This window comes from Paraburkholderia graminis C4D1M (assembly GCF_000172415.1).
In the GTDB taxonomy this organism is placed as follows: Bacteria; Pseudomonadota; Gammaproteobacteria; order Burkholderiales; family Burkholderiaceae; genus Paraburkholderia; species Paraburkholderia graminis.
The window spans coordinates 57,672-112,350 of the sequence record NZ_ABLD01000020.1 but is presented as its reverse complement, the minus strand read 5'-3'; the positions used below and the strand labels follow the sequence as shown (position 1 = coordinate 112,350).

The following is a 54,679-nucleotide window of genomic DNA, read 5'->3' as shown; positions in this document are numbered from 1 at the left end:
GGCAGGAGCAGCACGAGCAGGCAAAGACAACGGGACGGGGAACGTTCGTGCCGCTGCGGTTTGCCGCTGGCGAAGCGTTCCAGTTTGACTGGAGCGAGGACTGGGCCGTTATCAATGGCGAGCGCACCAAGCTGCAGGTCGCACAGCTCAAGCTCAGCCATAGCCGCGCCTTCTTCCTGCGCGCCTACCTGCTTCAGACTCACGAGATGCTGTTCGACGCGCACTATCACGCGTTCGTCGCCTGGGGCGGCATTCCACGCCGCGGCATCTATGACAACATGAAGACCGCCGTTGACAGAGTGCGACCCGGCAAGGTGCGCGAGGTCAACGCGCGCTTCAGCGCGATGGTTAGTCACTACCTGTTTGACGCCGAGTTCTGCAATGTCGCCTCGGGCTGGGAGAAGGGGCAGATAGAGAAGAACGTCCAGGACAGCCGTCACCGGCTTTGGCAGAAAGCGCCGGCGTTCGGCTCGCTCGCCGCGCTTAACGACTGGCTGGCCGACCAGTGCGTGCTGCTGTGGCAACAGACGCGGCACCCGGAGCACGACACGACCATTTGGGATGCGTGGGCGGCCGAGCGTCCACACCTGATGCCGGTGGGCCAGCCATTCGATGGTTTCGTCGAACATACCAAGCGCGTTTCGCCCACCTGCCTGGTGAACTTCGAGCGCAACCGCTATAGCGTACCGGCGTCGTTTGCCAACCGGCCCATCAGCCTGCGCGTGTATGCCGCAAAGCTTGTCTTCGTCGCCGGAGGTCAGGTGATCGCCGAGCACGAACGGCGTATCAACCGCAGCCACAACCACGGCGAGACCATCTACGACTGGCGTCACTACCTGGCAGTCCTGCAGCGCAAACCGGGAGCGCTTCGCAACGGTGCACCCTTCACCGAGTTTCCAGCTGGCTTCCGCAAGCTGCAGGGCGTGCTGCTCAAGCGCCCGGGGGGCGACCGGGAGATGGTCGAGATTCTGGCGCTCGTGCTGCTGCACGACGAACAGATGGTGCTCGCTGCCGTCGAGCTGGCATTCGAGGCTGGCGCGCCGAACAAGCAGACGGTGCTGAACATCCTGAGCCGCCTGCTTGACAGCCCGCCTGTGCCACCGCTGCAGACGCCACAGGCGTTCACGCTGACCGTCGAGCCGCAGGCCAATGTCGGCCGGTATGATCGGCTAAGAGACCGCGAGGACAATCATGCAGCCTGACGTGATGATGCAGATGCTCAAGTCACTCAAGCTGCACGGTATGGCTCAGGCACTGGGCGAGCTCGCCGCTCAGGACTCGCCGGCCTACAAGGCGGCTTCACTGGTGCTTGCCGGATTGCTCAAGGCAGAAATTGCAGAACGGGAAGTGCGCTCACTCGCTTACCAGATGAAGGTGGCGCGCTTCCCGGCGTATCGCGATATCGGCGGCTTCGACTTCAGCTGCAGCGATGCCAACGAGGCGCTGGTGCGGCAGTTGTACGAGTGCGAGTTTATCGACTCGGCGCACAACATCGTCCTGGTGGGCGGACCCGGTACGGGAAAGACGCATCTGGCAACCGCGATCGGTGTGCAGGCTCTCGAACATCATCGCCGCCGGGTGCGCTTCTTCTCCACCATCGAGCTGGTCAACGCACTCGAACAGGAGAAGCTCGTGGGCAAGCCCGGACAGCTCGCCACACGACTTATGTATGCCGATCTTGTGGTGCTGGACGAGCTCGGCTATCTGCCCTTCAGCCAGACCGGCGGTGCGTTGCTGTTCCACCTGCTTAGCAAGCTCTACGAACGAACCAGCATCATCATCACCACCAATCTGAGCTTCGCCGAGTGGGCCAGTGTGTTTGGCGATGCCAAGATGACGACCGCGCTGCTCGACCGGCTTACGCACCACTGCCACATTGTAGAAACAGGCAACGATAGCTATCGTTTCAGAAACAGCACGACACAGCCCAAAAAGGAGAGAAAGAAGACCCAGATACCCACCGAATAACCCGCAAAGCTGGTCCAACGGGTGGGTCAGAATTCAATGCAAATCGTGGGTCAGGATTCAGTGCAAATCAACAGTGTGACACCAGATGGTCCTTGTTGACGGCATATACATGCTTGAGCCAACCAGAAATCTGCTCAGGAGACCACTGCAGCTTCAGCTTTGCAGCGACGACTCGCGCCAGCGTCTGGTTTCCCACCAATTTGCAAACCTTCGGGCGACGTGCCCGATCCCAGGCGAGCGCCTCCGCCTGACTCGCTCGGTAATCTTGCATGCCTCCGTTGCGCTGCAGCTCGCGGCTGATCGTGGAAGGAGCACGTCCCAGCCTGGCTGCAATAGACCGAATCGACAAGCGGGCTACCAGGCAGCGAGAAATTTCCTCGCGTTCGGCAAGCGTCAATGCCTTCAGTGCGCGATGCCTTTGCGGTGGCTCGATGCCGCCGGCCTCCGCGAGTATCCGCTGTATTGAAGAGTGGCCCCGATCGGTAAGCGGCTCGTGCCGGCCGTTGTAGACGGTGGCTGAGGGAGACATCAAAGTGATGTCCATCATTTCCGATCTGATGGGCACCACTTTGACACAGTCTGCAGAGAAGAAGCCGGGTTCCCGTACGGGACGCCCTAACTACCCCCGGGAGCTTCGTGATCGACTGGCAGCAGCAGCTTGCGAGCCTGGCGTATCAGTCGCAAAGCTGGCCCGGGAGAATGGCATCAACGCGAACATGCTGTTCACCTGGCGGCGGCGATATCTGGCCGATCAGCAAGCTCGATCTGCCGGGCTCATTCCGGTCGTATTGCTAAGCGACTCGCCGACGGAGGTCATGGCATCAGCTCCGGCAGCAGCGCAAGTGCAGAGCGCGAAGCCTGTACCACCTGTCGGCGCGATCGAGATCCGGATCGGTCGTGTGGTAGTTAAAGTGGACGGCCTGGTCGATGCCGATACGCTGCGGATCGTGTTGGGAAGTCTGCGCTCATGATCTCCCTGCCGGCAGGCACGCGCATCTGGATCACCGCAGGCGTTACCGATATGCGATGCGGGTTTCAGGGGTTGGCAGCGAAAGTGCAAACCGCGCTTGAAGAGAATCCACTGGGCGGCAACGTCTACATCTTCCGGGGCCGTCGGGGCGATCTGGTAAAGATTCTCTGGGCCACGGAGGACGGAATCTGGCTTCTTGCGAAGCGGCTTGAACGAGGCCGTTTCATATGGCCCAAGGCCGACGGTGGGAAGGTCCATCTGAGCTCTGCACAACTGTCGATGCTGCTTGAGGGCATCGACTGGCGACAGCCCCGTCGCACCGCCGCATTATCGATGTTGTAAACCGCGCGGCAGACTCGTAAACTACGGCGCATGTCGAGCGGCGCCGATCTCCCTGACGATGTCGAACTCCTGAAGGCCTTGCTGGTCGAGGCCCGTAGTCTGCTTGCCGAACGCGATGTCGAGATTGAGCAGCTCAAGGCACAGATCGACAAGCTCAGGCGCATGCAATTCGGTCGCAAGTCCGAGCAGCTGCAGCGGCAAATCGAGACGCTCGAGACTCAACTTGAGGATCTGGCCGCCGGGCGCGGCGTTGTGGATGTGCAGCGTGCGCAGGCCCGTGGTGCAAATGCGTCTACGTCGAACGCAACGACGGACGAAGCGGCTTCTAAGCAAGCGCTTCCCGTACATCTGCCTCGCGAGGATCATGTACTCGAGCCCGAATCGAATTGCCCGGACTGCGGTCAACCAATGCAGGTGCTCGGCGAGGACGTGTCCGAACAACTCGCCCGGGTCACAGCCGCGTTCAAGGTCATTCGCACGATCCGCCGCAAACTGGTTTGCCCCCATGTTGCAGGACGATCACCCAGCCGCCGATGCCCGGCCTGCCGATCGGGCGGAGCATTGCCCATCCGAGCTTGCTGGCAGACATCCTCGTCTCGAAGTATGCAGATCACCAGCCGTTGTACCGGCAATCGACGATCGCGGCGCGCGACGGCGTGACGCTTGACCGGGCCAGCATGGGCCGCTGGGTCGGCCAGTGCGAGGCGGTATGCGCACCGCTAACAGAGGCGCTGCGCCGCTATACGGTGTCGGCCGCCAAGCTGCACGCGGATGACACGCCGATCCCGGTGCTCGCACCGGGCAGCAGGAAGACCCGCACCGGCCGGCTGTGGGTCTACGTGCGCGACGATCGCCGCTCGGGCTCGACGCAACCGGCTTCGGTCTGGTTCGCATACTCGCCGAACCGGCAAGGCATCCATCCTCAAACCCATCTCGCCAGCTTCAAAGGGATTCTGCAAGCGGACGCTTACGCAGGCTTCGACGAATTGTTCCGCGATGGCTCAATACGCGAGGTGGCATGTCATGCCCACGCGCGGAGAAAGTTCTACGACATCCACGTGCGCACACCATCTGACACGACACAAAAGGCACTCGAATATATTGGAGGCCTCTATGACATCGAGGCCTCCATTCGCGCCAGGCCGGCCGCCGAACGGCTGCGAATACGGCAGGAGAAAGCTAGACCACTGCTTCAAATCTACGAAGCGTGGCTCAGGGCAAAGCTTGAAACGCTATCGTCGAAGTCCGATACAGCCAAGGCGATCAACTACACGCTGAACCAGTGGAGCGCACTGACGTTGTATTGCGAAGACGGTACGCTCGAGATCGACAACAACATCGCTGAGAACGCGCTGCGTTGTGTAAGCCTGGGCCGGAAAAATTTTTTATTCGCCGGCTCAGACAGCGGCGGCAAACGGGCAGCCGCGATGTACGCCCTGATTGGCACTTGCGCACTGAATGACATCGATCCGCGTGCCTACCTGGACTATGCACTGACCCACATCGCCGATCACAAAATCAACCGCATCGACGAGCTCTTGCCTTGGTGTGTGGCCGACAAGCTGCACACGCGAGCCAGTCCGCCGCATTCCGCCACCTGACCGGCAGCTCCAGTTCACCATCATGCCTCACACGCACGAGCGTGGACAAACGGCCCAGCTGAGCCGCTTACCCCGATCGAACAGTTTGGCAATCTGATGAATTGTTTCGCCTTTGCGCCAGCGGTCCCACATCAGTGCCTTCTGACTCTCAGAATAGTAGATCCTCGGCCTCTGTTTCATTGCAACACCTCCACTGCCTACGCAGACTCTAGTGTGTTGCATCGACCGGTTGAATCCGCCGCCAACTCCGGACGTTCGTCCGCAGATTCGCTGGGACGTTCCAACGACCGAAGCCCTCTAGCAGCGGACCTTCGCACATCGGTTGAGTCGTCATTGCTCCTCGCTGCGAGCATTTCTTCTATGTCGAGCAGAACCAGTGCTCGCAGTTATTGCACCAATCCGCGAGGCAATTGAGAGAGAACTGGGCTCGCAGTGGCAGGTGCCCACCTTGTCCGACGACCCGCGTGACTTCTTCAATATCGCCGGATTGGATGCGTCGAGGACTGCCGAGGGGCGATCAGCAGCAATGTCCCCAGAACCTCAAAGGCGGCAAGGCGCGTCAGGACCGACCCGGCGAGCGACAGGCGATACAAGCTTTGTGACTGTCACTGGCTGGCGTTCCCAGTTACGGGAGGACGGCATCCGTACCTTCGTGCCTCAGTGGCAAACGGGCCCTGCCGGTGACCCTATTGGCCGAATCGCCGCGGCGTCTCGCGTCCGGATTTTTGCTGCGGACGAAGTGGTCGAATGTGGTCTGGTTGCACAGTCGTACCCGTTTACTTGTTCATCGATGACAAAGTCTGCGATTCTCATCGCGTCCATCGAGTTGCCGTCCACGTCGGACCATTCACGAATCGCGCGTTTAACTTTCGTTAGCGCCGCGACAGCAAGTAAAATGGCGTCCGTTTCGGTGATCCTTCCCTCAAGCTCATCGGCCATGTAGTCTGCAACCCGTAGAGCTGCGTCGATCAGATTGCGGTCGTCGAGCAGGTCCGTCAATACTGCAAGGACCACTGCAAGACAGGCATGTTTACGTGCAAGTGCGATATCTGTCATGAGTCTCTCCAAGGTCGAGGTGACTGCTTAGCCAGCTTTTGGCAAGCCCGTCGTAGAGCGAACCGAACGCTACTGCACCCATCACTGCGACGATCCGGCAGCGGCGATATCGGGTACAAACTCACTTTGCTCTGAGGTTGGCCCTAGATATGAAGTGCGCCGCGCGTTCGCATGAGAGAGCTCAGCGTACGTTGGGACATTCCTCTGCCCGATCTTCACCTCGTTTTGCAACGGCCGATTCTTCCGGAACGCCGGGACGCTTGCGAGCGTAGTTTCGCAAATGGTCGCCGATGCCTCGTGCGTGAGCTATGCCTGATGTCCCGTCACAATCACGTGGGGGAACGACACGAGTCGCTGAGGGACTTCGTCAGTGACTATCTCGCTCGGGAGGTCGCGAAAAAAGAGATTCCCCTCCTGTTCGTACACGTCTATTCGAAGCCCGCCGGGCTGCCCTGTCTTCGACGAGTCGATGGCAGCCTCGGTGTCGAGCAGGCCCCCGCGGCTCGTATCGATCAGTATTGCACCTGGCTTCGCGTGCGAGCGCGCGAAGCCAGGTGCCGATCCGTCTTACTTCGTCGTTGGAGAGTGCGGCCTCCGACAAAGCATTCGATGCGCGATTGTTGCTCATGCTGGCGTGTCCTTTGCGTGCCGGGCTCCACCGGGAGATACGGGTTATCCGGTCAAACAGATGCAACGGCGCTGCCGTTTCCCGCCTGGCGCCTCCCGTGTATTTTTGCGTTGGAATGCCGAAGCGGCGCGTGAGTAGGGACCGTGCGAAAAGGATATGTTACTGAGTGAAGAATGCAAGCAGCCTGAAATCAAATCTTTCTCATCTTACAGGGCTTCGTGCTCGGATCGGGCGAGGAACCAGCCCTAGCATAAGAAACCGGGTGGTGCCCGCTTGAAGTGCGCTCTGGCGTCGTCGCGCAGCGGCGCGGAGGCTGCGTTAGCGTCACAGCGAACATCCCTCCTATCTGCAGCGCAACGACTCGCTGTCAATGGCGCCTTGGCCACTCGGTTGTAGCCGGCCAAATCGCATCAGAACCTGAAGGTCAGATTCAAGCTCGGACCATTGAAACGCAGCGTTTGCACGAGTTGATCACCGGAGCCGTAGAAGGCGAGATACTGGTAGGTCAGGCTCACGTCGCACATCTTCATCGCGTAGCCGATGCCTGTCATCGCCTGCCACGTGAACTTCGACGTGCCTGTGCCGGCGTCGAGATAGAACGGCGCGTACCAGCGGCTGTCGCCCGTGATGACCAGGCGTCCGCGCACGCCCGCGATGCCGTCGAAGATGTTCTCGGTAGCCGAAACATTCAACTGGGGGCTCACGCCCGGACCCGACCCAACCGACGCAATAAGCGATGCGTCGAGAGTCGCCTTCACGGCGAGATAACGTCCCCGCTATCAAATCGATGTTCCCCCACGACTGTCGCATGACCGTGCGCCCGCCGCCTACCTGCATCAGCGTGCCGCGAAAACCCGTCTCGACATTCTGCGCCGTTTCGCCCGGGCCGAACTGGCCGTTCGTCGCATTGACCGAACTCTCATGTCGCCCGAAGTTCAGGTAGATCGTGTCCACTAAGATGCTCCAGTCACCCTTTCGCGCCTCGCCTTGCAGCATGACGGCAAATTTGAGGTTCTGAAAATAGTTGTACGGTCCGGTGGATGCATCGGCGCCCCCGCCCGGCAGCGAGAAACGCAGCGTCCCGGTTACAGATGGTAACCACAGATACGGCACTACGGCGAATTGCCAGTGCGCGTCGGCGTCGGCATGAGCCGGCTCAGTGTCCGATGCCTGCGCGCTGGTCGCGGCGATCATCAGTGCGGCGACGCATCCAGGGTACCAGCGCATCAATCGACCTTGATTTCGTTCTCCTGGCATATCGCATCCGGAACGCGTGTTCAACGCTTTTGCAGAGCCCAGTCGGTCTTCCCCGTGCGGCAAAAGACAGGATGCAGGTTCATCGACTGTCCTTTCGCCGAAAGCACGACGGCAACGTGACGGCATGTCTTGTTGCCGTCATGGCTTGTGTCGGACGGCGTCATCATTGCGTCCATCTTCACGCTATTGCCTGTGTCCGCGTTGGTCCATTGACTGAACTCGCCATCGCTCTTCATGTTGAGCACGTCGGTTATCGCACGCTTGATCGAATCGATATCGCGCGGCTTCACGTATGACAAGGGCGTATCGTTCAGGAAGTTGAGGTTGCTGGCGTGTGCAGCAACGACGTTGAACAGGAGTGCCGCAGCAGACATGGCACGCGCGCAACGCGTCCGGAGCAGACGTTCCGCGCCGAGAAATTGCATGCGAGCCTCCAATAGCTATTTCGCAAAGCCATACTTGCAACTTGGTAACACCCGGCGTGATTGTGATGGCGACAGGTCGATGCGGGAGACACGATGTGCGTGCCGACGGCTTTCCACCGTCGGACGCGTAATTCCGACGCCTCACGCTCCGTGCCGACCAGTTTAGTTGCTGCGTCTTGCCGCCGGTATCGGACTTTGGTCCCACGTAACGTGCCCTTTATGTGATTCGTCAAGCGTTAACGGCTGGTTTTGATCGGTCGAGGGTGCTGTCGCGCAACGGCGATCAGCGCTTGATCATGAAGCTTACCCTGCTGGAGATTGCGTGCTGGCGGAATTCGCGGGCGAGCAGTATTTCAAGGCGCTGTGCGGATGCGACTCGTTGTAGCGATCGAACGCGATGGCCAAGTTTTGCAGTGCGGTCCTGACGTCAGGCTTGGACACATCAGGAATTTGAAATCGATGGGCCATCAGACTTGCAACTCCCATGTCTCTGCTAGCTTTGAATGCGGCCATAGCACGCTGCGCTTCGAATGAGGGGAAGGGGTCGGGCAGCGTCAGCCCGCTCTTCAGTTTCATCGCCGGAAAGCGGCCAGTGGAATCTCGCGGCCCGGGAGCGGACAGTCGTCAGCGCGTACTTCCGACCCACTCCGGTCAGACAACTTGCTCCAAACCGGTCAGTCAACCAATTTCAAGTTTGTGGAGTGGAATGCCAGTGAGCGGCCGTTGGCGACCTCACCCGATCGGCCATTTTCGGCCGCTGGTTATCGCCTTGACACGGACGTTGGAACGTCATTTTCACTGCTGGTAAGGGACATTCGAGGGCTGACGGTCATGGTCGCCACTTCGGCCAGTGCGGCATTCCCTCCTGGCTTTCATGCGTGATGAGATAGAGAGCCAAAGCCCAAACTCCGCCCCATCTTAGCTTCTCGTTTCAGTGGGTTGATTTAGCCTAGATGATCATTCGTATCATCGAAGAGTCTCCTGGACATCCAAGCCGTTCAATCGGTGGAGGTCATTTTGGAGTAGGCAACTGAATCCTGCGGATGCTGCAAGGAAGCCTTATGCCTCGCGGGGAAGAGCGCTCCGTCTGGCGCAGTTTGGGCCTTTGAAGTAGCCGTTTTACCCGCAAATCAAGGACTTTTATAGCGCACAACTATCGATTCAGCGCCGGGAAAACCAGATCAACGTCCGAGCCGACGCCGCGGCAGGCATCGAATTTTCTAACTCCGGTTCGTTCGACAGCGCCGCAACTCTCGATCGTCCAGTTGCCGAACACGACTTTGGCGCTCCGTGCGCAACCGCAGCGAAGGCTGTCGCTAACTGTCAATGACTGGGCCTTTTCCGCCACGGCGCGTGTCGCGATTCTCCGCTCACATGATGCGGGCGCGACGCTTTCTGTGCGGCACGGCTTTTAATCCGAGGTTTTCGCATAATTCGAAATCGATGTCATCCGATGGCTAACGGCAGCCGCCCCGGGGTACCCAGGAAGCAAAACGAGTGAGGGCGTTCGGCGACTATCGAGCGGTCCAGTCCGTTGGCCGAGTTCGCGGGATTTTCCCTTAAAGTCAAAGATGGACCCTATCCTGACAGCAGGCGCAACCCGGCATCTGCTGGGACGCGTCAACCGCCCACGGCTTTCTGTTCGTCCTTTTCCGTGAGTCGCGGTTTTCCGGGCCCGCATCTGCGGGCCTTTTTGTCTTTTTGTGATCTCTGGACGCCTTCGTCGCGGCGGACGACGCCGAAATCGAGCGCCGACTGCATGGATGGAGAGTCGACGATGCACCCGGTAGGCTGATCGCAGCGAGACTCTCCATCAGTACTTGATGTCCCGTTTTTGCTGGCGGCCACCCTGTTTCGTGTCGCGCTTGTCCTGCCGGCACTGGGAGTTGCTTTTTTGGTTTGCGGCCCGGCAGTCGACCTTGTTCGAGCGTGCCTGCTGTTTCGCATTCTGGTTTGCATTCCTGCCAGCCTGGCGCTGTTGCGACTGGTTAGTGGCGAGAGTTGCGCCCGATAGCGCCAGGAGTCCGGCCGCCGTCAGAATTCCGATCGTCCGTCTCCAAAGTCCGTTTCTTGGTGCGACCATCTTCACACTCCTGTATCCTGGTTGAAACGGCAGTTAGCGTCGTGGCTAGCCGCTTTCGTATGCTCGCAAAGAGCCACCCCCAATCCCTCGGCGGCATCCCACTTGTCGGCTAAGTCATATCCAGGAGACCACGAATGACGCCCGAGAAAAAGAAGGACTACTTCGAACACTTAAAAAAAATACGTCTGTGGGCAGACCGATTTCCGTGCCATCAAAATAGATTGCTACACCGCCATCGACACCGGCCTTTACCCATTCGCGTTTGGCGACGGGGCGGAGGTGAAGGCGCGTTATGCGCTCACATGCAAGTGGAACGTGACGCATTGGCTGATCACAAATCCCACCATTCGACGACGCCCGAACCGGACTAGCGACTCGCAATTGCCGTGAAGGTGATGATCTGGCCGGCCAGCAACGACGTCGTCTGCTGTATCGCTTGCCTATCATAGTAGGTCACTATCCTTCAACTACGGGCCCGATTTGCGGACGGGGCAGCGCTGAGCAACCTTGAAACAATCGGCCTGCTAAACGCTGTTATCGCTACAAAACGCCGGACAAACGGCGAGGTTGGCACCCTTGTCGCCTCGACGTGACAAGACACGTGACGCGAACACGAATCCCCTCAGAAAACTCGGACAGTTTTTAGTTCATTGACTGCCGCTCCCGGTGACATAGAACCAAGGTCCAATACCCGCCGGCGTGCGCAAAGCCTATTCTTGGCCCGAGGTACTTTTCTTCGGAGATTGCCATGACAACATCAACGGGCCTGTTGACGGCTATGGTCCCTTCGGGCGGTTCGCCGTTACCTTCGATCTTGAGCCCGCTTCGTCACATCTCCCAGAGCCGACACGTTTCCTGCCGCGACGTACAGATTGACGCGCCTGCGCTTCGAAGCGCGAAAACAAGGTGAGGTGAAAAAATGAAAACGTTACCGCTTCTCGTCGTGGCCGTTGCTGTGTCAGCCTGTGCAAGCCAACCCACGCCGCCGAGCGCACAATCGCTTGGAGAAAGCCAGCAGTCAGTCCCTGCAGTCTCGCAATGCATCGCCCAGAAATGGGCAAACCAGTCTCAACAGACGGTCATATCGCAGGTGATTGCGGCGAACAACCAGGCGATGGACGTCTATGTCCCGGGGCAGCAGCCTCCGAATGGCGCAGCCGCTCTCGTGCGGCCGTCGTGGACGGGTAACAGCAAAACGTGGGTCGGTTCTCGCGCAGGCAGCGGGACAGGCGGCAACACCGGTGGTGATGTTAGCGGCTGCCTCTAGGCAGCGGGTCAGTCTGCGTTACTTCGTTGTTTCGGCCGATGTGGACAGCAGTTCCTGCGTCAGGCCCAAATCTGCCGCACTTCGATCGAGGAGGGTGTCATGAACCGCCGTACCTTCTTTTCGCTGAGTGCCATCGCACTGGCCAGTTCGCTGGCCGCTTGCGGCTCGACCTCGAATCCGACAGAAGCGGCCAATAAACGCCATGAAATCGATACCGGCGTCGACGGCGCCCTCCGCAAACTGTACAGTTCGACGCCGGGCGCGCAGGCGCAGGCCAGCAAGGCCAAGGCCATTCTCGTCTTTCCGTCAGTGATCGCCGCGGGCCTGGTGGTCGGTGGGGAATATGGCGAAGGGGCGCTGCGCGAGGGAGGCTCGTCCGTCGGCTATTACAAGACCAGCACCGCCTCGTTCGGCTTGCAGATTGGCGCCCAGTCCAAGGCGGTAATCCTGATGTTCATGACCCAGGACGCGCTCGATAAATTCCGGACGAGCGACAAGGGCTGGACAGCCGGCGTGGATGGCTCGGTGGCGGTGGCGAAGACAGGCGCCAACGGTACGCTTGACACTGCAACGACGAATTCGCCGATCGTCGGTTTCGTGCTGACGAACTCCGGCCTGATGGCCAATCTTAGCTTCGAAGGCACGAAGATCAGCAAGCTCGACATCTGATACCGGCACTGTAGCGCATGACTATCGAGGCGTCGTTCCAGCACGTGCGCAGGGATACCATGGTTTAAGGAGTTGACATGAAGACCTGGATTTTCCTTGTAATGGCCGCTGTCGCCATGATGGTGCGACCGGCATTGGCCCAGCCACAGACGTCGGTGGAGGCCACAAAAGGTGCCGGCACGGCCACCGTGACCGGAACGGCGAAGGTCACAGCCACGGTCGTCGAAATTGACCCAGCCACCCGGACCGTTACCCTGAAGGACAAGAACGGCCACATCGTTGACGTCGAGGTGGGCGAAGAGGCGCGCAACTTTGGCCAGCTCAAGGTGGGCGACGTGGTCACAATCGAATACCGGGAAGCGATGTCGCTGACTCTCTCGAAAACGAGCGGCCCGCGTTCCGCCTCGGAGCGCACGATGGGACAGCGCTCCTCGCCCGGGGCCAAGCCTGGTGGCACAATCGGTCGGGAAATCACGGTCATGGCCGATGTTGTAGCGTGAATGCGAAAGCGAAGACCGCGGTGGATGTGATCGTCGAAGACCCCGAGCAGATGAAGAATATTCGCAAGGGGGATCAGGTTGAGGTCGTGTACACGGAGGCGGTTGCGATATCCGTCACGCCCAGCATGAACACGTAGCTGGTCGATGAATCGACTTCTTTTGGAAGTGGACGGACGCAGTGGCATGGTTCTGTGCCGGAAACCATGGTTAGGCGCGTGCCCAGGATTGTCGCCGGCAGATTCTCGAGGTGGCCTGCCAGGAGACAAGTTATGCTGCTCGCACCGATTACCCAACGGGTGTTATCCAGAGAATTGCTCGATGTACTAATCCGGGCTGGACTCGTTGCTGTTCTGGCCATTTTCTGTTTCCGGATATTCTTCCCGTTCCTCAACCTCATGATCTGGGCGCTGATCCTCGCGATCACGTTGTATCCGCTTCAGGTCGGACTTCGGCGTACCCTCGCCGGCAAAGATGGTCTGATCGCCACGCTGATTATCCTCATCGCGTTCGGTGTCATCCTCGCGCCGACATATCTGCTGGGCGTTGCGGTAGCCGAATCGATCGATAATGCAATAGCCGTTTTCAAAAGCGGCACCTTCAGCATTCCGCCCCCCGCCGATTCGGTGGCCAGTTGGCCGGTGGTTGGGCAGCGTGTGTATGACTTCTGGCAGCAGGCCGCGGTCGACCTTACGGGTCTCGCGCTAAAGTTTGCTCCACAACTCAAGGACACCGGGCTCGCTCTGCTCGCCACGGTTACCGGTCTCGGCGCTGGGCTGCTGCTGTTCTTCGCCGCCCTGATTGTGGCCGGCATCCTCATGGCCCATGGCGAGACAGGCCATAAAAGTGCGGTGGAGATCGCCTCGCGCATCTCCGGCCCCGAAAACGGCCCGCAGATCGCCGAACTTTGCACATCCACTATTCGTGCGGTCGCCCAGGGCGTGGTCGGGATCGCATTCATCCAGATGCTACTTATTGGCGTCGCGTTCGTCGTGATGGGTATTCCGGGCGCGGGTCTGCTCGCGCTCGCGGTGCTGCTGCTTGGCATCATGCAGTTGCCTGCCACCCTGATCACCATTCCGGTGATTATCTTCGTGATTGCCACGCAAGGCGTGAGCGCAATCACGATCGTCTTCTCGGTCTATGTGTTCGTCGCGGGGCTTGCTGATAACGTGCTTAAGCCCTTGCTGCTGGGCCGCGGTGTCGCCGTGCCGATGCCAGTGGTGTTGATCGGTGCGCTCGGAGGCATGGTCACGGGCGGCGTCATTGGCCTGTTCATCGGACCTGTCATGCTCGCGGTCGGGTATCAACTGTTCTGGCGATGGGTAAAGGATCAGCCGAGGCCGAAGCAGTTAAGAGAAGATCAGCGCGTCTGATGCTTCCGGGGCCGATCGTGTCTTCTGCGGCACTGCACGCGCGCCGTTACTGGCTGCCGTTCGCCGCCAGTTGCCTGAGCGCGTGCATGCGTGTCGGCCCCGACTTTCACCCGCAGCATGAGAGCTGGGCTGAGCACTGGAGCAGCGCGTCAATCGAGCAGGTCACCCAGCAGGCAACACAGCCTGACATCCGGCAATGGTGGCAGGTATTCGCGGATCAGAACCTCGAGAGTCTGATCGCACAGGCCGATGCGAATAACGGCGACGTGAAGATTGCAGGACTGCGCGTGCTCGAGGCGCGCGCGCAACTGGGCATCGCGGTCGCAGGCCGCTATCCGCAGGTACAACAGGCCAATGCGGAGGCCTTGTACTCTGCGGGCAGACGCTCGGATGGTTTCAACTCGCGCTCGGGCGGATACTGGCAGTATGGCGCGGGCTTTAGTATAGGCTGGGAGCTGGATTTCTGGGGGCGTTTCAGTCGCGCAATCGAATCTGCCAACGCCTCGTTTTTCGAGGCGCAAGCCAACCGCGAAGACGCGTTGGTTCTGCTGCACGCGCAGGTCGCCGACACATACTTCACGCTACGCACGGCCGAGGCCCGCCTGCGCATCGCGCGCGAGAACGCGGGGTTGCAGAAGCGCAGTTACGAGATTGCGCTAAAGCTCTTCAAGAGCGGCGAGACCGATGAACTCGACCTTCAGCAGGCGAAGACCCAGTATCTCGGCACACTGAGCAGCATCCCCGATTTTGAAAGCCAGATCGTGCTCGCGCATCATGCGCTATCCGTGCTGCTGGGGCGGCCGCCAGGCCCATTGCCGGAATTGAATGCGCAAGCGGGCAAACAGGAAGTGGTGCCGCTCGTCGATCGGGTCGTGTTGCAAGACGTCCCGGCAGAGCTGTTGCTGCGCCGCCCCGATGTACGCGCGGCCGAATTGCAGATGGCCGCGCAGTCCGCGCTCATCGGCGTGGCGGAGGCCGATTTTTATCCGTCTGTGTCGTTGCTGGGCTCCCTTGTCTGGAGCGCAGGTTCGCTCACGGGCGCAGCGAGCACGCTAGCCGTGATCGCCGGCCCGAGCGTTACATGGAACCTGTTCGATCACGGCAAGATAACCAACAACGTGCGCGTACAGGACGCCCGGCTGCAGGAGCTGGCTGTCGCCTACCAGAACACCGTGCGCGAGGCGGCCCGCGAGGCCGACGACGCCGCCACGGCAATCATCGCTGCGTTGCAGCGCGACACGATCCTGAACGACGCGCAAGGGGCCGCGGGGCGCTCGCTCAAGCTTGCCAATACGATCTACCGGGAAGGCTACTCGGACTTCCAGCGGGTCCTCGACGCGCAGCGTGCCCTGTTCGCACAGCAGGACGCTTACATCGTCAACCGTGGCAACGCGGTGGGCAGTCTGATTGCGCTCTACAAGGCGCTTGGCGGAGGCTGGTATTCGGAACAGCCGCTCGTCGACCCCGCGACGCGCCAGCAGATGCGGCAGCGCGCCGACTGGGGCGATTTGCTGGACGAGCCGAGTGCTCCACCCGCCAACGCCGGGCCAACTGAAGGTGCGTCCCGATGAGCGACAAGCCCGAGCCCACCCCCGCCACGCCGCCGCCTCCGCCGGTGCCTGACGCCGATCCGTCGGGCAGAGCGGTGAAATGGGTCGTCTGCCTGATCGTCGTCAGCCTGATCTGGTATCTGTTCGCCGATCGCTTTACCCCTTATACGCAACAGGCACGCGTCCAGGCATACGTCGTATCCGTCGCCGCCGAAGCATCGGGGCGAGTGACGCGCGTCCTCGTGCATAACAACCAGGATGTCAAACCGGGCGACGTACTCTTCGAGGTCGATAGCGGGCAATACCGGATCGCCGTCGATCGCGCCCGGGCCGAACTCGAGTCGACGCGCCGGCAGGTCGGTGCGAGCACGGCCGGGGTCGATTCGGCGCTCGCATCGTTGCGCGCGGCCGTCGCGAATGAAGTCAAGGCACGCCAGGACAGCGAGCGCCTTGAACGGCTGTATCGTGACGATGAGGGCACCGTCTCGCTGCGGCGCCTTGAAGTGGCGCGCGCGACGCATGAGCAGGCCCAGAGCCAGGTTGCCGCTGCGCGTGCCGAAGTGGAACGCGCTCGCGAGCAGCAGGGCGGTAAAGGGCAGGAGAACGCGCAGTTGCGCGCCGCTGCCGCAGCGCTCGAGAAGGCGGAACTCGATCTTGCGAATACGCGAATCAAGGCGCGCTCGGGCGGCGTCATCACGGATCTGCGCACGGAGGTCGGCCAGTTTGCAGCGGCAGGCAATCCAGTCATGACGCTGATTGCAATCCGCGACGTGTGGGTCAGTGCAGATATGACCGAAAACAATCTCGGGCATCTACGGCCCGGCACGCCCGTGAGGATAGCGCTGGACGCGCTGCCGGGCGAAGTTTTCGGGGGACGGCTTCGCAGTATCGGCTATGGCGTGAGCGTGGGGCAGAGCGCGCCGCCCGGGGGGCTGCCCACCGTGCAGAACAGCCGCGACTGGCTGCGCCCCGCGCAACGCTTTCCGGTCATCGTCGAGTTCGACCCGGATGAGAGGGCGCGCCTTCACAACGTTCGTGTCGGTGGGCAGGCAGAGGTGATGGCGTTTCCAGATCCGGGTAATCCGCTCAATCCGCTGGGTCGCCTGTTTCTGCGCGTGATGAGTTGGGTCTCATACCTTTACTGAATGGCTAACTACTGCATCTATGGAACACAGGCTAGAGCTTCTCGGTCCACGTACGCTACGCGTTGCCACAGGGACGGCACTTTGCCTGACAATCAGCTTCGCGCTGGACCTGTCGGTCCCCGTCATCGCGCCGGTGTTCGCCGTTTTTCTTCTTGCAACGCAAAACCGCCCACTGTCGTTCAAGGCCGGCGTAGCGTTCGCGCTGATCGTGGCTTTGACCACGGGCAGCGGCTTGCTCCTTGTGCCGTTGCTTCGCCATTACGCGTTCGCTGGCGTGATGCTGGTTGGCCTCATGCTCTTCCTCGCGTTTCGTTATGGTTTGCGCGGCGGGAATAATCTGATCTCAACCTTTCTGGTGGCCGGCCTGACGATGATCTCCGCTGCCGGAACCGCTGATTTCCAGTCGGCCGTGACGGTGGTTGGCGCGCTGGTGAAGGGCCTTGTGCTCGCCGTGCTGGTGGCAGGATTTACTCACGTGCTGTTTCCCGAGCCCGTGAGCACGTGGCCACAACCTGCCGCTCAGGCCATGCCCCACGGGCAGGCGGCGCGCATCGCTCTGCGCGCCGCACTCGTGGTCATGCCAGCATATCTGCTCGCCATCACCGATCCAGCGAGCTACATGCCGATCATCATGAAGTCCGTCAGCCTCGGTCGACAAAGCTGCATCACGACGGCCCATAGCGCAGCGCGCGATCTGATCGGCTCCACGTTGCTAGGTGGCTTGTTGGCGATCGTGTTCTGGCTTGCCCTCAGGCTCTTTGTGGACCTGTGGATGTTCTTCCTTTGGATGCTGCTGTTCGGCCTGTTGGTGGGTCGCAAGCTCTATCGCATCAGCACAACGCGTTACTCATCGAGTTTCTGGCTGAACAGCCTCGTCACCATGATCATTCTGTTGGGCCAATCGGTGCAGGACAGCGCGGCGGGAAAGGACGTCTACACGGCGTTCGCGGTCCGTATGGGACTCTTTGTGGCGGTCACGGTCTACGCCAGTCTGATGTTGCTGATTTTCGAGCGAAGCCACCGCGCGCGATGACGCTGCGCGCAGCCGCGCCTCAGCCCAACGCAATCATTGGGTCCCTGCTGATGTAATCCCGAAAGCGGGTGGGGCTGACGTTCACCCACGTGTAACAGGTGAGCACAATGTAGGAGGTACCTGCAATGGGAAATGCGACAAGCGACGCGGTCGTCCGCCTGCGGGCACGTGAGATCTTGCGGGAATCCGGCCGGACTCTTTGGTACCTGCGTGCAATCCTGGCTGGCCTTCTGGTGCTGTTTGTTTTGCTAACGGTCGCAATGTATTACATGGGGGACCCCGTGGAGACGGTGAAGCGAACGGCTTCGACGATGGAGGAAACCTTGTACTTCTGCGCGATCACGGCGCTGACCATCGGATACGGCGACGTGGTCCCTACCTCAACGTTTGGCCGGATCGATGCGATATTGCTGGGCCTGATCGGCATGGTGTTCACGGGGCTGGTCGTTGCTGCGGCCGTGCGGGGCGTGCAGGAAGCTGCGCGACGGGCGGCGGGCGTTGTCGCAGATGCCGGCAAGCAATAACCACTGTGCTGTCTGAGCCGCTGGCCGACCTGCCCGATGCACGGGAGGAAATATCCGAGAGCACTGCTAACGTCGCGCGCGTGGCAATATCCGGCGGAAAGCCTTCGCGCCGCGCATGCGGGCCTGAGGCCAATCGCCGATTGCAAATTAAAACCGTCATTGTGCGGAGGTCGTTTCAATACTAAGCGAACGACGGCTTTAGCCGACCAGCCAATTTGGTGGACTGAATGGCCTCGACACCGGCAACGAATCGTTTATGGTCGGTCGTCCTCGTTTTCCGCCAGTCGGCGGAGCGCGTGGTGAATTTCGGCAACATTGGCTCGGTTGCACGATCGGTTGCAACAGGCTGCTCGCCGCTTCACATCTGCCGGAACAGGTGTGCATATTGTTTGCTCACCGCAACTGCGGCGCTGTGGCCGCGCAGCTTGAGTGCCATTTTTCCAAATGCGTTGACCGAGGCACCCTCCACGTGGTCGACGTTCACGACCGTGCTTCTATGCACCTGCCAGAACCGCGCCGCGTCCAGTTGCGCGCACAGCTCCTTGAGGCTCATGCGGATCAACAATTCGCCGGTGCGCGTGGTGACGATGACATATTTGTCCGCAGCCTCAAAGTACAGCACCTCTTCCACTGGCACCATCCTGATCTCGCTTCCGCTCGAGGCACGCACATAGCGTAGCGTCGCACCGCGTCCATTTTCCTGAGCGCGGCTCTCCAACTGAACGCTGCGCGTCATCTGCTCCAGTTGGCCAAGCAGGCGTTGCAGATCAGCCTGCACATCCATGGCGGGCGCCCGATCCGTTGAGGTGTCCGCAAGTCGTGGGCGTAACCTGTCGACCGTGCGCGCGAGCCGTGCCGTATCGACAGGCTTCAGAAGATAGTCGATGGCGGCTGCGTCGAACGCATCCAGCGCGTGTTCGTCGTAGGCGGTCACAAAAACGATCTGCGGCGGCGCCGCGAGATTGGCGCACGCTCGTGCAACGTCGAGACCCGTCGCGCCCGGCATCGCGATATCGAGGAACGCAACGTCCGGTTGCAGTGCGGCGGTTCGCGCGATGGCGTCCTGGCCGTTGCCGACCGACGCGATTATCCTCAACTCCGGCCATGCCGCTGACAGCTCCCGCTGAAGCGCGGCCGCGATGAGCGGTTCATCCTCCGCGATCAGCGCAGTCGGAGCGCACGTGTATTCACGCGAGCCAGCCTTCTTGCGTTCATTTAATGCGGCGATACATGGCTGGCGGATCTTCATGGTTTCGCCGCGCCCCCGATAGGTGAGTCGGCGATTGGAAGCTGCACCCTGGCAACCACGCCGTGCGGTGCGTTCTCGGTGATGGTCAGCGAGGCACGCTCGCCATAGAGTGCGCATAACCGGCTGCGCACGTTTGCGAGTCCAATACCAGTGCCCTGTGTCGCTGCCGTCGCACCGAAGCCCGGGCCGGTATCTGCGACAGTAAGTTCGAGGTGGTGATCGCCGCGCCTTGCCGTCATGTCGATTCGTCCGCCTGCGACCGTGCCCTGGATGCCGTGCTTCAGTGCGTTTTCGACGAGCGGTTGCAGCAGCATCGGTGGCACCGCGAGATCGGCGCAGTCGGAAGGAAGGTGCAGCGAATAAGCGAGCCTTGCGCCCAGGCGCATCGCGTGCACGGCGAGCATCGAGTCGAGCACCGAGAACTGGACTGCCAGTGTCTCGCTTTCGGTTCTCGATGCTTCCAGCGTCGCCCGCAGGAAACGGTTCAGGCTGCCAAGCAGTTCTCGCGCGCGCGGCGCATCTGAAACGATCAGGCTATCGAGTGTCGCCAACGTATTGAAGAGAAAGTGTGGCTCGATCTGCGCCTGCAAAGCTTGCAGATGCGCGCGCAGCGCCGTTTTTTCGGCGGCTTCGCGCAGCCACGCAGTGCGAGCCACCTGCTCGCTGAGGCCCGCAATGCGCGCTCGCGACCAGCCGTACCAGGTGCCGAACATCGTCGCAACCAGCGCGATCCAGCCGGTCGTGGCAAGTTCTTTGGCGCCGAACGTCCTGCCGAAGTCGAGACCGAGCAGCGCGCTCGCGAGAGCTCGCCCGATCGCGGCGCCGACGATGATGGCGACCACCATCATGACCGCAAGCCTGGGCAGGGTGAGCGCATCGCGCCGCTCAAGGCAAAAACGGCCGATGCTGAGCAGCAGCATGATCGATAGCCCGATCGCCTCGCTAAAGACAAGATTTCCTCCGAGGCCTTCTCCCGTGCCCACCGCAGTCAGCCCAACCGCAATCAACGCGTTGCCTATGACGACGAGGATCGCTTCGCGGGCCAATTCGGCTCGCAGTTGTTGCGCCGGGGCGCTTGCCCCGGTGGAGATATTGGGGAGTTCGACGTTACTACCAGGAGTCATGCTATCCATCCGGTCAAGATGATATCCAGCACGCGGTGCGGCGTGGCGACCGCGGCGATACCGGCCACGACGAGGCCGATGAACGATCCGCGCATGGCGAGGCGGTGACCGCGAATGTTGCCTTGCCGGATAGCCCAGATAGCTCGCCCGACGCTGACGAGCGTCAGCAACGACAGCGCGTGCACCCACGAAAAATGCCCCGGGTTCAGTTTCTGGATGCCGAAGGAACCGAGAGCGGTCGCGAACATCGCCACCGCCCAGAGACGACCGAGCCACTTATGGCGTGGCGTGCCCTTTTCGGCCACAAAGACTGCTGTTCCGAGTATGACAGAAAGGGTTGCAACAGCGATATGCACGGCGATGATGGTAGTCACGATTGTCCTCCGCAGCAGGGTCATCTGACCCAATGGCTGCCAGTGTGCGCAGTCGTGAGCTCGTTCTCGACAGGCATGCGACAAAACGTGCGAATGGCGGCGCGAGCAGCGTTTTCAGTGGTGCGTGTGGTTCAGGGAGAGGCGCGCGGCCGGCAGTCTGAGACAGAAGCTGCCCCTTCGGAAGTCGCGTGCGCAGGCAGAGCGCCGCAGCGAAATGCCGATAGCGCTCAGCGAAGCTTCCAATGAAATCGTCGGCGACGGCTATCTCGGGGTGTTTCCACGTTCCGCACAATGCCCGGGCATCATCAGTCACCGTCCCAAGGCAGGGCTTGATGGACCGTTCCCAAATGCGCGGGGACGAGCCCAGCGGGTCGCCGACCGGAGCTTTCGGGGACGTATATTTCCGCGTGTTGCAACCTCGACGACACGGCCAGAAGCAGTTGTGAACACCGACAGACAAAGAAAGCAGAGCCGCGACTTTCTCAAAATCATCGGTTGAGTTCCGCCGATCCGATTGTTTTGTTCTGATCGACCGCCTAGATCACGACGACGAACTTTCCCTTTGCCTCATTGCGCTCCATCAGTTCGTGAGCCATCGGCACATCACTCAGGCCGAAAACGCGCGCAGGTCGCCCTCGGTATTGATTCATCGACGCAAGGTCTACGATCTGCTGCATGGGCACTTCTGATAACGGGAATTCGGGACTCCCAAACATGAAGCTGCCAAAAAAACTCATGTGGACGCCGCTCGGCATCTGCCCAAGTGGATTGAACCCGGTGAGGGGCGCCAGGCCACCAAGAAAGCCTGCGAGGCACACTCGGCCACCGCGACGGGTGGCGCGCAAGGAGTCAAGGACCGTACTGTTTCCGACAAGGTCGAGAACGGCATCAGCCTTGCCGCCTGGCCAGTCATGTGCGGCAAGCAGATCGCCTGTTGTCGTCACGACGTGTGTTGCGCCCAGCGAACGGAGCAACGTTTCATTGTCCGAGCGACGGGTGGTCGCGATCACATCGGCACCAAGTTCGCACCCTATGTCGATGGCTGCCTGCCCGAGGCTCGAGGTGCCTGCGCGCACGACAAGCCGCTGTCCGGCCTTCAATTCCAGATTCCGCCGAATGCAGGTCCAGGCAACCGCATAGGCTTCCGGCAGCGCCGCGAGAATGTCCCAATCGAGCGTCGTTTCAACGGCGACAACGTTGGAGGTCGGTACAGCGACGTACTCGGCATAGCTACCGTTGATCGTTCGTCCCATTCCCCCCATCAATGCCATTACCGTCTGTCCTTCGCGGTGCACGCCAGTCGTGTCCGATACAACCGTCCCAACGCATTCGATGCCGCCAATTTCAGTAACGGTCCCCCACAGGCCGCGGCGCATATAAAGCTCCGCACGGTTCAGACCGAATCCACGGACGCGAATCAGGACGCAGCCGGGTTTCAGCAGAGGCTCTGGCACCTCGACAACCTTCAGCACTTCAGGACCACCGAATCTACTGCGCACGATTGCTTTCATGTCGACCTCCCTCGTTGGAGAGCGAATGGTAGGATCGATCTTGATCTCAAAAAAATTACTTTGTTTCGACAGACACTGAAGCTTGACCCTACAATGAATGAACCTACACTGTTTCAGCTGCAATGCTTCGAAGCGTTGCTCAACGAGGGCAGTTTTGCGGCGGCCGCAGCGCGCCTGAACCGCACGCACCCAACGGTTCACGCGGCTGTTACTGCGCTGGAAGCGCAGGTAGGCATGGTCCTTCTGGACCGAACAGGCTACCGGGTCTCGCTGACAGCGCATGGCGCGGCGTTTCGCCCCCGCGCGGTTGCCTTTCTGCGTCAATACGAGAGTCTGCGGCGCGAAGCGGCGCGGCTCGCCGCAGGACAGGAAGCCGAGCTACGCGTGGTCGTAGGAGACCTGTGTCCATTGCCCGAAACGTTGGGCTCGCTGAGGCGGTTCTTTGAGACCAGTACCGGTACGCGCCTGACGTTGTTGTTCGAGGCCATCAGCGGTCCCTGGGAACGGCTACAACGTGGCGAGTGCGATCTGTTCTTTCACCACCTCGACAAACCGACGCCAGAAATAGAAACAATCGAACTTTTCGAGGTTCAGCTCGTGCCGGTTGCGGCGCCGGGGTTCCTGCAGCAACCTACTGACGGATCGATCACGATCGATGACCTGCGGCCGTACGTTCAGTGCGTCATTCGTGACACGAGCAGGGAGCCGTCGGACGCGAGCTACTACCTGATCGAAGGCGCGCCGACCTGTACCGTGCCTGACCAGTTGATGAAGCGCGAACTGATTTTGCAGGGACTGGCGTGGGGCCACATGCCGTCTCACCTGATCGCTGACGATCTGACCGAGCACCGGCTGGTGTCACTGGAAGGGCCGTATCTGCGCGGCGGCGCGCTCACGCACTATGCGGCGCGTCGGCGCAAGGCTTCCCATGGGCCCGTCGCGCAGACGCTATGGAAGCAGTTGCAGGATCAGAAGATTCGCTGAGCGCGTGAGACGGAGCGCTTGCTGGCCCCCTTTGAAAAGCGATGACGAGTGGCAAGGAGCGCAATCAGTCGCGTCTCGCATTCGGAAAACGAGTACAGGCGCCGCTGCGCGATCATGAAGGTGAGGGCGCGCATGTGCCATGCGCGCCGTTGGAGTTCGACAAGTGCCTGCGCTGGCGACAGCGAGATCGGTGGAACGGCTGGCACTGCTGCGGCGCTGACAACCGCCCAATACACAGCTTCCTGTCAAGCTGCGGTAGCGGCATGCGACTCTTCAGACAGGCTTGCCGACGGCTATCTGACGAATGCAGCAGCTTGCCACTGCAGTCCGGCGCTACTGCAATGTGGATTGTCCACCGCCAACCCGAATCCCGCGCTCTGCCTGCCTGCGGCACAGGTGACCACGTTGCAGAAGTATTTGTCGTCAATGGCGCGCTCCGACGGTACCGTCATTTACAGCGGATTCAACTGGTCAGATTACTCAGCGTTTGGAGGGGCCTTCAGGTCGCCTGGTGGTGTCTTTCGTTTTTGGCGACAGGCGACCAGTCGTGGCTGACTCCGGCGAAGCAGGCAACCTTGAACCCCAACACCGATTACGGCATTATCGGCCTGGGCCTGAAGCAAACCGGCATCGACAACGACGTGCAATCGATCGCACAGTTCGTTGCTTCCGGGAAGAAGTTGACCTCGTGGCAAGACATTGGCGATAACCTGCTGCCGCCAACGAGCACGAGAGGAATGACGCGAGGATGACTGCAATCGCTCGAACGATGGGATTGTCCAATCCGACGACTAACACCAGGCTTTTCCCCATGCCCGCGAACCCGCATGCCGCAGGGCAAGACGTCACGCAGATCGATTGGCCGGGCGCAATTATCAAGTGGGTAGAACAGGGGGAGGCGCCCCCGCAACTGACTTACACTTTCCGAACGAACGCAACTGCTTCACGCAGTCTGCCTGTCTGCCTTTACCGCAAGGCACCGCATTACAATGGCAGCGGCGACATAACTTGCGCGACTAACTACACTTGCACATGAGCTTGACGCTTCAATAAGGACAACTAGCAAGAACAGTTGCGCAAACGTGGAAGGCCCGCTATCGGGGGCCTTCTTCTCGTCTTTGCCGGCGCATTGGGTAGTCGACGCGAAGCGCATCGAGTAAGCGAAGCACCGATCAATCCGTTCGATCGATGATGACGACTCCCTCAATCCGAGGCCTTCCATGCGGACAGCATTTCAAGGGCGTTGGCGTAGTTGCCAGTAGCCTGGGCAGTTCGCAAAAACTTGGCGCGTTCCACGATGATTTCCTTGGGCGTGGGCTCTGCATGCAAAAGGGCGAGCGTCTCGTCAAGGAAGTCTTCGAGGGGCATGGCCTGTTCGTCACTTTCCTGACCGAACAACGTGGTGCGCACGCCAGGGGGCACCAGCTCGATCACGCGCACGGGACTGCCGGCGAGTTGAACGCGCAATCCTTCGGTAAACACATGAACGGCCGCCTTGGTGGCGCTGTAGGTCATGGCGATGGGGAACGGAACAAACGCCAATGCGGAACTGACATTGATGATGATGCCATCGTTTTTCCGGACAAGTTGCGGCAAGAACGCATAGGTCATGCGAATGGTGCCCAGAAGGTTGATCGCGACCGACTCTTCCGCACGCTTCAGTGAGTCCGGCTCCAGAACATTTTCGCTCAACATGATGCCGGCGTTGTTGATGACGACATTCAGGTCGGGGTAACGCTCGGCTGCCAGTTCGCTCGCCTGGACGATGGACCCGGCGTCGGCCACGTCGAGTTCGATCGCCTCGACACCCGGGTAATCCGTGGTGATCTGCTCAAGCAGCGCCTTGCGTCGGCCTGCGACGATAACCCTGTTGCCCGCCTCGTTAAAACGCACCGCCAGACCGAGCCCTATGCCCGAGGTGGACCCAGTGATGAGAATCGTATTGCCCGAAGTCTTCATTTGTGCCTCTCGAGATCGATGAAACCGATAGAATGTCAAACGGACAGGTGTCCGCTAAAACGAAGCGTACCGGACAATTGTCCGTTTGGCAAAATACTTCGGGGGGCAAATGACACGGCCACAAAAGACGGATCGCCCGGCGCGCGCGGACGCGCTGCAAAATCGCGAACGCATTCTGGCGGTCGCACTCGCGGAATTGACCGTTTCGGCAGACGTGCCACTGAGCACGATCGCGAGGAAGGCTGGCGTCGGGCAAGGGACTTTTTATCGCCATTTCCCGACGCGGGAGACATTGGTGATGGAGGTTTATCGCTACGAGATGTGGCAGGTCGCAAACTTCGCGGAGCACCTGCTTGAGACGCGCTCGCCTGACCAGGCATTGCGGGAGTGGATGAAGCGCCTTGCCGAATACGCGATGACCAAGGCTGGCCTGGCCAATGCAATTCGCGAGGTATCGTTGATGCGGGACTGTCCGGGAAAGGCGGGCTATGCCCCAGTCGTCGCTGCGGCCCAATTGCTGCTCGATGCGAACGAGAAAGCTGGAACCATCCGGGCCGGCGTGACCACTGACGACTTCTTCCTGGCAAGTGCCGGTATCTGGCAGATCGATTTCAATGACGAGTGGCAGCCGCGCCTTGCCTGGCTCATAGACTTCGTGATGGCAGGACTGCGCACGGTCGCGCCGCCACGGCCCGTTTCTCAGTAGCCGTTACCCTCGGCACGTTTGCGCCTCATCTCGGCCCACCCGATTAACGCCTGCATCGACGGCCCGAGCGCATATCCCATATCGCAAAGAGCTCGTACTCTGCTTCGGCGGTACTTGGGGATACACCGTTCGCCGCACGATGCCGTCTTTCTCCAACTGCTTGAGCTGCTGAATCAGCATTTTCTGGTTGGTGCCGTCAATCAGCTTCTCCAGATCGGAGAATCGCAGCGGGCCCCCTTGCGGCAAACAGCTGGCAAATGATGGCGATCTTCCACTTGCCCTCCAGAAACCCGGAGGGCCTCTGTCGTCGCCGCGGCCCATTCAAGCCCCTTTTTGGGATCTTCGCAGTTCCATTCACGCTCTTCAGACACAAACACCTCGGTACGCTACTTACTTTTTAGTCGGTATTTGCCATTACCACATAAGCCAGCTAGAGTGGGTGCTGCATGCGACATTGAGGATACAGCCATGAAAGTCGGGATCGTCGGAACGGGAAACATTGGCGCGCTTTCGCCCGGAAGTTAAGCGCGGCAGGCCACGAAGTCCGCGTCGCGAATTCTCGTGGCGTGGATGGTGTTCGACAGGTCGCCGACGAGATCGGCGCGCAGGCCGTGGATGTTCACGGTGCGGTCGATGGCGAGGAAGTCATCATCCTTTCGATTCCGCGGCCCGCCGTACAGGCGCTTCCTGCGGATTTGTTTCGTTCCCTAGCGGCTGACGCGATCGTCGTCGACACTGGCAACTACTACCCGGACATGCGCGACCCGCACATTGCAGGAATCGCGAAGGAATGCCCGAAAGCGTGTGGGTGTCCCGGCAGATCGGGCACCCTGTCATCAAGGCATTCAACAACGTGCTGGCCTACACGCTCGCAGAACTGGGCCAGCCGGAGGGGACGCCTGGCCGCCTCGCCGTCGCCGTGGCGGGGGATGACCTGCGCTCCAGGGAAATCGTGATGGAGCTGGTGAATCAGACGGGCTTCGATCCGGTCGATGCGGGTTCGCTCGCAGAATCCTGGCGCCAGCAGCCGTCAACTCCCGCGTATTGCTGCGACTACGATGCGGATGCCATGCGCAAGGCGCTGGCTGCGGCCGCTCCTGGGATTGCGCCCAGGATACGTGACCGGCTGCCGGAGGTTTTCGCCAGGCCCGGTCCCAATCCCGCCCACGCCGATATTGTCGCCATGAACCGTGCGACCAACGTCGTTGTCAGCGTACCGGCGTCCTGACCTGGCCTGGTCGTCATCACGAAGCAAATATTGGCAACGGGTAGCCGAGGCACGATGACGGGACAAACGGTGATGGCATGCATTGCGGGAATGGCTAGAGTCCGCAACCCGGTGCATGGCGTATGTGTTCGCTGCTGAGCGCGCAGGAATCCCTGGAGTCGAGCATGGGGCGATCCGGAGGATCGCGTGAACCTGACGCAGCGCATGCAATTGCACGACTACAACATCGTGGTCGAAGCGGCAATGGCCGGGCAGGGCATCGCCATGGGTCGCCATCGACTCATTTTCCGCAGCTGGCGAGCAAGGCACTCGTGCAGGCGCCACCTGAAACCACACTGGATGGCCCTCGAACCGGATAGTGGCTGGTCACCCCCAAGCGCTCGTTGGGCGATGCGGCGCCGTTATTTGGTGATTGGCTCACACAGGACGCCGCACGGGATCCGTCGGATTGCATGGATCAGTCTGGCTTATCGGTGGAGACAGGAAAATTGACTGATCGCGCCACGGTCGATTCAATAGCATGGCAGTCTCCTTGTTCTGACCGGATACACCGGACATGACCTCTTCGATTTCCACTTTGCCAATGGGGCGTCCGACCTCATGGTCCAGGTATTCGGAGATCCGGGCCGCAATGCGCGCAGTGCCGTCGGCGTCGCGTCGCGGCCCTCGGGTGTGGCCGTCGAGGCAGAAGCCGTCACCGCGCTTACTCAGGCGTGAACCCAACTGGCGTCATAGGAACAACCATGTCTTCACCTCTCTCCCTTGCTGCCGTGGACGGGCTGCGCGCCCTGACGCCGGGTGCACAAGGCACCATACATTTCAACCACGCCGGCGCCTCGCTGCCGTCTTTGGCCACGCTGGAGGCAATCCAGGCGCAACTGTGGCGCGAAGCCACGATTGGGCCAATTGAAGCCGGTGCGGTCGGCCGCGAACACAGCGAACGCGCGCGGTTATTCGCGGCTAGGCTGCTGAACGCAAGACCGGCCGAGATCGCTGTGACTACAGGGAATTCGCCCGGTTGGGGCGCTGCATTCGCGGCGTTGGGCCCGTGGCGACCAGGCGAGCGGATCCTGGTCGGGCGCCATGAGTGGGGCGGCAATCTGGCCACCATGCGCCTTGCGGCGCAGGGCGCCGGTGCGGCGATAGAAGTCATACCATCCGACTCTTGCGGGACTGTAGATCCCCGCGCGCTGGAGGCGATGCTGGACGAGCGAGTGCGCCTGATTGCACTAACGTGGCTGCCGGCGAACGGCGGTCTTATCAATCCGGCCGCTGCGATCGGGCGCGTAGCGCGCCGTCACAGCATCCCGTACTTCATCGATGCCGCGCAAGCAGTGGGGCAGCTTCCTATCGACGTGGTCGAGGCGGGCTGCGATATTCTCACCGGTGCCGGCCGTAAGGCACTGCGTGGTCCGAGAGGCATGGGCCTGTTGTATGTAAGACAGGACTTTTTGTCACGTCTGGCACCCGCATTCGTCGACACGCGCTCCGCACCGCTGAATGCGAGCGGCGATCCTATCCTGCGGAACGACGCCGGTCGGTTCGAATCATCGGAAGCATCGCTGGCGCTGCACTGCGGACTCGCCAATGCGTTGCGGGAAGCACTGGAGATTGGGATTGACACTATCCGCGCACGGATCGACAGCATCGCAAGGACGTTGCGGACACAACTGGCGGATATCCCCGGTGTGACGGTGCTGGATCAAGGCATCGAACGATCCGGCCTGGTGGCGTTCAACGTGCACGGACTGGACCCCCTGTCAGTGCAGCGCAGTCTTACGGCTCAAGGCATTACAATCGGTAGCAATGGTGTGGGCTATACACCGTTGGACATGGAATTCAGGGGCCTTAAGCAGATCGCGCGCGCTTCTGTCAGCTACCTGACCACTGAGTCCGAAATCGGCAAACTGCTGGAGGGAATACGAGCACTGACGCGCTAGCAATCGATCTACGCCCGGATGCGCAGCCGGTGCAGCCTCTTCGTGACCTTCGGCGCAAAGGCTTTTAACGGGCTAATTGTTGATGTGCAGCGAGGCGAATTTCCAGCACGCCGGCAGGTACCCGGCGATGCGCCGGACGTAGCGAGTCGACCAGTCAGCTCAGGGGGGAGTGTTCGGCAGCAATGTCTTCCCGAAGCGTTGCGTGCGTCGGCTCGCCGACCAGCAGTGAGCGCGTGCGTGCGCTGGACGCAGGGGCGTCGGCACCGAAGAACATGCCGAGCCAGTCGAAAATGAGCCTGGGCGCGCTCGGCCGGAATTGATTCCACTCGTATCTCAAAGAACTGTCCCAGCGCCGTCGCGATGTCACGCGTGATGACCCCATCTTCAGCGACGGCATGCAGCACGCTGCCAGGTGTCGCTTTGTCGATCGCGAGTTGCACGGGCTTGCTAGCATCGAGCCGGTTCACCGCTGGCGAGCGGTTCAGGCCCTCGCCGATGTAGTCCGACATGAGTTTGTCTATGTCCAGTTCGGAACAGGCGTCTGCGACGACGGGCGCGGCGTGGCGCGTCGATGGCGGCGTTGTGCGCTCTATCTCCTGATACATTGGTTTCGGCGCGCGTGAAATGGTTGACGTCTGGGTCCGGTACGTCTCATTGCGCTGGTGAACGTCGGTTTTCAGGCTGACCGACTGTCCCGTGTGGGGTCGGCCTCAGCCGACCGCGCAGTTGTCACGCGCTCCGCTCAACCCGAAACACCGCTACGGTCTCCTTCATCTTGCGCGCCTGCAGGTCGAGCGATTGCGCGGCAGCCGCGGCCTGTTCGACCAGCGCCGCGTTCTGTTGCGTAGTCTCGTCCATCTGCGCGACCGCCCGGCCGACCTCATGGATGCTGCGACTCTGCTCGTCGGACGCTGCCGCGATTTCGCCTACGATGTTGGACACGCGATGAATCGCGTCCTTGATGTCTGCCATCGTCGCGCTCACCTTACCGGCCTGCTGCGTGCCGCCGTCGATGATCGCCGCCGACGCCGTAATCGTCTCCTTGATTTCCTTGGCCGCGCTCGCCGAGCGTTGCGCGAGATTGCGCACCTCGCTCGCGACGACCGCGAAACCGCGTCCTTGTTCGCCCGCGCGCGCGGCTTCGACCGCCGCGTTCAAAGCAAGGATGTTGGTCTGGAATGCAATGCCTTCGATGAGACCGGTGATCTCCGAGATCGTCGCCGAACTGCCGCTGATCTCGTCGATCGTGCGCACCATGCTTTCGACTGCCGCATTGCCGGTGTCCGCGACTTGCGCGGCCCGCGCCGCGAGTTCGCTCGCGTTGCGGGCGTTGTCGTTATTGCGGCTGACTGTTTGCGTGAGTTCAGACATGCTCGCCGCGGTCTGCTGCAACGACGCCGCCTGCTCCTCCGTGCGCGAGGACAGATCGATGTTGCCGCTCGCGATTTCCTGTGACGCAATGCTGACCGACTCCGCGCTTTCGCGCATGGTGCCGATCGTTGCCGCGAGCCGCTGGCGCATGTGGGCGATCGCGCTGAGGATGCTGCGCTCCTGCACGTGGCCGGCGCCGAGCCGATCGCTCAGGTCGCCGTCCGCGATCGTCTCGACGATTCGCGCAACTTCGGCGGGCTCGCCGCCTATTTGCCGCACTACGGCGCGCGTCATCAGCACGCCAAGAGCGATCGCAACCGCGACGCCGCCGAGTGCGCAACTCGCGATCCACCACGTCACCGAGCGGACCGCATCGATGCCTTCTTCGACGCGCTGGCGCGCCAGTCCGTCACGCTGGTCCGACAGCTTGATCATTAGCGTGCGCAGCTTCACGTGCAGCGGATCGGTGGCCGATCGAAGTTCGGCGAGGGCGCCCGTCTGGTCTCCCCGGTCGGCGAGTGCCATCACCTTCGCGACCGAACTTGTGTAGGCCGGCCACGTCGCGTCGAAATCACTCAGCAACGCGCTCTGCGCGGCGGTGCTCGCGTGTTTGCGTTCATAGTCGAACGCGGACAGGATCGCCGCTTCGCCGCCATGATTGAGGCGCACCGTATCGGCGCGGCCAGCCGTGTCGGCGTTCAGGATGTACGAGTACAGACGACGGAAATGCGAGGCCGCCTGCCACGCGGCGGTGCCGTCGTTGCGCACCGGCACGAATTCACTCTCGTACATTTCGGTTTGCATGGTCGCGACCTCGCGAACCTTGAGGATGCCGACGATGCCGACGATCGCCGTCACGAGTGCGCACAGCATCAACGAGCCGACGAGCTTGTGGCTCAGTTTGAGATTGGAAAACCACTGCATTTGGGGAACGTCTCCTTCCTGATAGGTGGCGGGCGCCGCGACCGTCGTGTTTTGATTTCCACGGCGGATGCATCGGCGTCACGTCTGCATATCGGCACGCGGCGGGTGCGACTTGATGGTTGGGCAACGGGAAAGCCGGGGCGGCCTGCACACGAATCGTCGGTCTGATCCGACCGGATCAGGCAGAGGTGGGCCACGAGCGGGCACTCGTCGCCAGTATTCAGATCGTTGACGAAAAACGCACCAAGTCTCAGCCAGCTTGCGCTGCGCTGCGCGGCGCGCAAGCAATCGTGCTGGTGTCGCACATTGCGCGGATCGGGCCGCAACAACGGTCTGCAACGCACGCATCGGCGCCTTTTCTGGCGTTTTCATGGACCGCGGGCCTTCCTGGGCTCGATCATGCGCCGCCAGCGCGGGGCCACCGACGTCACGCGGGCAATCCACAAAGATCACGTGAAACATCATGAGATCGACAGTCTCTGACTGCCTCCGTGAATTCTGCCGGCGGCGTCCCTCGCGTCCACCGTCATTCCTATCTGTCCTGCCATTTGAATAGAATCGTTGCACAAGAGACCGATGGTCTGTTAAATTGCAGACTGGCGGTCTTTTATATTCCCTGAGGCCGCGGACGCGGTCAACCATGGCTGCCCTCGGCGGCCGGCACAGTCACCTTCATGCAAAGGCTACCGGTATGGCATCTGATAACGATTCATGGGTTCTCGTCACAGGCGCTTCGAGCGGATTTGGCGAGGAGTTTGCGCGCCAGTACGCGGCCAAGGGGCATTCATTGATACTGGTGGCACGCCGCCTGGACAAGCTCCAAACGCTAGCGGAATCCCTGCGCGGGACGTACGGCGTCAACGTGCTCGTGGAGCAGGTTGACCTTTCCGACATTGACGCCATTGGTCGGTTGCACTCGCAGCTGCTTGACCAGGGCATCGCCGTCGACGTCCTGATAAACAACGCCGGGCATGGATTGCAAGGGCCGTTCCTCGATGCGCCGCTCGATGCGATGATGGGCATGGTGCAACTGGATATTGCCAGCCTGACTGCCATGACGCGTTTGTTCGGGCAGGACATGCGTCAGCGAGGCCGTGGCAAAATCCTGCTGGTAGCCAGTCTCCTGGCTCATTACGGCGTGCAGGACATGGCGGTCTATGGTGCGGCAAAGGCCTATGTTCTGCGGCTTGGCGACGCGCTGCACCGCGAGTTCAAGCAGGACGGCGTGACTGTTACTTCGCTATGCCCGGGCATTTCCGACACCGGATTCGCTGAAGCGGCCAAACAAAAGATTACGTTCGCGTTGAAGCTGCTCATGATGAAGCCGGAGCCTGTCGTGCGTGCCGGAATACGTGCGCTGCAGGCGGGGCGCATCAGCGTCGTCCCTGGCTGGGCAAACAAGTCAGCGGTGGCGATGATCTGGGCGACGCCTCGCTGGATACATCAGGCGATCATCGCCCGACTCATGAACAGTTAGCGCTTTCGCGGAACAGCTTTTCGGATTCTTCAAGGATGACGACATCGACGTATTTAAGGGCGCGCTCCGCCGAACAGAAGGAAGAGCGCCGGCGGCACCTGCTTGACGCCGCGAGATCGCTGCTGCTCGAAATCCCGGACGTGCACGACCTCGGCATCAACGAGCTGGCGCGGTGCGCGGAGATGACCAAGTCGAACGTGTATCGATACTTCGAGAGCAGCGAAGCGGTTTTGCTCACCGTGCTCGTCGAGGAGTTCATGATCTGGCGCACGGAACTCCGCGCAGCACTAAGCCGAGGCAGACGTCGCGGAACCATCGAACACATCGCGCGGGCGTTCTCCGCAACCGTGTCAGCGCGCCCGCTGTTGTGCCGACTTGTCAGCGTCTTCCCGTCGATCCTCGAGCGCAATGTTTCGGCCGAGCGCATGGTGGGATTCAAGCACGGGCTGCTGAACATACGAAACGAGACGGCGCTCGACTTTCACAACTGCATGCCGTCCATCTCCGCATCCGCGTTCGAGAAATTTATTCACCAGGCGCTGCCATTGCTTATCGGGCTCTGGCCGCTGAGCAATCCGGGCACGGTCGCGGCGGAAGTGCTGGCGCGCCCCGATCTGGCAGCCCTGCGCTACGATTTTCGGCAAGATCTGGAAGAGGGGCTACTGATGCTCCTGCGTAGTCGACCCAGTTAGTAACCGCCAGACGATCTATCGCCGCGATGGGCGATGCTGCTAACCACCTTCGGCTTTCACAGCCGGACCAGGCGGCGTTCGGCTGTTCGCCGTCGTCCACGCATCGTTTTCGAGCCGCGAGTTAGCTTCTGTCGGAGCCATGGAGACGGCCAGAGCGTATCGGCTACGAAGGTGATTGCGTTTCCGCGTAGCCACCGTACGAATGGCCGTTCCAACTCGGCAGCCGAACGTCCGCAAACGCCGAACTATGCGCGTAGCGCGTCGGTCAGATAACGGACCAATGCAGCCGTACCAACGGCAGGTCGCCCGCTCGCTGAACGGCAGGTTGTGGCCGAACCGTGCGCTATGCGATTCGCGTACCAAGGTGACACCCGCCGCACTCCGCTGGCGTCCACGGTCGTTTTCGCGACCCGGAACGGTCCATGAGGCTCGCATCGGCAAAACTGCATCTTTACGATACGTGCGGTCGTTGACGATGCTGTGATGGCCGAAATCCCGCAACCGAGGTAGGCCTGGCTGACACGCTCATCAGCAGCCAGGTCACCAGTTACACGACATCACGGTTGCGTGGGCCAGCGCAGCGACGGCCCGAAATATCCTGACACCCAAGTGCCGTTGGCAGCGAAGTTCCATGTCGGCCCGAAGCTCGCAGGGTCGCGCAACTCCAGGTCGGTGAGACTGCTCGAACTGGCCACCGCCGTGCCCGAACCGACGCCGGCTTGCGCGCCCGACGACTCGCTGTTCCAGAAGACGTCCTTGGCGATGCTGCCGCTATTGTTGCCCGCGATGCCGCCCGCTGTCGCGTTGCCGTCCGGCGTGAGCTTCGCATACGCGTACGACTGCTCAATGCGGCCGGTATTGTTGCCAACCAGTCCGCCGACCGTCGTGCCGCCGCTCATCTGGAACGCGAAGGCGTAAGAACGAACGATGTCGCCATTGTTGGTGCCGACCAGGCCGCCAAATGTGCTCGGCGCACCGGCTCTCATCGAGTTGAGCGAATACGAACGATCGATGTGCCCGTCGTTGCGCCCGACCAGCCCGCCCAGTTCACCCGTACCGGTGATGTTCACACCCGCCCACGACCGCTCGATGTTGCCGAAATTCTCGCCGACCAGCCCGCCGATCACCGAGTTAGCGTTGCCCGCCGACGTGATGATGCCTGTCGCGCCGACATTGATCAGCGTCCCGTAATTGACTGCCGCGAGCAAACCTACGGGGCCTGAGAAAGACGTCCCCGTGCCGTCTGCCAGCGTGAAGTTGCGCACCACCCCATCCTGGCCGATCACGTTGAACATTCCGGCATTAGTGGCGAGATGAAGATCGGCCGGCAGATGGCCCATGCCGTCGAACTGGCCGGTGAACGGATGGTCGGCGGAGCCGATGCCGCCGAACTCGCCCGCATCGACGAATTCAATTCCGCGCGAAGCCAGCGCATAGTTGCCCGCGAGGTTGTTGTTTACCGCGCGCAGGTCGTCCAGCGACGCGATTAGCTGATAAGCCGTGAATTGCGTGAGCAGCCCACTGAACGGCGCGGCCTGCCACGACGGATTTGTGACTACCGTGCCGCGTGTGAAAGTGCCGTTGATGTCGTACAGCGCCGTGATGATGCCGGTGCTTCGCGACCAGTCGAGCGTGCCCTGATTGATCACGCTCCCGCCGTTGTCGAATCCATAGCTGTCGGCAGAAAGCGTAAGCGACCCCGCGCCGATGTTGGCGATGGTCACGCGCGGCGCGATGGTCAGCGAGTGCGCAGCATTGAGGTCAAGCGACGCGTCTCCGCGCCAGCGCAGACTCGCTTCCACGTCGATGTTCCCTTTGCCGTTCGCGCCCAGCTTGCCGTCGGCACCATTCGCGAGCACGTTGACCGACGCGCCGCGGTTCAGGCTGGCGCCGAGCGCGTCGGCGGTGCGCGCATCGACGGTGAAATCCCCAGTCGTGATGTTCCACTGTCTGGCCTGAACATCTGCGCCGCCCACCTTGACGCTGCCACCCGACATATCGACTACGCCGCGGCTGCCGTCCGCATTGCTAGCGCTGATTTGAGCGCCGCGGGCGTCGATGTTGCCGGTGTTGACGCGGTAGTTCGTGGTGGTGTCGGCGACGAGCCAGACGTGTCCGTCGCGCGTGGCCGTGCCGGTCGCGCGCAGCGCGCCGGAGTGACCGGCCAGCGCGAAGATGTTGCCGTCTGCCGCCTGAAGGTTGATGGTCGCCGCTTCGACGGTGCCGGTGTTTCTGATCGTGCCGCCGCTTCCCACATCGACGGAAAGCTGTTGATACGCGCTATCGAACAAGCGCACCTGACGGCCTACGGCAGATTCCGCGTTGCCGTTGGGCGCATCTATCCTTCCGGCATTGACGACATTGCTGGCCGATATAAGCAGAACGTCACCGCCAGACGACGAGATCTTGCCGAGGTTGACGACATTCGCCGTGGAATTCCCGGTGTAGGCCGTTCCGCCGATTGTGCGCGGATTGAGGAAACTGTCGTCGGAAACGTCGAGGGTCGATGCCAGGAAGCGGCCACCCGTCGAAATCACGCCGGTTCGACCGATCAGCACGCCATTTGGGTTAATGAGATACACACTGCCCGTCGCGTTGAGCGCGCCGTAGATCGCGGAAACATCGCTGCCGGTCACACGGTTGAGCGTCGCGCCCGTGCCGTTGTTGATCGATACGGTGTTCCCCACGCCGATCGAAAAGCTGTCCCAATTGATGATGCCACGCCCGCCTGCTTGCGTGATGTTCAGCTTCCGGCCGTTCTGAGCGATGCTGCCCGTGCAGCCGACAAAACTGCCGCCCTGCGGTAGAGGTCCTGCCGCCACACTCGCGTGATCGTAAATAAGCGCCGCGACGGTAAGTCCTAATCCGGCCCACCGGCTGGCTAACGACCGCCGGCGATCATGGAGTGCGCGTGTGCCACGCGCTAGTGCTGCAGCGGTCATAGGCCCCCCCTTTCCCCGCGCATCAAGGCTTCATCATCCCGAGCGAGCGCGCTTGACTCCGGGCCCGTCGGCACCTCCACTGATCCGAAGGTTAGCAGGCGGCACAGGAGTAGTCGGTCAAAAGTTAGCGGTTTGCGCTCTGGGCCCGAGGGAGCCAGGTCGGCCCTTGGCGCTGCACGTGCGTCGGTTGCTGCGAGACTGCGCTATCACCGCAGCATCCACATGACGCAAAGACCGGATTCATCGCGGGACTGCACCATATCAAATTCAGGGGAACGGCCCTCTTGATATGCAACTTGGGGCGACACGCGGCGTGATCGAGCGGAACAGGTCTTCGCCAGCAGAAACAACAACGCGACGTTCGACAACGGGACAGAGCGTCATCAACTGCCGATATATGCCGACTTCTATTTCCTTGCCAACACGACTCAGCCTACGCGTGGTCGGCCGCCCCCCGACCCGTTTGAGTCACTCAGTTAACATGGGCGACGGTCTGCTGCTTCACCGATCTGAGACATTCCGGTCTGGTAGCTCGTTGGACCTTTTCAGATGGGCCTTAGAGCGATCTCTTCGAGCAAATGAAGCGGGGACTCCGTATAAACTGAACGTCGTATCCTGCAATGGATAGCGCCGCGCTGATCGCCGCCGCACTTGGCAGGTGATCGTCGACGACGAGTAGCCTGCGCCATCCGGTGGCCGGCTGCGGGGCAGCGTGCGAGGCGTCCAGCGGACGCCGCGTGGGAACAGTGCCATAGGGTGGGCGGCGACAAATGGAATGAACGCCCCCACCCAATAGATGCGAGACGCCGAACGAGTGGACCCTCGCGGGCCGACGGCATCGATGTGCCTAATTTGGACGATCATGGAGATCTTCACAGGCTAACCGGAGAGTCCGAAATGAAGTATACGACGGTCGGTGTAGATATCGCGAAGAACGTCTTCCAACTCCACTGGGTTGATGGCGAATCGGGGGAGATCGTAAGCAAACAACTCAAGCGCGCTGTCTTCCTTGAACATTTTGCGAATCGCGAAGCTTGCGTCATTGGCATGGAGGCCTGTGGAGGCGCCCATCATTGGGCACGCCGATTGATCGAAATGGGACACGAGGTCAGATTGATGCCGGCGAAGTTCGTCAAGGCCTTCGTCACCGGAAACAAGAACGATGCAGCGGACGCGCGTGCAATCTGGATGGCTACGCAAATGCCCAGCAAGGTCGTCGCAGTAAAGACCGAAGCCCAGCAGGCAGTGCTCGCGCTCCATCGGATGCGGCAACAGAAGATCAAATATCGAACGGCGCAAATGAATTGCTTACGCGGATTGCTGGCCGAATACGGCGAGGTGATGGCCAAGAGTCGCGCTGCGCTGGATAAAGCGATTCCCGGGGTGCTGGCAAAGCTGGCCGAGCGTCTACCGGCGATGCTGATCGACTCGTTACGCGAACTTTGGAGTGAGCTTGATCGACTGGACAAACAGATAGCTGACATCGAGCGACGTTTGCAAACGTGGATGAAAGAGGACAAGGCATGCAAGGCAATCGCCGCGATCCCCGGCGTTGGCCTACTGACGGCGACGGCGACTGTTGCCACGATGGGTGACGCGAAAGCATTCAGGTCGGGACGGGAGTTTGCCGCGTGGCTCGGTCTCGTACCAAAGCAGATCGGCACCGGTGGGAAGATCCAGCTGCTCGGTATAAGCCGGCGCGGCGATACGTATGTGCGGACATTGCTCATCCACGGTGCGCGCAGCGTACTCTTCCATGGCAAGCATGTCGGGTCTTGGGCCGAACAGTTGCAGAAGCGACGTCCATCAAATGTGGTTACCGTTGCACTTGCCAACAAGATGGCCCGAACAATCTGGGCAGTTCTCGCGAATGGCACGCCGTACAACCAAGCGCACTTCGTTGCACAACCGGCTTGATGACTAAAGCAACGTAGAAGATTGGAGCTTGCAGAATGACGTCGAAAGGTTGCGCTGGCAATTGAGCATGATGACAAGACAGGTCGGACCTGAACTCGCAAAGCCTGAAAGATAATTTGAGCGCGAAGCTCGTGCGACAAATGAGGAGCGAGTCAGCGGATTTCATCGGGGCCCGCAGCGTATGAGGCTGCAACGAGGCCGCATATAAAGCTGCAACCCATCCTGTCGAAGCAACGTGCAAGAAAACCTGGCGCATCGGGGGCGTTCATATAATTATCTTGGCCGGCGCATTGACTCAAATTATTGTACCGAGCCGTGTTGTTGCCTCATGTAATTGCTACCGTCCCGACGCTGGCGGGGGGCGACCTTATGGTGAGTGACTCAGCATGGAGACACGACGTGAATTGATTGAAGCAGTCGGTGAGCGATACCGACAGTCGGGCATGCGGACCTATCTTAAACTCACACGTCTGAACGGCAGAGAAATATTTATCAGTATTGTGACGGTCAACGGCTCCCCCTCTTTATCACGGGCGCATCCTGCCGTTCAGAATAATATGCGCACGCTGGAAAATGAGCGTCGACGCTCGTAGTTCTTTTTAGGAATGTATACGCGGCGCTGAACAGATGACACCGTCCACGCGACCATGGGAAATAGATGAAGAAAATCTGCTTGAGCATGATTGTGAAGAACGAGGCGCCAGTCATCGAAAGGTGCCTCACAAGCGTCAAACCATGGATCGATCATTGGGTAATCATCGATACAGGCTCTTCAGACGGTACGCAAGACATTATTCGGCACTGTATGGCGGGCATTTCAGGGGCATTGCATGAGCGAGTCTGGCGGGATTTCGCGCACAACCGCAACGAAGCGCTGACACTCGCCAGGCCGCACGGCGACTACCTGTTCTTCATCGACGCCGACGAAACCCTGCAGATGGAGGCAGGTTTCGCATGGCAGCAGCTTGAAGCGGACGGTTACCAGTTCCGCTGCCAGCTCGACGAATGGCAATACCTGCGCAATGCACTTGTCGCGGCGCATCAACCCTGGCGCTGGGAAGGCGTATTGCACGAGTACCTGACTCAGGAGTCGCCTCATTCCTGGCAGATTCTGCCGGGCGCGACGATTGTCGTGTCTCGCGACGGTGCCCGTGCTCGCGATACCAACACCTATCTGCGCGACATCGAAGTGCTGGAAAAAGCGGCACGCAACGAGCCTGATAACCCTCGCTATCGGTTTTACCTCGCTCAGAGCTACCGGGATGCTGGCCGGCTGGAGGATAGCATTCGCGTGTACCGCGAGCGGTGTGGAATGGAAGGATGGGATGAAGAGCGCTGGTTCGCGCTCTTTCAGATCGCATCCCTAACTGAACTCAGTGGCGCAAATCCGAACGAAGTTCGCGAGGCGTACCTCGCGGCATACCAAGCTCGTCCGCATCGCGCTGAGCCACTCAGCCGACTCGCGGCGTATCACCGGCTGCGCGGTGAGTTCGCGTTGGCGCATCTGTTCGCACGGCAGGCGGCTGCGATCGCGCGTCCTACGGACACGCTGTTCGTCGACGAATCGGTCTACGCCTGGCGAGCTCTGGACGAGCTGGTGGTGAGCGCGTATTACGTCGGTGCTATCGAGCAGGGGCGTATCGCGCTGCAGCGGCTCCTGCGCGAACAGAAATTCCCGCAGGAGCATCGTCAACGCATCGAGGGAAACCGACAATATTTCGGGCTGTAGAGGCTACCTTGCCGGCCAGCCTGTGCCTCGATTACGCCCCATCCAGGCTGCTTCAGCTACGCGACGGGTAGGTACCGTCATTGCAGATCATGTAGGTCAGGCCGTTCGGCGTGACTGACGCCAGGTTGGGCAGCGCAAAGGTTGTTACGCCGTCTCCACCGAAGGCAGTTCCCAACAGGCTGAAAAGCGCTGGGTTCTGCGAGATGCTGAGAAGCTGGCCATTTGCAGGCACCCCCACGCCGACGGCGGCCGCCGTCAGCCAGACAGTACCGAGCGTGCAGGTGTCGCCCGTTCCCGGGGCAGCATTGCCCGGATTACCGAGTCCCGGAACCGAACCTGTGGCTCCCTGTGCTCCCGTGGCGCCGGTAGCACCGGTAGCACCCGTGGCTCCGGTCGGGCCGGTCGCGCCGGTCGGCCCCGTTGCTCCGGGTGCGCCCTGGGTGCCTTGCGCGCCGGTCGCGCCCGTCGGCCCCATTGCGCCCACCGCACCGGTGGCACCGGTCGGCCCCGTAGCGCCCGTCGCGCCGTTGGAACCCGCTGCACCGGTGGCGCCCGTTGCACCGGTCGCGCCGGTCGCCCCCGTCGCGCCGGTGACTCCAACCGGCCCAACATTGCCGCTCACAAGTTGCTGGGTAATCGTGGTCAGAGTACTGTTGGTGGCAGCGAGCCGTGCGCTCAGCAACTCCAGTCCGTCGTCGTATGCATTGCCGGAAACCGCCTGAAACTGCTGATTCATGAGATCGATTGCATTGACATTCACACCGAGCTTAGCCAGCAATTGCCCGGTTTGCGCAACTGCGATGGCAAGCCGACCGCTGGCCGCACTCGCCGACGCAGCGGAGAACCCATTGAAGAACGTTTCTGTGTCGGAATTCGCCGCGGCGCCTGCCGTGACGAGTTCGGTGAACGGCGTCACGTTAATAGTTCCCGGCGAAGCAGCATAGGAATGCAGGACCAATCCCGACGAAGCCGAAACGCGAATCACACACGGCAACGTTAATCCGGCAGTTGAAACCGACCACGAACCGTCCGCCGCGGTCTGGGTTGAGGCGTGCCCGGCAACGCAATTCAGCGACACCTGACCGTTGGCAATGGGCGCGCCTGTCGCCGCGGTACCTTTCATCGACGCCGGCACAATGCCCTGACTGGTTGCCGCAGAATCCGAACCGCCGCAGCCACTGAACAATGTCGACATCGCGATCGAAAGCAAAATCGCCGTACTTTTTTTCCCCTGCATTTTTATTCCTTTGATTCGATATATGCCGCTCTTTATCTCAAGCCCGGTGTTCTCCTGGATTCAAGAAACATCCACAGGCGATCTGCGTCGCCCGGGCGAAGGTCGATATTGGTCCTGGGGGACTTCCGGTTTTCGATACATTGTCAGTCAGCCAAAGTGAGCGGATGCCTCCGACCAGACGCGCAACCGAGCATTGTTATTAGCCATTTCTTACCTAGACTTTCGGTTCGCCGGGGCGAGAATAATCGTATTTCTCCGCTAATTCAACGGAAAAATCACGCCTTAAAAAAATTATTGGAGCGGTGAAGTCCCACGGCATTAAGACATCGTTGCGGACTCAATGAAGGTCTAAAAGTGGACTCTGATGGCAAATTCGAGGATTTGTGACACTTCGCCCGGCTTTCGACGGAAGCGTGTCCGCGATATTTACTCAAGTTGAAAGACATCGACTGCTTGCGAGCGGCCGTTGCAGAGACGGCAACGGTCATCTAACTCCAACCTCTAATCGTCGCTTAGAGGCCGGTTTGCGACGAAGCCGCTCGAGGTCCGATCAAGTACCGTCCTGTTCCGCCGATGGCTTGCGCTGGGGGCGCCACCGGTTGCCGCGTAGGCCGCAGCCGGTGGTTCGGTGTTTTCGGCCCCGGCGCGGCCATTGGCGTGCGGTGCGTTACAAGATCAGTTGCAGCCGGACCGGACAGTAGTAGCGGAATTAGTTGACGAGGCGCTGCGCCGTAAACCTTTGTGGGACCGGAGACTGGCAAGAATGCTGCGCCGCCCGATACTAGTAACAAGTTCGCTTGCGCGAGCGAGTCACCAATTTGCGGCTGCCTGATCGAGCGCAGCTACCTGCAGCGCCTCGGCCGCCTTGCGTCGCAATGGGTCATCAGCGCGCCGGAGTCGGTCCCGAGGGACCGCCCGATCACGCTTAAATGGGTGGGTTGCGGAAAGTGTTGATCTGCTTGCTGGCCATCCGGTCGCGGCTCACGATAGCGCGCGCGTGTAATTCTAATGAATCACAATAGGGGGTCTAGGGCTACGCAAAGGAGTAATCGTTATGGCTGCGACTGCATTGGTGCAAACACGCATCGACCCCGCGCTGAAAGAGCGCGCGGCTGCGGTGCTCGACAACATGGGACTGACTGTCTCGGATGCGGTGCGAATCCTGCTGACGCGCGTGGCGAACGAAGGTGCGTTGCCGTTCGCCTTCGCGACCGACCCGGCCGTGCATGACGCCTGGTTCCGTGCGAAAGTGCAGGAAGCATTGAACGACCCGCGGCCTGCTACCGCGGGGGATGAAGTCGAAGCTCATTTTGCGAAGCGGCGCGCTGCGGCCCTTCGGAAAGCTGGCGAGGGTGACGCGTGAGGCTTGAATGGGCTGCTTTCGCAGTAGAGAATCGCGACGCTATTTTTGATTACATCGAACAGGACAGTCCGTACGCGGCCGTCGTCGTCGATGATCGGATTCGTGTGCAGGTTAGGCAGCTACTGCAGTTTCCAGAGACTGGCCGCCCTAGGCGCATCGAAGGTACTCGCGAACTGGTTATAAGCCGGACACCATATATAGCCGCCTATCGGATCATGGGAGAAACCGTGCGCATCCTGCGGGTGTTGCACGGCGCGCAGTTATGGCCTGATGAGATGTTGGATTAGCCATGGACGCAGGGTGCAAGCCGGCGGACATTCGAGAGAAATCACCGGCTCCTTTGCGTGATGGCAAACTTCAGAAAAACGAGGCCCGAATTTGGCAACGTCGAGGCCTACGCCAGACGTCACCGACGCATCGTGCCCGTTCTGGGACGACGATACAGCTTTCGCTTCAGCAAGCCGAACGGGTGACCCCGTTGGGTTCATTGAAGCGGCTGGTCCATGGAAGCGCGTTCAATATGGAACTGCTCAGTACCCTCGTGCCTTCGTTGCGCGGGCTTGTCTGGGAGTTTCGAAAGTCTGTTGTGGCAGCGGGCTACGAACTTATCACCATCGCAGACGACATTGAAGTGGTCCTCTTAACCGCAGAAGAGCCCGGCTCGACTTTTGAACTGGAGGGGCGCTTGAGGGGAATCGCTGCCCGAATCGTTGTCGCACTCGAGTACGGCGTCTCCCTATGCGACATCGCGGTTGTGGCCGAGTCATCGTCCTGACCTCGGGCCGCCCGGCGCGCTGTCGCGGCTCGCGGCAGGCCGTACTGCCAGCCTATTGCAGTTAAGCGCGATGCTCCCAGCCGCGACGGATGACCACGGGCGCAAGATGGACGGCGGCGGAGCAGGGCGGACGCGACGGGCTGCTCAGGGTTCAGGGGCGCCAGAAGGTCTGAGCGATTGTTCGTCGCCGACGCGTCTCGATGATCGGGCAGCGTCCGGGCGTGGCGGTAACTGACGGATGGGACCGCCGCCGCCATGCCGGCCGGCAGACGATGCTCACCGACAACTGAGAGAGTGCGCGGCGGGTTTTGCATCACCGCACTGCATGGCGACGAGCAGCGTCTGAGGGGGAGGGGCCGAGTTCGAGGCCATCATGCCCACGCGTGTCACCAACCGGCTCCGAACGTCCTACTTCAGCACGTCCGACTCTTTGTAGCAACGCATTGCCGCTTGCAGGGGTGTGGCGCCCATCCAGTGTTGCCCGTCGTCGGATTTGATACCGCCGCGAGTCACCTTGCCGACACAAGCGATAAATTGGTTTCCTAACGCTGCATCGGCAATCTCGCCGACGACAATTCCCACTTGTTCCAAGTCGTCCAAGGTCATTTTCATTCCTGCTGTGCCCAGATGCGCTCGCGGTCCGCGAACGGGAGGTTGGGGAGCCGCCGACGAAGCGCTCGCCGTCTTGGTCGCGTCGGGCCGATGGCTTCGACTAAAGGTAAGGCCAAAAATGCCGACATTACGGCGAAGCGCTCGCTTGCGGCTGACTCGCGACTGATATATGATATGTATATCATGAAAGGAGGCAGCGATGAGTCGAATACTGATTGACCTACCTGATGCGCAAGTTGAAGAGTTGGCGGTCCTCGTGGAGACGGAGCAACGTCCCCGCGCCGCTGTCATCCGCGACGCGATCGAGGCCTATATCGCGCAACACAGGCGAGCACGCGGGGCCGACGTTTTCGGGCTGTGGAAAAGCAAGAAAGTTGACGGTCTGGAATACCAACAGGAACTTCGCTCAGAATGGTAAGGGTGCTCTTTGACACGAACGTTCTAATCGACTACCTCAGCGGTGTTGGCGCGGCGAAGAAAGAAATTGGGCGCTATGAGTATCGTGCTATTAGCACGATCACCTGGATGGAGGTCCTTGTTGGGACAACATCCGAAGATGAGGTGGCTGTTCGCACGTGGCTCGGTTCGTTTCACGTGATTGCGCTCGACGCTGCGATCGCAAATCGGGCGGTTGAGATTCGCAAACAAAGGCGAATTCGACTGCCCGATGCCATCGTCTGGGCCTCCGCACAAGTGAATTCAATGCTGTTGGTTTCCCGCAATACGAAGGATTTTCCCGCAGACGAGCCCGATGTACGTGTCCCGTACAAGATTTAGTGGAAAAGCAAACGTGCACGAATCGGAAAAGCTTGCTGGATCCGCGCGCTCCCGATACTTGGTTTTATAAAGCGGCGCGAACAGCCAGCGTGCGGCCCCCAACCCCATCTTCATTTGCGGCGCAATGTCAGTTCTTTTTCTGTCCGCGTGTGGCGACAACGACGGCCCGGCCGCGGCACAGACCACGGCGCAAGCAACCGCCGTACCGGCAAAAGCTAACGTCTTGCCCCATGATGTAGCCGCCGCTTGGGCTCAGGCCGCGAACAACCATCAGACCGCAGACGGTTCGACGGTTGCACAAGTTCTGGCCTATGCGCAGGCAAAACGGCCCGCGAAGTTCAAGTACCGGGCACCCGTGGGGCGACGACGATATTGGGGGAGGGCCCACTGGCCAACCCGAAGTGGTGGGCATTACCTACTGGATTGGGTCGAAACATGGCGAGGGCGAAAATTATGTCGATATTGGTTATGACATGACGCCGCAAGGACAAGTGATTGCGCCGACCGCAAAGGACACACCCGCGACGTTGGCACTCGAGGGTGGAAAACAATCGTTCCTGAAGTGGCTGGACCAAGCCTACGAGGAAGATTGCCGCGACTTGGAAACAAACAAACTCGCCTGCTAACGGATCGGAAAAGATAATGCCCGTTTGGCTTCAAGCACTTTTCGGCATAGTGACGCCAATAATTGTAGCGGCAGGCGTAGCCGTCGCTTTCCAGCAACGGCAGCTTGCTCATCGAAACTTGAAGCATGCCTTGTTTGACCGGCGATGGGCCGTATATGCGGCGACGAACGACGTTCTCGTTTCTCACATGAACTGGAGCGACGACGAACAAGAGGTACGACTAGCCGAATTCTTGAGGCGAAAGATGGACGCGCAGTTTTTGTTCGGCATAGCGCTGCGTCAGTACCTAGACTCGGTGCAGACGGCGGTGAACCAGTATTGCGCTGCTGTCCGTATCCACAAGCGCATTGGGCCATCGCCAGATAACGAGCGGCCTGCGGCGGAAGCAGCGGTGCTTTCCGCGTCCGACGCGCTGCGGATTCTGCACCATCGACTGGTCGAGCAGTTCCGGCCGAGCCTGGCACTCGATAAGACATAGGAAAAGCACACATGACGCGTGCCCGCTGCGCTGGCGGGGTACCGCAGGCGAGTTCAATGAGCACGAGCGGGTGGGTAAGCGCCTGATCGGTGGTGATCAGATGAACGAGAGTTTCGCTCCGTCGGCGGAAATGGTCTACCCACACAGAGGTATCGATCAGTACGTTGTTCACTTTCTGTCAGCCTTGGGGCGGCGCCGTGGGATGTCCGAGATGTCAGGGACAGTTCCGCCGAGCGCGGCGAGGCGTTTAGCAGCCTGGACGCGGACGAAAGTCTGCATCGCCGACCGGAACAGGCCGGCCTTGTCCGTCCCCGGGTCGGCAAGTTCCAAAGCTTCCTGATAGAGCGCGTCGTCGATTGTAACGGTGGTTCGCATAGCATTGCTCCGGTTTTGATGCGTTGATGCATCGATGCTAGCATCAACCCGCACTTGATCAACCAGATTTGGTCAACCAGGTTTCCTGCGGACGCTCATGGGCTGGTGGCGTCTGTCGGCGCAGGTTCATGGAGCGCGCCGCGCTGGCAGACCGATAAGCCTGCGATGTGCGAGCTTCGAATTCAGGAAGGGGGCGTGCTCTCCGAGGGATACCGGCCCAACCACGGACGGCGCGTTGCTCACCGGTATCGGTGCTGGGCACGACTTCAGAAACGGGCGGCAGGCGGCAAGCTGGACCGGACTTGCGCCCGGTTAGCAGCAGTGGCGGTAGGGCGCGGCTGCGCAGCCGTGGGCCCCAAGAGAGTGAGCTGGATGAGAAGCGCGACATGATTCAGGACCCGAGAGCCTGCTTGCTAGATACGCTTCACGGAACGATAAAAAAGAAAAATCAACGTCAGGAATTGTGCCGCTGGTGACTTTCAGCTCGGTCTGACTTTGCATAGGGCGCCGGGGGAACCCGTGAGAAAGCGCGTTGCACAATTGATGCACTGATAAACGCAATTCTGCTCTCCCAAGGAGATTTGCCCAACTCGATCCCATCCATTAAATTCGGAAAAAACGCGTTACTGAGAGCAGTGTCGTGCGGATAGGGTGTTAAGGACGACAGAAGAAAGTGGAAACGACGATGAAAATCTGTTTGTCTCTGAAAGAAGTGGCCGACTCGCTTTCCTTGTCGCCGGCGACTGTACAGAAGCTGGTTCGCGAGAAAAGCTTCCCTGAACCGCGGCTACTATCGGGCCGCAGAGTGGGATGGCTCGCACACGAGGTCCGGGAGTGGGCTGACGCTCGTCCGGTTTCTAACCTTCTGCCGCCGGAGAATACGGGCGCTGCAAGGCGGCAAATTCCCAAAGGCGAGCGGCCCGCTTCGTGAGCCATTCGCATCCTGGCGTCGTAGCAGTAGACATCGTTGCGGCTCGGATCGGGACGATACGCAAACGCACCGATGCAAGACAAACCTGGAAAATGTAAGCGTTCCTGACGGCTGGTGGTGCTGAGGCCGACATGGGGCCGCCCAAATGTTGACATCGAAATTGCAGCCGACCTCTATATGATTGACGCTGGCGAGGTACAGCCTCTGCATCACAATTATTTAGCGTGTCGGCGCAAGAATTTGCCGCAATGATTTTTTTAACTGCGGCGTCTGCGGTGTTTCGAAAGCTCCCGCTTCGTTGGAGGGAAGCTTTCGGGGTTCGAGGCGTCGCATAGCTCCCGCAGGCTCTGCCGGACCGTACTGCAAGGTGGTGACGGGTATCGGTGACCGTGTTTCCACATGAGCGGTCCTCGCATGCTTCGCGTTCGCGATCGTTCAACCAGGCGCACCTCGATCCTCCGATCCAGCGTTCTCAAAGCTGACAATTGCCGTCTGGAATTCCCGGTATAGGTGACGGTATCGACCTCGCGTGAACCGGCGGAAAATCTGTGCCGTCTGGTCCCCCCATGGAATTGACAATCGAATGGAAGCGTGTGCAGCGCGCGCTAGGCAGTGACTGCTTTCTGGTCGAGCAACTGCGATTCGGGCACTTTCGTTTTGTTTGTAGCAAAAAAGCGACACGAGCGTGTCAAACAGCTGCGATGTATTCTGGCGTAGGCTCTGGCGTAGGTTGGTCGGCAGAGGCCCGCCAGGCAAAGGCCACTTCACTACTTCGACGAGAACGAATAGGGCGGAGCTGCGAGTCCTACGCCGGAGGAAGAACGCACTTCGATGCACGCGCCGCGGCCAGGCTGCCGGGCGGCGATCACATAACCGGATTCCCCGGACTGCGCTTGCAAGCGTCTACGAGCCGGAAATCGTGGACGTATCGCTAGAAGTGACCGGTCGATAGCCGCATGCGGCAAGTCGAGCCCGGTGAATGGCCAGCCATGTCGTTTGCCGGAGGGGCATGCAGAAGTCAACCGGAAGACCAACGGTTGTCTTCGCATCTGCACGTTCTCCCGACGGTTGCAGCGCCTTTAGAATGGGACCTCGCAACGCGAACTCGTAGGCACGTCGGTGTTGTAGCCTGCAGCGGAGAACGAGCTAGATGTCCGTTCAGATAACGCCCAATCAACTCATTCAATTGATCATTCCAGGCATCACGGCCGTCTTTGCGTTCGGTTTTGCGTGTGCATGGTTCTATGATCGACGACTGCGTTATCTGCGCCTTCTTGCCGCTTCGTTTGTTGCTTTCGCACTCGGCTCCGCAGTGCAGATCTGCCACCTGCCTGATGAATGGCGATTGAACGCGCTTGTATCGGCAACGTTTTATGCGTTGAGCATTCAACTGTTGGCGGAAGGTGTGATGCGCAGGGCCGGGCTTCACCTGCGACTGGTGACGCATGCGTCGATGTTCGTGCTGGTGCTGGCCGGCATGCATTACTTCTCCTTCGTGACGCCGAACCTGCTGGTGCGTATCTACATTCTGAACTTCAGCGCCGGGCTGTTGATGTTGTTTACCGCGATCCGTTTCAGGAAACACTGCAATGGCCGCATCATCAACCACGTTCTCCTCTGGGTGCTGCTGATCTTCGGCGTCAGCTTTTTCATCAGAACGTCGCTCACTACGATCCAACCCTTGCCGCATAGCACTGCGCCGTTCGCGCGAACCATTTTCTGGGTCTTGCTACAGTTGTCGCTCGCCCTGATGGGCGCTGTGTTGGGGCTCGTGCTGCTGGCCGCCGCGATGTCGGACGTAATCGACCGGCTGACTCTCGAACGCGATCTCGATTCGCTCACCGAAACGTTGAATCGGCGCGCGTTTGAACGCCTGGCGGGCCGGCGCGTCGCGGACCGGCGAAGCTATCCGCTCACGCTGATCGCTTTCGACATCGACAACTTCAAGTCCATCAATGACCGTTACGGGCATGCGGCCGGCGATGCGGTGCTGCGCCAGTTCGCCGCAATCCTGCGCGCCGCGGTGCGCGAGAAAGACGTGGTGGCGCGCATCGGCGGCGAGGAGTTCGTGCTTCTGCTGCCCGGTGCTGACGACAAATTCGCGTATGAGATCGTCGAGCGCTTACGTACTGTGCTGGAATCTTCGCGCTTCGATGAGATCGAGGCTACGCTGCGCGTCACGACCAGTGCTGGCATCGCGCGCTACCGGCCTGGTGAGGACGTCGGGGCGCTGCTCGCGCGCGCCGATCAGCTGCTCTATGCAGCGAAGCGCGCGGGAAGGAATCGGGTGGTCGGAGAATCACCCGGTCAGACGCGGGACGCCCCCGAGCGCGATATGGTGTGATCGTCCGGCGTCTGGCAAAGACCGACTGCCGGGGCCATCCCGGCAGGCAAACATCCGGTTGGCCGCGGCGAGGTGGCGATAGGTCGCGATTCTTCATAAAGTGCTGCCCAGCCGGCAACACCGGCATGCGATTGTTTTTGATGCAGGGCGAAGCGCCTCGCATCGTGGGATGATGTTATTGCAGGCTTCCCCACCACTTTGGAATGCCTGCCCCGCACCTCCCAACGATCAGTTAAACCAGGAGCTCCGATGAAGCTTCGCGTCGGATATGAGCTGTCGTTCGAGTGTCCAGGACCGACGCCGATGATGCTGATGTTGAACACGCATTCTTCGCATGCGAAGGATATTCTTGTGGCGGACGTGCTTGTTACCGATCCGCCGGTGCCGATCAGGCAGTATCGCGATGGCTACGGCAACCTGTGCAGCCGGATCGTCGCGCCCGCCGGCCGGATTGGATTGAGCACGACGGCGCTGCTGAACGTGCCGGAGTCGATGGAAACGCGGCCTATCGACGGTCGGCGCGATCCGGTTGAACAGTTGCCCGACGAGACGCTGGTTTTCCTGCTGGGCAGCCGCTACTGCGAAACCGATCTGCTGGTCGATGTTGCGTGGAAGATCTTTGGGCAGTGTCCGCCGGGCCGCGAGACGGTTCTCGCAATCTGCGATTTCGTGCACCGGCATATCCGGTTTGACTACGGACACGCGCGAGCGACCAAAACCGCAGTCGATGTGTACCGCGAACGCACAGGCGTCTGCCGGGACTTTGCGCATCTCGGCGTCACGCTATGCCGTGCGATGAATATTCCGGCGCGCTACTGCACCGGATATATCAGCGACATTGGCCTGCCGCCGGTAGAGGCGCCGATGGATTTCGCGGGCTGGTTTCAGGCCTACGTCGGCGGCAGCTGGCAAACGTTCGACCCTCGCAACAACGCACCGCGCATTGGGCGCATTCTGATGGCATATGGTCGTGATGCGGCCGATGTGGCCATCAGCAATGCGTTCGGGCCCGCCATGCTGAGACACTTCAAGGTGCATTGTCACCAGGAATAGGCGTGCAACGGCGGACCGCGGAGCCGACGGGCCGACGCCCCTACGGTCTGCCGCAATGACGCGTGCCGTCCGAATCCGAGGGGCGGCTTCGACTTTCTGGTGCTCGGGCCAGAGCCATCTCGCGTGCTCGCCGGCTGCAGGCGGCGGGCCACACCTCACGCTCACGCGGTAGCCATGCCGCCGTACCGGCTGCTGTTTATTTCCCCGGCAAACCCTTCGCCGTCCGGTGCACAACGACGTTCCGCCCATCGCCTCTGGCCCGCTTTTTATGCGTTGCGCCCTCCGGCAAACCCGCGTATAACCATCCCGTTGGATGGTGTACGGATGGAAAAATGAAAAAACAGTCTGCTGTCGTAACGCCGCGCCCGGCAGGCGGCGAGTCGGAAAAAATCACGATCAACCTCGGCCCCGTTGACCTCGGGCAGATCGATCTGCTCGTCGAGGAAGGCTTTTATTCGAACCGGACGGACCTGATCCGAACGGCAATCCGCAACCAGCTCGCGCTGCATGCGGGGGTCGTGCGGGAAACGGTTGCGCGTCGTTCGCTGGTGCTCGGGCTGCAGCGTTTTTCCAGACAAGATCTGGAGGCGATCCAGGCCGCGCACGAGCGTCTGAATATTCAGGTCCTTGGGTTGGCCACTATTGCTGCCGACGTTTCCCCGGAACTCGCGCTGGCGACTATCGAAAGCGTCGTCGTGCTGGGTGCCTTTCACGCTTCGCCTGCCGTCAAGGCGGCGCTCGCCGGCAGAATTCTCTAGCCGCCTGAGGCCGAAGCCAACATCAGAAAGTGGGAAATTAATGAAACTCAACGAAGGCTTTTTGAACTCGATGCACGATGCGATGACCTTGCTGCGTACACGCGGCGTTGCAGAAGCGACAGAAGCGATACAACGCGCGCTGCGAGGCGACATCGGCACACCGAATAACTCGGCACGACGAGAAAACGGCCCAGTGTCCGCGGATTTCGCTCCTGCAAACGTAAGTGAGACTGCGGCGCGTGGCGCACGAGAAGACTGTATTGACGTGGAAGACCGCGGATATTTCGGCACGCATGCGTATGCGAACGCCGCCGGTCGCCGTCAGTATCGGCTGTATGTGCCAGCGGGGGCCGTGGGCGAACCGTTGCCATTACTGGTGATGCTGCACGGATGCACGCAGGACGCCGACGACTTCGCAGCAGGCACACAAATGAATGCGCTTGCCGATCGGCATCGGTTTCTCGTTGCTTATCCGGTGCAACCGCCGCAGGCGAATCCGTCAAAGTGCTGGAACTGGTTCAAACCGGATGATCAGCAGCGCGATCGCGGGGAGCCGTCGTTGATTGCTGGCATCACGCGCGAAATCATCTCCACTCACAGCGTCGATCCCACGCGCGTGTATGTCGCGGGCATGTCTGCGGGGGGCGCAATGGCGGCGATCATGATCGCCGAATACCCCGAACTGTACGCCGCGGCCGGCGTTCATTCCGGTCTTCCGGCAGGGTGCGCGCACGATCTGCCATCGGCGCTGGCGGCGATGAAAGGGGGCAAACGTCCGCGTGGGGCACGGCACACGCCAGAAAATGAGCGCTTGTCGCCGAAACGGCCCGTCATCGTCTTTCACGGTGACGCCGATGCCACAGTCAACATCGCGAATGCGACCCGGCTTCTGCATGGCTTCGCTGCACGGCCTGACGACCCTAGCGAAGGGCACCGGATCTACCAGGGCCGGCGCGCCTGCACTGTCTGCCGACTGCATTCCGCCGATAGCATCGACGCAGAACTATGGACCATTCATGGCGCCGGGCACGCGTGGGCAGGCGGGAACGCAGGAGGCAGTTACACGGACCCTGCCGGGCCGGACGCAAGTGCGGAAATGCTTCGCTTCTTTCTTGACCATCCGCGACGCGGGTAAGCCGCGCTACTCGCAATCGGCAGTGGCGCAGCGACATGAAAGAGTCGAGCGCCTCGCGCGCTGACCGGCATCGAATACGAACTCGATGCCTGGCCACCAATAACAAATTCACCAATCCTTATCGGCGATTCGCATTTCGGAATCGTGCATATTCATAGCTTGATTCGCTGGTTCTGTCTCGAAAGCTGCGCACCTATACTGCTGCGTCGAACCCACGTATACGGCGTGAATTCGTCAACGATGGTGGCGCGGCTTTCCGCCGTGGCCATCTCAAGATGTGTGCGGTAGCAAAAGGAAACCAGTCTATGCAGGCGTCTCAGGACACCATTAAACGCTCGAAACTCGAAAGTGCGCTTGCAGCATTGCCCGCGCTCGCGCAGGCAATCGGAGAAGATGCGGCCGGGCGCGAACTGCGGCGCGAATTGCCGCTGGACCGCTTCGCGCTATTTCGTGCATCGGGGCTGGGTGTGCTGCGATTTCCAGTCGAGTGGGGCGGCCTTGGCGGATCGCTCGAAGATCTCTTTCATGTCGTGAGTACTTTGGCAGCTCACGAGTCGAACGTCGCGCACGCTCTACGGATTCACTACGATCAGACTGAGCAACTGTTGCTGTCGCCGCGTTCGTCGTTCAACGACACGCAGATCGAACGGGTAAGGCAAGGCGCGATTTTCGGCGGGGCATCGACGGAACTGGGCACATCGCGGCCCGGCGAAATTGTCACGAGGCTCGTGCGCGACGGCGAGCATTTCCGCGTGACCGGCAAGAAGTATTACTCGACCGGTACGGCGTTCGCGGACTATGCGCGGATCAACGTGCAGGACGAGAACGGCGAAAACGTATCGTTCATTGTGCCGGTATCGCGTGAAGGCCTTCAGGTCGTCGACGATTGGGATGGCATGGGACAGCGCATGACGGCGAGCGGCAGTCTTCTGCTCGACAATGTGCAGGTCTTTGCGCACGAGATCTCCGCACGCGGTTACGGGACTCTCCCAGGTCGGCACGGTGGTGCGTTGCGACAGTTGCATCTCGTTGCCGTCGCTGCGGGAATTGTGCGCAATATTCTCGCCGACGCGCGACGCTACGTCGTGCAGCATGGCCGTCCGGTGCTTCACAGTCCCGCTCCATCTTCGCGCGAAGATGGCTTCGTGCAGCAGGTGGTGGGCGACATTGCGGCGCACAGCCACTCGATCGACGCGCTCGTGCAGCAGAATGCACGCACGCTGGATCGCTCGGCGAATGCGATCCGCAACGGCGCGGCGAACGCCGAAGAACTGGTGCTGGAAGGCGCGCTTGCAACCGCGAAGACCCAGCTCGTCGTCAGCAAACTCGCGCTGCATACGGCCGAGCGGCTGTTCGAAATCGGTGGTGCGTCGGCGACTGCGCGCTCACACAACTTCGATCGCCACTGGCGCAATCTACGCACCATATTCAGCCACAATCCGCTGCTTCACAAAGCGCGAGTGATCGGCGACTACGAATTGAACGGCGTGACAACGCATCTCACCGAAGGTCGCGTGTTCTAGCGCGGCCGTGCCTCGTTTTTATCCACTTGCCGTCACGGAACACCATGAGCCGACGAGACTTGCTGCTATTGCTGGAACCGGGCTTCACCGACCCGAAGTACCCGGGCGAGCGCTTCATCTGTCCGGCGGGCGCGCCCATTGAAGGACTGCTCGCGAGCGATGCGCCGCGCAACG

Annotated in this window: 51 protein-coding genes and 11 pseudogenes (2 of these 62 only partly in view); 42 read left to right on the top strand and 20 right to left on the bottom strand. The window is 60.6% G+C overall.

Annotation, left to right across the window (positions count from 1 at the left end; genetic code table 11):
* Together istA and istB are read left to right on the top strand one after the other, a co-directional pair.
* On the top strand, positions 1-1,202 hold the 3' portion of the coding sequence (istA, locus tag BGRAMDRAFT_RS25125; protein WP_044020054.1) for an IS21 family transposase. The gene continues 325 nt to the left of window position 1, outside the view; the window shows 1,202 of its 1,527 coding nt (coding positions 326-1,527); its start codon lies beyond the left edge, outside the window; its stop codon occupies positions 1,200-1,202.
* Positions 1,192-1,968, top strand: a complete 777-nt coding sequence (gene istB / locus BGRAMDRAFT_RS25120) for an IS21-like element helper ATPase IstB (RefSeq protein ID WP_006046815.1) — start codon at positions 1,192-1,194, stop codon at positions 1,966-1,968. The genes istA and istB overlap by 11 nt, the downstream gene beginning before the upstream one ends.
* A 73-nt stretch (positions 1,969-2,041) precedes the next feature.
* Here istB and BGRAMDRAFT_RS25115 read toward each other — a convergent pair.
* Positions 2,042-2,455, bottom strand: a pseudogene (locus BGRAMDRAFT_RS25115) (transposase); the annotation flags it as partial.
* A 49-nt stretch (positions 2,456-2,504) separates the two neighbouring features.
* On the opposite strand from BGRAMDRAFT_RS25115, the gene tnpA reads away from it, so the two are divergent.
* From tnpA to tnpC, 3 genes and pseudogenes are all read left to right on the top strand, one after another.
* Positions 2,505-2,939 (top strand): IS66-like element accessory protein TnpA, encoded by a 435-nt coding sequence (gene tnpA, locus BGRAMDRAFT_RS34005; protein ID WP_157140669.1) that lies wholly within the window; start codon positions 2,505-2,507, stop codon positions 2,937-2,939.
* Positions 2,936-3,280, top strand: coding sequence for an IS66 family insertion sequence element accessory protein TnpB (tnpB, locus tag BGRAMDRAFT_RS25105; protein ID WP_006051687.1), 345 nt, complete (start codon positions 2,936-2,938; stop codon positions 3,278-3,280). The genes tnpA and tnpB overlap by 4 nt, the downstream gene beginning before the upstream one ends.
* A 30-nt stretch (positions 3,281-3,310) precedes the next feature.
* A pseudogene (gene tnpC, locus BGRAMDRAFT_RS25100) lies at positions 3,311-4,881 on the top strand (IS66 family transposase).
* A 657-nt stretch (positions 4,882-5,538) separates the two neighbouring features.
* Here tnpC and BGRAMDRAFT_RS25095 read toward each other — a convergent pair.
* The 6 genes and pseudogenes from BGRAMDRAFT_RS25095 to BGRAMDRAFT_RS25080 form a co-directional block, all read right to left on the bottom strand.
* Entirely contained in the window at positions 5,539-5,937 is a 399-nt protein-coding gene (locus BGRAMDRAFT_RS25095; protein ID WP_006051683.1) for a hypothetical protein, read from the bottom strand.
* Positions 5,938-6,150: 213 nt separating this feature from the next.
* Positions 6,151-6,477 (bottom strand): annotated as a pseudogene (locus BGRAMDRAFT_RS34000) (NAD(P)-dependent oxidoreductase); the annotation flags it as partial.
* A 498-nt stretch (positions 6,478-6,975) separates the two neighbouring features.
* Entirely contained in the window at positions 6,976-7,323 is a 348-nt protein-coding gene (locus BGRAMDRAFT_RS33305; RefSeq protein WP_006051681.1) for a hypothetical protein, read from the bottom strand.
* A 519-nt stretch (positions 7,324-7,842) separates the two neighbouring features.
* Positions 7,843-8,196, bottom strand: a complete 354-nt coding sequence (locus BGRAMDRAFT_RS25085; RefSeq protein WP_232292367.1) for a hypothetical protein — start codon at positions 8,194-8,196, stop codon at positions 7,843-7,845.
* A gap of 354 nt (positions 8,197-8,550) precedes the next feature.
* Positions 8,551-8,715: pseudogene (locus BGRAMDRAFT_RS34700) on the bottom strand (integrase core domain-containing protein); the annotation flags it as partial.
* A 1,345-nt stretch (positions 8,716-10,060) separates the two neighbouring features.
* Positions 10,061-10,330 carry a hypothetical protein gene (locus tag BGRAMDRAFT_RS25080; protein ID WP_006051679.1) on the bottom strand — a complete coding sequence of 90 codons (270 nt, stop codon included), beginning with the start codon at positions 10,328-10,330 and terminating at the stop codon, positions 10,061-10,063.
* A gap of 919 nt (positions 10,331-11,249) precedes the next feature.
* On the opposite strand from BGRAMDRAFT_RS25080, the gene BGRAMDRAFT_RS35635 reads away from it, so the two are divergent.
* From BGRAMDRAFT_RS35635 to BGRAMDRAFT_RS25045, 8 genes and pseudogenes are all read left to right on the top strand, one after another.
* The gene (locus tag BGRAMDRAFT_RS35635; protein ID WP_006051678.1) at positions 11,250-11,597 is read left to right on the top strand and encodes a hypothetical protein; all 348 of its coding nucleotides are present in this window, start codon (positions 11,250-11,252) and stop codon (positions 11,595-11,597) included.
* Between the two features lie 99 nt (positions 11,598-11,696).
* Entirely contained in the window at positions 11,697-12,266 is a 570-nt protein-coding gene (locus BGRAMDRAFT_RS25075; RefSeq protein WP_006051677.1) for a BPSL1445 family SYLF domain-containing lipoprotein, read from the top strand.
* A 77-nt stretch (positions 12,267-12,343) separates the two neighbouring features.
* Positions 12,344-12,903 (top strand): annotated as a pseudogene (locus BGRAMDRAFT_RS25070) (hypothetical protein).
* 132 nt (positions 12,904-13,035) lie between these two features.
* On the top strand, positions 13,036-14,139 hold the full coding sequence (locus tag BGRAMDRAFT_RS25065; protein ID WP_006051675.1) for an AI-2E family transporter: 1,104 nt from the start codon (positions 13,036-13,038) through the stop codon (positions 14,137-14,139).
* A complete protein-coding gene (locus BGRAMDRAFT_RS25060) occupies positions 14,139-15,710 on the top strand; it encodes a TolC family protein (protein ID WP_006051674.1) in 1,572 nt (523 codons plus the stop codon). Before BGRAMDRAFT_RS25065 ends, BGRAMDRAFT_RS25060 begins: the two co-directional genes overlap by 1 nt.
* Entirely contained in the window at positions 15,707-16,834 is a 1,128-nt protein-coding gene (locus tag BGRAMDRAFT_RS25055) for an HlyD family secretion protein (protein WP_006051673.1), read from the top strand. Before BGRAMDRAFT_RS25060 ends, BGRAMDRAFT_RS25055 begins: the two co-directional genes overlap by 4 nt.
* A gap of 19 nt (positions 16,835-16,853) precedes the next feature.
* On the top strand, positions 16,854-17,867 hold the full coding sequence (locus BGRAMDRAFT_RS25050) for a DUF2955 domain-containing protein (protein ID WP_006051672.1): 1,014 nt from the start codon (positions 16,854-16,856) through the stop codon (positions 17,865-17,867).
* A 125-nt stretch (positions 17,868-17,992) separates the two neighbouring features.
* Positions 17,993-18,391 carry a potassium channel family protein gene (locus BGRAMDRAFT_RS25045; protein WP_006051671.1) on the top strand — a complete coding sequence of 133 codons (399 nt, stop codon included), beginning with the start codon at positions 17,993-17,995 and terminating at the stop codon, positions 18,389-18,391.
* A 358-nt stretch (positions 18,392-18,749) separates the two neighbouring features.
* On the opposite strand, the gene BGRAMDRAFT_RS25040 is transcribed toward BGRAMDRAFT_RS25045, so the two are convergent.
* The 4 genes from BGRAMDRAFT_RS25040 to BGRAMDRAFT_RS25025 form a co-directional block, all read right to left on the bottom strand.
* A complete protein-coding gene (locus BGRAMDRAFT_RS25040) occupies positions 18,750-19,640 on the bottom strand; it encodes a LytR/AlgR family response regulator transcription factor (RefSeq protein ID WP_006051670.1) in 891 nt (296 codons plus the stop codon).
* On the bottom strand, positions 19,637-20,764 hold the full coding sequence (locus BGRAMDRAFT_RS25035) for a sensor histidine kinase (RefSeq protein ID WP_006051669.1): 1,128 nt from the start codon (positions 20,762-20,764) through the stop codon (positions 19,637-19,639). Before BGRAMDRAFT_RS25035 ends, BGRAMDRAFT_RS25040 begins: the two co-directional genes overlap by 4 nt.
* Positions 20,761-21,138 carry a DUF2306 domain-containing protein gene (locus BGRAMDRAFT_RS25030; protein ID WP_006051668.1) on the bottom strand — a complete coding sequence of 126 codons (378 nt, stop codon included), beginning with the start codon at positions 21,136-21,138 and terminating at the stop codon, positions 20,761-20,763. Before BGRAMDRAFT_RS25030 ends, BGRAMDRAFT_RS25035 begins: the two co-directional genes overlap by 4 nt.
* Positions 21,139-21,674: 536 nt before the next feature.
* A complete protein-coding gene (locus BGRAMDRAFT_RS25025) occupies positions 21,675-22,649 on the bottom strand; it encodes a zinc-binding dehydrogenase (protein ID WP_006051667.1) in 975 nt (324 codons plus the stop codon).
* A 93-nt stretch (positions 22,650-22,742) separates the two neighbouring features.
* Between BGRAMDRAFT_RS25025 and BGRAMDRAFT_RS25020 the strand changes: the two genes are divergently transcribed.
* Complete coding sequence (locus BGRAMDRAFT_RS25020; protein WP_006051666.1) at positions 22,743-23,633, top strand: LysR family transcriptional regulator; 891 nt, start codon at positions 22,743-22,745, stop codon at positions 23,631-23,633.
* Here BGRAMDRAFT_RS25020 and BGRAMDRAFT_RS35630 read toward each other — a convergent pair.
* Positions 23,618-23,797 (bottom strand): annotated as a pseudogene (locus BGRAMDRAFT_RS35630) (LysR family transcriptional regulator); the annotation flags it as partial. The gene BGRAMDRAFT_RS25020 and the pseudogene BGRAMDRAFT_RS35630 sit on opposite strands and share 16 nt — an antisense overlap.
* On the opposite strand from BGRAMDRAFT_RS35630, the gene BGRAMDRAFT_RS36195 reads away from it, so the two are divergent.
* Genes BGRAMDRAFT_RS36195 through BGRAMDRAFT_RS36190 form a run of 3 tightly spaced genes read left to right on the top strand, consistent with a single transcriptional unit; the run spans position 23,748 to position 24,669 of the window.
* Entirely contained in the window at positions 23,748-24,188 is a 441-nt protein-coding gene (locus BGRAMDRAFT_RS36195; protein ID WP_082367259.1) for a tannase/feruloyl esterase family alpha/beta hydrolase, read from the top strand. The pseudogene BGRAMDRAFT_RS35630 and the gene BGRAMDRAFT_RS36195 sit on opposite strands and share 50 nt — an antisense overlap.
* 20 nt (positions 24,189-24,208) lie before the next feature.
* Positions 24,209-24,385 carry a hypothetical protein gene (locus BGRAMDRAFT_RS25015; protein WP_157140668.1) on the top strand — a complete coding sequence of 59 codons (177 nt, stop codon included), beginning with the start codon at positions 24,209-24,211 and terminating at the stop codon, positions 24,383-24,385.
* Positions 24,382-24,669: a tannase/feruloyl esterase family alpha/beta hydrolase gene (locus BGRAMDRAFT_RS36190; RefSeq protein ID WP_006051664.1), complete on the top strand. Its 288-nt coding sequence runs from the start codon at positions 24,382-24,384 to the stop codon at positions 24,667-24,669. The genes BGRAMDRAFT_RS25015 and BGRAMDRAFT_RS36190 overlap by 4 nt, the downstream gene beginning before the upstream one ends.
* A 167-nt stretch (positions 24,670-24,836) precedes the next feature.
* On the opposite strand, the gene BGRAMDRAFT_RS25010 is transcribed toward BGRAMDRAFT_RS36190, so the two are convergent.
* Positions 24,837-25,592: an SDR family oxidoreductase gene (locus tag BGRAMDRAFT_RS25010; protein ID WP_006051663.1), complete on the bottom strand. Its 756-nt coding sequence runs from the start codon at positions 25,590-25,592 to the stop codon at positions 24,837-24,839.
* 85 nt (positions 25,593-25,677) lie between these two features.
* Between BGRAMDRAFT_RS25010 and BGRAMDRAFT_RS25005 the strand changes: the two genes are divergently transcribed.
* Entirely contained in the window at positions 25,678-26,298 is a 621-nt protein-coding gene (locus tag BGRAMDRAFT_RS25005; RefSeq protein ID WP_269745265.1) for a TetR/AcrR family transcriptional regulator, read from the top strand.
* A gap of 3 nt (positions 26,299-26,301) precedes the next feature.
* On the opposite strand, the gene BGRAMDRAFT_RS36020 is transcribed toward BGRAMDRAFT_RS25005, so the two are convergent.
* Entirely contained in the window at positions 26,302-26,478 is a 177-nt protein-coding gene (locus BGRAMDRAFT_RS36020) for a winged helix-turn-helix transcriptional regulator (RefSeq protein WP_322789600.1), read from the bottom strand.
* Between the two features lie 371 nt (positions 26,479-26,849).
* Between BGRAMDRAFT_RS36020 and BGRAMDRAFT_RS35625 the strand changes: the two are divergent.
* The 4 genes and pseudogenes from BGRAMDRAFT_RS35625 to BGRAMDRAFT_RS24990 form a co-directional block, all read left to right on the top strand.
* Positions 26,850-27,047, top strand: a pseudogene (locus BGRAMDRAFT_RS35625) (NAD(P)-binding domain-containing protein); the annotation flags it as partial.
* Between the two features lie 41 nt (positions 27,048-27,088).
* Entirely contained in the window at positions 27,089-27,526 is a 438-nt protein-coding gene (locus tag BGRAMDRAFT_RS35620) for an NADPH-dependent F420 reductase (RefSeq protein ID WP_006051661.1), read from the top strand.
* Positions 27,527-28,105: 579 nt separating this feature from the next.
* Positions 28,106-28,243, top strand: a pseudogene (locus BGRAMDRAFT_RS33970) (RidA family protein); the annotation flags it as partial.
* A 26-nt stretch (positions 28,244-28,269) separates the two neighbouring features.
* Entirely contained in the window at positions 28,270-29,466 is a 1,197-nt protein-coding gene (locus BGRAMDRAFT_RS24990) for an aminotransferase class V-fold PLP-dependent enzyme (protein WP_006051659.1), read from the top strand.
* A gap of 729 nt (positions 29,467-30,195) precedes the next feature.
* Here the strand turns inward: BGRAMDRAFT_RS24990 and BGRAMDRAFT_RS24985 are convergent.
* Entirely contained in the window at positions 30,196-31,761 is a 1,566-nt protein-coding gene (locus BGRAMDRAFT_RS24985) for a methyl-accepting chemotaxis protein (protein WP_006051657.1), read from the bottom strand.
* A gap of 691 nt (positions 31,762-32,452) precedes the next feature.
* Here BGRAMDRAFT_RS24985 and BGRAMDRAFT_RS24975 point away from each other — a divergent pair.
* Together BGRAMDRAFT_RS24975 and BGRAMDRAFT_RS24970 are read left to right on the top strand one after the other, a co-directional pair.
* Entirely contained in the window at positions 32,453-33,238 is a 786-nt protein-coding gene (locus BGRAMDRAFT_RS24975; protein WP_006051655.1) for an SDR family NAD(P)-dependent oxidoreductase, read from the top strand.
* A gap of 35 nt (positions 33,239-33,273) precedes the next feature.
* Entirely contained in the window at positions 33,274-33,930 is a 657-nt protein-coding gene (locus BGRAMDRAFT_RS24970; protein WP_006051654.1) for a TetR/AcrR family transcriptional regulator, read from the top strand.
* A gap of 557 nt (positions 33,931-34,487) precedes the next feature.
* Here the strand turns inward: BGRAMDRAFT_RS24970 and BGRAMDRAFT_RS24965 are convergent.
* Positions 34,488-36,752 (bottom strand): two-partner secretion domain-containing protein, encoded by a 2,265-nt coding sequence (locus tag BGRAMDRAFT_RS24965; RefSeq protein WP_232292365.1) that lies wholly within the window; start codon positions 36,750-36,752, stop codon positions 34,488-34,490.
* Positions 36,753-37,769: 1,017 nt separating this feature from the next.
* On the opposite strand from BGRAMDRAFT_RS24965, the gene BGRAMDRAFT_RS24960 reads away from it, so the two are divergent.
* Positions 37,770-38,789: an IS110 family RNA-guided transposase gene (locus tag BGRAMDRAFT_RS24960; protein WP_006051652.1), complete on the top strand. Its 1,020-nt coding sequence runs from the start codon at positions 37,770-37,772 to the stop codon at positions 38,787-38,789.
* A gap of 658 nt (positions 38,790-39,447) precedes the next feature.
* Complete coding sequence (locus BGRAMDRAFT_RS24955) at positions 39,448-40,518, top strand: tetratricopeptide repeat-containing glycosyltransferase (protein WP_006051651.1); 1,071 nt, start codon at positions 39,448-39,450, stop codon at positions 40,516-40,518.
* A gap of 52 nt (positions 40,519-40,570) precedes the next feature.
* On the opposite strand, the gene BGRAMDRAFT_RS24950 is transcribed toward BGRAMDRAFT_RS24955, so the two are convergent.
* Positions 40,571-41,755, bottom strand: a complete 1,185-nt coding sequence (locus BGRAMDRAFT_RS24950) for a phage tail protein (protein ID WP_006051650.1) — start codon at positions 41,753-41,755, stop codon at positions 40,571-40,573.
* A gap of 1,054 nt (positions 41,756-42,809) precedes the next feature.
* On the opposite strand from BGRAMDRAFT_RS24950, the gene BGRAMDRAFT_RS24945 reads away from it, so the two are divergent.
* Genes BGRAMDRAFT_RS24945 through BGRAMDRAFT_RS35610 form a run of 3 tightly spaced genes read left to right on the top strand, consistent with a single transcriptional unit; the run spans position 42,810 to position 43,893 of the window.
* Complete coding sequence (locus BGRAMDRAFT_RS24945; RefSeq protein WP_006051649.1) at positions 42,810-43,118, top strand: type II toxin-antitoxin system RelB/DinJ family antitoxin; 309 nt, start codon at positions 42,810-42,812, stop codon at positions 43,116-43,118.
* Positions 43,115-43,405 carry a type II toxin-antitoxin system RelE/ParE family toxin gene (locus tag BGRAMDRAFT_RS24940; protein ID WP_006051648.1) on the top strand — a complete coding sequence of 97 codons (291 nt, stop codon included), beginning with the start codon at positions 43,115-43,117 and terminating at the stop codon, positions 43,403-43,405. Before BGRAMDRAFT_RS24945 ends, BGRAMDRAFT_RS24940 begins: the two co-directional genes overlap by 4 nt.
* 2 nt (positions 43,406-43,407) lie before the next feature.
* Positions 43,408-43,893, top strand: a complete 486-nt coding sequence (locus BGRAMDRAFT_RS35610; RefSeq protein ID WP_232292364.1) for a hypothetical protein — start codon at positions 43,408-43,410, stop codon at positions 43,891-43,893.
* Positions 43,894-44,301: 408 nt separating this feature from the next.
* On the opposite strand, the gene BGRAMDRAFT_RS24930 is transcribed toward BGRAMDRAFT_RS35610, so the two are convergent.
* The gene (locus BGRAMDRAFT_RS24930; RefSeq protein ID WP_006051646.1) at positions 44,302-44,499 is read right to left on the bottom strand and encodes a hypothetical protein; all 198 of its coding nucleotides are present in this window, start codon (positions 44,497-44,499) and stop codon (positions 44,302-44,304) included.
* Between the two features lie 205 nt (positions 44,500-44,704).
* Here BGRAMDRAFT_RS24930 and BGRAMDRAFT_RS24925 point away from each other — a divergent pair, with 205 nt between their 5' ends.
* The 4 genes from BGRAMDRAFT_RS24925 (at position 44,705) to BGRAMDRAFT_RS34695 (ending at position 46,386) form a co-directional block, all read left to right on the top strand.
* Positions 44,705-44,923, top strand: coding sequence for a ribbon-helix-helix protein, CopG family (locus BGRAMDRAFT_RS24925; protein ID WP_006051645.1), 219 nt, complete (start codon positions 44,705-44,707; stop codon positions 44,921-44,923).
* The gene (locus tag BGRAMDRAFT_RS24920; protein ID WP_006051644.1) at positions 44,917-45,282 is read left to right on the top strand and encodes a type II toxin-antitoxin system VapC family toxin; all 366 of its coding nucleotides are present in this window, start codon (positions 44,917-44,919) and stop codon (positions 45,280-45,282) included. The genes BGRAMDRAFT_RS24925 and BGRAMDRAFT_RS24920 overlap by 7 nt, the downstream gene beginning before the upstream one ends.
* Before the next feature lie 401 nt (positions 45,283-45,683).
* Positions 45,684-45,908 carry a hypothetical protein gene (locus tag BGRAMDRAFT_RS24915; RefSeq protein WP_157140667.1) on the top strand — a complete coding sequence of 75 codons (225 nt, stop codon included), beginning with the start codon at positions 45,684-45,686 and terminating at the stop codon, positions 45,906-45,908.
* Between the two features lie 16 nt (positions 45,909-45,924).
* A complete protein-coding gene (locus BGRAMDRAFT_RS34695) occupies positions 45,925-46,386 on the top strand; it encodes a hypothetical protein (RefSeq protein ID WP_044021863.1) in 462 nt (153 codons plus the stop codon).
* Between the two features lie 10 nt (positions 46,387-46,396).
* On the opposite strand, the pseudogene BGRAMDRAFT_RS35605 reads toward BGRAMDRAFT_RS34695, so the two are convergent.
* Positions 46,397-46,558 (bottom strand): annotated as a pseudogene (locus BGRAMDRAFT_RS35605) (VapC toxin family PIN domain ribonuclease); the annotation flags it as partial.
* Positions 46,555-46,761 (bottom strand): type II toxin-antitoxin system VapB family antitoxin, encoded by a 207-nt coding sequence (locus BGRAMDRAFT_RS24905; protein ID WP_006051641.1) that lies wholly within the window; start codon positions 46,759-46,761, stop codon positions 46,555-46,557. The gene BGRAMDRAFT_RS24905 and the pseudogene BGRAMDRAFT_RS35605, both read right to left, overlap by 4 nt.
* A gap of 205 nt (positions 46,762-46,966) precedes the next feature.
* Here BGRAMDRAFT_RS24905 and BGRAMDRAFT_RS34690 point away from each other — a divergent pair.
* The 9 genes and pseudogenes from BGRAMDRAFT_RS34690 to BGRAMDRAFT_RS24875 all read left to right on the top strand — a co-directional run.
* Positions 46,967-47,108: pseudogene (locus BGRAMDRAFT_RS34690) on the top strand (transposase); the annotation flags it as partial.
* 338 nt (positions 47,109-47,446) lie between these two features.
* Positions 47,447-47,692 (top strand): helix-turn-helix transcriptional regulator, encoded by a 246-nt coding sequence (locus BGRAMDRAFT_RS33955; protein WP_082367211.1) that lies wholly within the window; start codon positions 47,447-47,449, stop codon positions 47,690-47,692.
* 785 nt (positions 47,693-48,477) lie between these two features.
* Positions 48,478-48,696: pseudogene (locus BGRAMDRAFT_RS35600) on the top strand (hypothetical protein); the annotation flags it as partial.
* Between the two features lie 146 nt (positions 48,697-48,842).
* Complete coding sequence (locus BGRAMDRAFT_RS35595) at positions 48,843-50,036, top strand: GGDEF domain-containing protein (RefSeq protein ID WP_006051640.1); 1,194 nt, start codon at positions 48,843-48,845, stop codon at positions 50,034-50,036.
* 249 nt (positions 50,037-50,285) lie between these two features.
* Positions 50,286-51,089: a transglutaminase-like domain-containing protein gene (locus tag BGRAMDRAFT_RS24895; protein WP_006051639.1), complete on the top strand. Its 804-nt coding sequence runs from the start codon at positions 50,286-50,288 to the stop codon at positions 51,087-51,089.
* 332 nt (positions 51,090-51,421) lie between these two features.
* Positions 51,422-51,847 carry a CopG family transcriptional regulator gene (locus BGRAMDRAFT_RS24890; RefSeq protein ID WP_006051638.1) on the top strand — a complete coding sequence of 142 codons (426 nt, stop codon included), beginning with the start codon at positions 51,422-51,424 and terminating at the stop codon, positions 51,845-51,847.
* Positions 51,848-51,887: 40 nt separating this feature from the next.
* A complete protein-coding gene (locus tag BGRAMDRAFT_RS24885; RefSeq protein WP_006051637.1) occupies positions 51,888-52,982 on the top strand; it encodes an extracellular catalytic domain type 1 short-chain-length polyhydroxyalkanoate depolymerase in 1,095 nt (364 codons plus the stop codon).
* A 305-nt stretch (positions 52,983-53,287) separates the two neighbouring features.
* The gene (locus BGRAMDRAFT_RS24880; RefSeq protein ID WP_006051636.1) at positions 53,288-54,505 is read left to right on the top strand and encodes an acyl-CoA dehydrogenase family protein; all 1,218 of its coding nucleotides are present in this window, start codon (positions 53,288-53,290) and stop codon (positions 54,503-54,505) included.
* Between the two features lie 44 nt (positions 54,506-54,549).
* Positions 54,550-54,679, top strand: partial view of a DUF3088 domain-containing protein gene (locus BGRAMDRAFT_RS24875; protein ID WP_006051635.1) — the 5' portion only. It continues 218 nt past the right edge of the window; 130 of the gene's 348 nt are visible here — the first part of the coding sequence; the start codon lies at positions 54,550-54,552; the stop codon falls past the right edge of the window.

Excerpts from the sequence above, each read along its gene's own strand:
- istB (WP_006046815.1), top strand. The coding sequence starts at position 1,192 with ATGCAGCCTGACGTGATGATGCAGATGCTCAAGTCACTCAAGCTGCAC.
- tnpA (WP_157140669.1), top strand. The coding sequence starts at position 2,505 with ATGTCCATCATTTCCGATCTGATGGGCACCACTTTGACACAGTCTGCA.
- tnpB (WP_006051687.1), top strand. The coding sequence starts at position 2,936 with ATGATCTCCCTGCCGGCAGGCACGCGCATCTGGATCACCGCAGGCGTT.
- BGRAMDRAFT_RS25095 (WP_006051683.1), bottom strand. The coding sequence starts at position 5,937 with ATGACAGATATCGCACTTGCACGTAAACATGCCTGTCTTGCAGTGGTC.
- BGRAMDRAFT_RS25085 (WP_232292367.1), bottom strand. The coding sequence starts at position 8,196 with ATGTCTGCTGCGGCACTCCTGTTCAACGTCGTTGCTGCACACGCCAGC.
- BGRAMDRAFT_RS25080 (WP_006051679.1), bottom strand. The coding sequence starts at position 10,330 with ATGGTCGCACCAAGAAACGGACTTTGGAGACGGACGATCGGAATTCTG.
- BGRAMDRAFT_RS35635 (WP_006051678.1), top strand. The coding sequence starts at position 11,250 with ATGAAAACGTTACCGCTTCTCGTCGTGGCCGTTGCTGTGTCAGCCTGT.
- BGRAMDRAFT_RS25075 (WP_006051677.1), top strand. The coding sequence starts at position 11,697 with ATGAACCGCCGTACCTTCTTTTCGCTGAGTGCCATCGCACTGGCCAGT.
- BGRAMDRAFT_RS25065 (WP_006051675.1), top strand. The coding sequence starts at position 13,036 with ATGCTGCTCGCACCGATTACCCAACGGGTGTTATCCAGAGAATTGCTC.
- BGRAMDRAFT_RS25060 (WP_006051674.1), top strand. The coding sequence starts at position 14,139 with ATGCTTCCGGGGCCGATCGTGTCTTCTGCGGCACTGCACGCGCGCCGT.
- BGRAMDRAFT_RS25055 (WP_006051673.1), top strand. The coding sequence starts at position 15,707 with ATGAGCGACAAGCCCGAGCCCACCCCCGCCACGCCGCCGCCTCCGCCG.
- BGRAMDRAFT_RS25050 (WP_006051672.1), top strand. The coding sequence starts at position 16,854 with ATGGAACACAGGCTAGAGCTTCTCGGTCCACGTACGCTACGCGTTGCC.
- BGRAMDRAFT_RS25045 (WP_006051671.1), top strand. The coding sequence starts at position 17,993 with ATGGGAAATGCGACAAGCGACGCGGTCGTCCGCCTGCGGGCACGTGAG.
- BGRAMDRAFT_RS25040 (WP_006051670.1), bottom strand. The coding sequence starts at position 19,640 with ATGAAGATCCGCCAGCCATGTATCGCCGCATTAAATGAACGCAAGAAG.
- BGRAMDRAFT_RS25035 (WP_006051669.1), bottom strand. The coding sequence starts at position 20,764 with ATGACTCCTGGTAGTAACGTCGAACTCCCCAATATCTCCACCGGGGCA.
- BGRAMDRAFT_RS25025 (WP_006051667.1), bottom strand. The coding sequence starts at position 22,649 with ATGAAAGCAATCGTGCGCAGTAGATTCGGTGGTCCTGAAGTGCTGAAG.
- BGRAMDRAFT_RS25020 (WP_006051666.1), top strand. The coding sequence starts at position 22,743 with ATGAATGAACCTACACTGTTTCAGCTGCAATGCTTCGAAGCGTTGCTC.
- BGRAMDRAFT_RS36195 (WP_082367259.1), top strand. The coding sequence starts at position 23,748 with ATGAAGGTGAGGGCGCGCATGTGCCATGCGCGCCGTTGGAGTTCGACA.
- BGRAMDRAFT_RS36190 (WP_006051664.1), top strand. The coding sequence starts at position 24,382 with ATGACTGCAATCGCTCGAACGATGGGATTGTCCAATCCGACGACTAAC.
- BGRAMDRAFT_RS25010 (WP_006051663.1), bottom strand. The coding sequence starts at position 25,592 with ATGAAGACTTCGGGCAATACGATTCTCATCACTGGGTCCACCTCGGGC.
- BGRAMDRAFT_RS36020 (WP_322789600.1), bottom strand. The coding sequence starts at position 26,478 with ATGCTGATTCAGCAGCTCAAGCAGTTGGAGAAAGACGGCATCGTGCGG.
- BGRAMDRAFT_RS35620 (WP_006051661.1), top strand. The coding sequence starts at position 27,089 with ATGCCCGAAAGCGTGTGGGTGTCCCGGCAGATCGGGCACCCTGTCATC.
- BGRAMDRAFT_RS24990 (WP_006051659.1), top strand. The coding sequence starts at position 28,270 with ATGTCTTCACCTCTCTCCCTTGCTGCCGTGGACGGGCTGCGCGCCCTG.
- BGRAMDRAFT_RS24985 (WP_006051657.1), bottom strand. The coding sequence starts at position 31,761 with ATGCAGTGGTTTTCCAATCTCAAACTGAGCCACAAGCTCGTCGGCTCG.
- BGRAMDRAFT_RS24975 (WP_006051655.1), top strand. The coding sequence starts at position 32,453 with ATGGCATCTGATAACGATTCATGGGTTCTCGTCACAGGCGCTTCGAGC.
- BGRAMDRAFT_RS24970 (WP_006051654.1), top strand. The coding sequence starts at position 33,274 with ATGACGACATCGACGTATTTAAGGGCGCGCTCCGCCGAACAGAAGGAA.
- BGRAMDRAFT_RS24960 (WP_006051652.1), top strand. The coding sequence starts at position 37,770 with ATGAAGTATACGACGGTCGGTGTAGATATCGCGAAGAACGTCTTCCAA.
- BGRAMDRAFT_RS24955 (WP_006051651.1), top strand. The coding sequence starts at position 39,448 with ATGAAGAAAATCTGCTTGAGCATGATTGTGAAGAACGAGGCGCCAGTC.
- BGRAMDRAFT_RS24950 (WP_006051650.1), bottom strand. The coding sequence starts at position 41,755 with ATGCAGGGGAAAAAAAGTACGGCGATTTTGCTTTCGATCGCGATGTCG.
- BGRAMDRAFT_RS24945 (WP_006051649.1), top strand. The coding sequence starts at position 42,810 with ATGGCTGCGACTGCATTGGTGCAAACACGCATCGACCCCGCGCTGAAA.
- BGRAMDRAFT_RS35610 (WP_232292364.1), top strand. The coding sequence starts at position 43,408 with ATGGACGCAGGGTGCAAGCCGGCGGACATTCGAGAGAAATCACCGGCT.
- BGRAMDRAFT_RS24930 (WP_006051646.1), bottom strand. The coding sequence starts at position 44,499 with ATGACCTTGGACGACTTGGAACAAGTGGGAATTGTCGTCGGCGAGATT.
- BGRAMDRAFT_RS24925 (WP_006051645.1), top strand. The coding sequence starts at position 44,705 with ATGAGTCGAATACTGATTGACCTACCTGATGCGCAAGTTGAAGAGTTG.
- BGRAMDRAFT_RS24920 (WP_006051644.1), top strand. The coding sequence starts at position 44,917 with ATGGTAAGGGTGCTCTTTGACACGAACGTTCTAATCGACTACCTCAGC.
- BGRAMDRAFT_RS34695 (WP_044021863.1), top strand. The coding sequence starts at position 45,925 with ATGCCCGTTTGGCTTCAAGCACTTTTCGGCATAGTGACGCCAATAATT.
- BGRAMDRAFT_RS24905 (WP_006051641.1), bottom strand. The coding sequence starts at position 46,761 with ATGCGAACCACCGTTACAATCGACGACGCGCTCTATCAGGAAGCTTTG.
- BGRAMDRAFT_RS33955 (WP_082367211.1), top strand. The coding sequence starts at position 47,447 with ATGAAAATCTGTTTGTCTCTGAAAGAAGTGGCCGACTCGCTTTCCTTG.
- BGRAMDRAFT_RS35595 (WP_006051640.1), top strand. The coding sequence starts at position 48,843 with ATGTCCGTTCAGATAACGCCCAATCAACTCATTCAATTGATCATTCCA.
- BGRAMDRAFT_RS24895 (WP_006051639.1), top strand. The coding sequence starts at position 50,286 with ATGAAGCTTCGCGTCGGATATGAGCTGTCGTTCGAGTGTCCAGGACCG.
- BGRAMDRAFT_RS24890 (WP_006051638.1), top strand. The coding sequence starts at position 51,422 with ATGAAAAAACAGTCTGCTGTCGTAACGCCGCGCCCGGCAGGCGGCGAG.
- BGRAMDRAFT_RS24885 (WP_006051637.1), top strand. The coding sequence starts at position 51,888 with ATGAAACTCAACGAAGGCTTTTTGAACTCGATGCACGATGCGATGACC.
- BGRAMDRAFT_RS24880 (WP_006051636.1), top strand. The coding sequence starts at position 53,288 with ATGCAGGCGTCTCAGGACACCATTAAACGCTCGAAACTCGAAAGTGCG.